Below are 57671 nucleotides of genomic sequence, written 5' to 3'. Positions count from 1 at the left end.
CCATGCCCTCCGCGTTGCGGGCGGCGCGGCCGATGGTCTGGATCAGGCTGGTCTCACTGCGCAGAAAGCCCTCCTTGTCGGCATCCAGAATGGCCACAAGGCTCACCTCCGGCAGGTCCAGACCCTCGCGCAGCAGGTTGATGCCCACTACCACGTCGATGCTGCCCAGACGCAGATCCTTGATGATCTCCATGCGCTCGAAGGTATCCACCTCGTGGTGCATATACTTGACCTTGATCCCCTGCTCGGTGAGGTAATCGGTGAGATCCTCGGCCATTTTTTTGGTCAGGGTGGTCACCAGTACCCGCTCCTGCCGCTGGATGCGGGCGTTGATCTCGCCCAGAAGATCCACCACCTGCCCTTCCACCGGACGCACCGAGATGACCGGGTCCAACAGACCCGTGGGGCGGATGACCTGCTGCGCCACCTGTGAGCTGTTCCGGCGCTCGTACTCGCCGGGGGTGGCGGAGACAAAGATCATCTGGTTGAGCTTGGACTCCACCTCCTCAAATTTCAGGGGGCGGTTATCGAAGGCGGACGGCAGACGGAAGCCGTACTCCACCAGCGTTTTTTTGCGGGCGTAGTCGCCGCCGTACATGGCGCGCACCTGCGGCAGGGTGACGTGACTCTCGTCCACAAAGAGCAGAAAATCCTCCGGGAAATAATCCAGCAGCGTGGTGGGCATACTGCCCGGTGCACGGCCGGACAGCACCGCCGAATAGTTTTCGATGCCCTTGCAGATGCCCACCTCGTTCAGCATCTCGATATCGTAGTTGGTGCGCTGGGCAATGCGCTGCGCTTCGATGAGCTTGCCCTCGGCGGTGAACTGCTTGACCTGTGCGTCGCACTCGGCGCGGATCTTTTCCAGTGCAGCGGCCTTTTTTTCGGCGCTGACGATATAGTGGCTGGCCGGGAAGATGGCAACGTGCTTGACCACGTTCTGCTTGGAGCCGGTCAGGGGGTTGAACTCGGTAATGCGGTCGATCTCGTCCCCGAAGAACTCCACCCGGATGGCCAGCTCGCTCATATAGGCCAGATAGATATCCACCGTGTCGCCGTGCACCCGGAACTTATTGCGCACAAAATTCACGTCGTTGCGCTCGTATTGCAGGGCGACCAGCTTTTTGCACAGCTCATCCCGCTCCATCTGCATCCCGGGGCGCAGACTGATGACCATGCTGCGGTAGTCGATGGGGTCGCCCAGCGAGTAGATGCAGGACACCGAGGCCACAATGATGACGTCCCGCCGCTCGGAAAGCGCCGCCGTAGCCGAGTGGCGCAGGCGGTCGATCTCGTCATTGATGGCGCTGTCCTTTTCAATATAGGTATCGGTGCTGGGGATGTAGGCTTCCGGCTGGTAGTAGTCGTAGTAGCTGACGAAGTACTCCACCGCGTTGTTGGGGAAAAACGAGCGGAACTCGGTGCACAGCTGCGCCGCCAGCGTTTTGTTGTGCGCCAGCACCAGCGTGGGGCGATTGCACTGGGCAATGACGTTGGCCATAGTAAATGTCTTGCCGCTGCCGGTCACGCCCAGCAGGGTCTGGCAGCGGTCGCCCCGCTGCACCCCCTCCACCAGCTGCGCGATCGCCTGAGGCTGGTCGCCGGTGGGGGCATAGTTCGACACCAGCTCAAATTTTTCCTCTGCCATCGTTTTTCTCCCTTCCGCACACATAACCACAATCTGTTGTTGTTTCAAGTTGTATTATAGCACGCACATTTTATAATGTAAACAGTTTTTTGTTTTACGGCCAGAACAGCGTACCGGTCTTGAAATCGTAGATGGGCAGGCGGTTGGCTTCCCGCATGGAAAAATACTCGGTGTCGGTCAGGATGAAGTGATCCAGCAGATGCACATTTACCAGCCCCAGCGCTCTGGCAATGCTGCCGGTGGCGTCCATATCCTCCAGCGAGGGCAGCGCCACCCCGTTGGGGTGGTTGTGGCAGAGCACCACGGCGTCCGTGCCGCCCTTGATGGCAGCAGCCACCACGTTCTTAATATCCAGACTGACCCGGTCGGAGGTGCCCTCCCGCAGCCAGACGGCGGCGCGCACCCGCTTGCGGCTGTCCAGACTGACCAGCATGGCGCGCTCGTAGTCCGACCACGCAAACTTTGCCATCAGATAGCTGCCCATCTGCTCGGTGGTCTTGATGCAGCGGGTGGTGCTGGTGCGGCTGCGCCCATAGTACCGGCTGATCTGGGGCAGCAGATGCAGCATCCGGGCAGTAGAGGGGCCTACGCCCTCTACAGTGCACAGCTCTTCCTCGCTGGCTTCCAGCACCGCCGCAAAATCTCCGAACCGGTCGATCAGATCGTGGGCGATGCCGTTGGTATCCTTTTGGGCGTTGGTCAGGTAAAGCACATATTCCAGCGCCTCGTGCTCTGCCAAGCTGTCCAGCCCATAGTTCTGCACCCTCTCCCGCATCCGCTGGCGATGTCCCTTGTGCCGTTTATTCTCTGCCATGGCGGTACTCCTTTTTTCTATGTTCTCTCCTTATAGTACCCATTTTGCGACGCAAACACAAGCGTTCTGCAAAAATAACCCGGATTTTGCACCGGAATGCGCGTTGACTTCCCGCCCCGCCTGTATTACTATAAAAGCATGATTCTGACAAAAACGATGAGGATAGCTTTATGAAACAATTTACTGCCACCGCCAACGATGACGGCGTGCGTCTTTCGCGCTTTGTGCAGAGCGTGACCCGCGATTTTCCCACCAGCCTGCTGTACAAGAGTTTCCGCAACAAGCGGGTGAAGGTAAACGGCAAAAAAGCCGCGCCGGAATACCGTTTGCAGGCGGGAGATCTGATCGAGCTGTACATCAACGATGAGTTTTTCCCGCCCGAGGGCGCAAAGCCGGTGCAGAAGGCTGCCCCCAAAAAGCAGCCCAATCAGCCCAAGGTGACGGTCATCTATGAGGACGAAAACCTTGCGGTGCTGTACAAGCCCACTCACCTGCTGTGCCACAGCGACCGCACCGGCGATGCCAATCTGGTGGACGCCTTTACCCAATACCTGACCCAGAAGGGCGAATACGACCCCCACGGCGAGAACCGCTTCAAGCCCGGCATCTGCAACCGGCTGGACCGCGGCACCGAGGGGCTGGTGATCGCCGCCAAGAACTACGCCGCCCTGCGGGACATGAACGAGATCATCCGCACCGACCTGCTGAAAAAGGAATACTACACCATCACGGTAGGCATCCCGCAGTCCGGGCGGTTCACCGCATGGTGGGAGCACGACGAGAAGAACAACAAGGTCAGCATCCACGCCCATCAATCGCAGGACGAGCGCCGCAAGCAGATCATCACGGACGTGGACGTGCTGCGCACCGCAGGCCCTTTTGCCCTGTGCAAGATCGGCCTTGTCACCGGGCGCACCCATCAGATCCGTGCACATCTGGCCTATCTGGGCAAGCCGGTGCTGGGCGATATCAAATACGGCAACCGCAAGATGAACGAGCGCACCGGCACAAAAACGCAGGCGCTGTGCGCTGTGCGCATCAGCTTTCTGGATGTGCCGGAGGAAAACACCCTGCACTACCTTTCCGGCAAGGTCATCAAGCTGAAAGACCCCCAGATCCTGCAGCAGTTCGATGCGCTGGATAAAAGCAAGGAAGCATAACAAGACAAGAAACGCCGTTGCGCCCCGCACTTTTTGTGTAAATTGGCTCTTGCAGAAGTCTGCAAAAAGCTGCTGGCCGAGGCCATGCACTGCAAGGGCTACCGGGTGGAAAAAGCCGCCGACCTCATCCCCACGCTGGAAGAAGCCTTCCGGCAGACGGTGCCCAGCGTGATCGTAGTCCCTGTGGATTACAGCGAAAACATGAAGCTTTCTGCCCACCTGAAGGAGGTATACCGGCAAAGCGAGACCTGAGCTTTGTGCTACAAGCAGAACACCCCCGGCAGCGGCTGCAGCTGCCGGGGGTGTTCTGCTTGTAGGGAGATCAGGCGGCTTTCTGCGGCCTGTCAGGTCTTATTTGCACCACTTGGCAAATTCTTCGTCCGTACACTTGACGTAATGGCTGCCCTCCACATGGTGGCTGGTGCCCTTGGAATAGTCGATGCCGGAGGTGGCATAGTCATAAGTTTCCGCCACGCGGCGCTTTTCGACCACCGGGTTCGGCAGCGGAATGGCCGACAGCAGGCTCCGGGTGTAGGGGTGGATGGGGTGCTCAAAGATCTCCTCGGTGGTGCCCGTTTCCAGCAGGTGGCCCAGATGCAGCACACCGATGCGGTCGGAGATGTACTTGACCATGGACAGGTCGTGGGCGATGAACAGATACGCCGTGCCGGTCTCCTGCTGGATATCCTTCATCAGGTTGACCACCTGTGCCTGAATGGACACATCCAGTGCCGAGATGCACTCATCCGCAATAATGAGCTTGGGGTTCATGATGAGGGCGCGGGCAATGCCCACGCGCTGGCGCTGACCGCCGGAGAACTGGTGGGGATAGCGCTCGGCGTGCTCCGGGGCAAGGCCGACCTTGGCAAGGATCTTTTCCACTTTTTCGCGGCGCTCTGCCTGCGTTTTGCATAGATGGTGGATATCCAGCCCCTCGCCGATGATGTCCTCCACCTTCTTGCGGGGGTTCAGGGACGCCATGGGGTCCTGGAAAATCATCTGCATCTGGGTGCGCAGGGTGTTGTTCTGCGCATGGGTCAGACGGCCGCTGATATCCTGCCCGTCAAAGGTGATCTTGCCCGCAGTGGGGTCGTACAGGCGGATGATGCTGCGTCCGATGGTGGATTTGCCCGAGCCGGACTCGCCCACCAGACCGTAGGTCTCGCCGGGGTAGATCTCAAAACTGACATCGTCCACCGCCTTGACCGTGAAATTCTTATTGACGCGGAAATACTGCTTCAGCCCCTCGACCTTCAGCAGCGGGGTCGTGCTCTGTGCTGCCATTTATTCCGCCTCCTCGATCTTTTTTGCTTCTGCTTTCATGCGGGCAATGCGCTCCTTGAGCTCCGGCGGCATCTCCACCTTGGGGGCACGGGGGTCCAGCAGCCATGTTGCCGCATAGTGGGTATCGCTGATCTTGAACATGGGCGGGTCGATCTCATCGTCGATGTTCAGCGCAAAGCGGTTGCGGGGTGCAAAGGCATCGCCGGGCTTCTCGTGCAGCAGGTTCGGCGGCGAGCCGGGAATGGTATACAGACGGTCATCAGCGGTGTCAAGGTCGGGCATAGCCGACAGCAGACCCCATGTGTAGGGGTGCTTGGGGTCGTAGAAGATCTCGTCGATAGTGCCGGTCTCCACGATCTTGCCGGCGTACATCACATCCACATAATCTGCCACCTTTGCCACAACGCCAAGGTCGTGGGTGATATAGATGACCGAGATGCCGCGCTCCTTTTGGATGCGGCGGATCAGCTCCAGAATTTTGGCCTGAATGGTCACATCCAGCGCGGTGGTGGGCTCATCACAGATGAGCAGGTCGGGGTCGCAGGAGAGCGCAATGGCAATGACCACACGCTGGCGCATACCGCCGGACAGCTGGTGCGGGTAGTTTTTCATCCGCTTTTCCGCATCGGTGATGCCCACCTCTTCCAGCAGTTCCAGCGCCTTTTTGTAGGCTTCCGCCTTGGGCATTTTGAAGTGCCAGAGCATTCCCTCCATGATCTGCTTGCCGATGGTCATGGTGGGGTCAAGGCTGGTCATGGGATCCTGGAAAACCATGGCGATGCGCTTGCCGTTGATGTGGCGGCGGATCCACTTTTTGTCCTTTTGCAGCAGGTCCACGGTCTCCGGGCTGCCGTCGGCGTGGTGGTAGCTGAACCGGATGCTGCCGCTGTTCACGGTGGCATTCTTGGCCAGAATGCCCATGGCGGCTTTCATGGTGACGGACTTGCCGGAACCGGACTCGCCCACCAGCGCGACCGTCTCGCCCTTGTACAGGTCGATGTTCACGCCGCGGATGGCGTGCACCGGGCCTGCGGTGGTCTTAAAGGTGATATCAAGGTCTCGCACCGACAAGACCTGTTCTTTTTTTGTTTCAGGCATGGGGTGTTCCTCCTTACATACTCTTCATCTTGGGGTCCAGCGCCTCGCGCAGGCCGTCCGCCACAAGGTTGAAGCTGAGCATCAGCAGGCTCATGACTACAATGGGCGGGATGATCTGATACGGATGGGTGGTAAAGCTGTTGTACAGCTCGCTGATCAGAGAACCCAGCGAGCACTGCGGCACCGGGATGCCCAGACCCACGAAGGAGAGGAACGCCTCGGTGAAGATAGCGGTCGGGATGCTGAACATGACCTGCGTGATGATGGGTCCGATGATGTTGGGCAGCACTTCTTTAAAGATAATGAAGAAGCTGCCTGCACCCAGCGTGCGGGACGCCAGAACGAACTCCTGATCCTTCAGCTTGAGCATCTCGGCGCGGGCGATGCGGCTCATGCCCACCCACTCGGTCAGCATCAGGGCAAAGATGATGGTCACCATGCCGGGCTGCAATACCAGCAGCAGCAGTGTGACGATGACCAGCCGGGGGATGCCGTTGGCTACTTCCAGAAAGCGCTGCATCACCATATCCACCCTGCCGCCAAAGTAGCCGGAGATCAGGCCGTAGCTCATGCCGATAAGCATATCAATGATCGCAGCGGCCACCGCGATGATCAGGGAGACGCGCGCGCCTTCCCATGTGCGGGTCCAGATGTCGCGGCCGTACAGGTCGCTGCCGAACCAGTAGTAGACGTCCAGCTTATCCTTTTCCTGATAGGCGTTGGTCACCTTGGTGCCGGTGGTGGTGCTCATCTTCTCGCTGCCGTCCAGAATGCCGAACTGCTCAATGCCCGGCACGCGGGGTGCAAAGTTTTTCTGGCTCAGATCCTGCCCGGAGTAGGTGTAGCTGTTCATGCCCGGGCCAAATACGGCCAGCAGCACGATGACAACGATGAGGACAAGCCCCAGCACGGCGCTCTTTTTATTGAAAAAGCGGATGAGCGCTTCCTTCCAGAAGTTCTGCGCCGCAAAGTTGGTATCCACGCTGATCTCGTCCTCGTTGTGCTTGAGGGCAAAATCCTTTTCCGCAAAGGTGTGCTCCGTGTACATTGCATCCACGGCGCTGACAATGGCATCGGCGGTGGATTCGCCGCCCAGCCGGATCGCTTTTTCTGCCATTTAGTCGTCCCCCTTTGCCAAACGAATGCGCGGGTCGATGATGCCGTACAGCAGGTCAACGACCAGCATGATGCCAATGTACATGGCACTGTAAATAAAGCTCAGACCAATGACCACGTTGTAATCGTTGGACTGGATGGCTGTTACCAGCAGGCTGCCCACGCCGGGGATGGCAAAGATCTTTTCCACCACCAGCGAGCCGGTCATCAGATCCACGATCAGCGGTGCCAGCACCGTGATGATGGGGATCAGGGCGTTGCGCAGCGCGTGGCGGAAGATCAGCGCCGGGCCGGAAATGCCCTTGCTCTCAGCCAGCAGCATATAATCGGAATCCAGCACCTCGATCATCTCACTGCGGGTAAAGCGGGCAATGGATGCCATGGTAAACATGGAAAGCGAAATGCTGGGCAGCACGCTGGAGCCAAAGATGTCCTTGGCGGAAAACAGCATGGGGAACCAGCGGAATTTGAAGCCGAAGGTGTAGCTCAGCGCCAGTGCGAACACATAGGACGGCACCGATACGCCGATGACCGAGATGATGGTAGCAATGGTGTCCACCACGGTATCCCGCTTTAAGGCGGCGAGGATGCCCAGCACCAGACCTACGATGGCACCCAGCGTGACCGCCATGCCGCCCACCTGAATGGAGATGGGCAGACGGGACTGGATGAGCTGAGAGATGGGCGTATTTTTGGAGATATTGTAGCTGACACCCAGATCGCCCCGGAGCATATTGCCCACATAGCGGAAGAACTGGATATAGATGGGCTGGTCAAGGCCGTACTTTGCATATAGGGCTGCCCGCATATCGGGCGTCAGCTTTTCATCATTGAAGGGCGAGCCGGGCATCAGCTGCATCAGGATGAACAGCACCAGCAGGATTGCCAGCAGCGTGAACAGCGATGTCAGGATTCGCTTGAGTGTGTACTTTTTCACGTCGGGTGGACCCCCTTTGTCCAAAGCGTTTTTCGCGGTCAATCGTTCGCCTGCCGCGTACAGGCACAATGTCAAAAAGGCGCACAGTGGCTCTTTGCGGGCCACTGTGCGGCCTTGTTCAGTGTGCTTTCAGTTTTACTCGCTCTTAGTAGCGTTCTTGTACACGCGGTTCAGTGCCACAGGGTGGAAATCTACGCCGGTAACAGCAGAGGAGACCATCTCGGCATTGCACTGGCCGTACAGCGGGAAGATGACTGCCTGCTCCAGAACGATCTGCTCTGCCTCGTACAAAGCAGCCCAGCGGCCCTCGGGGTCGGTGCACAGATCGCCGGTGGTGCACTCGTCAATGATGGCATCGTAGTCGGCATCGCTCCACAGACCGTAGTTGTTGGAGTTGCCGGTCACCCACATACCCAGATAGGTCATGGGGTCGGCGTAGTCGGGGCCCCAGCGGGTCAGGCCGATCTCAAAGTTGCCGTCCTGCAAATCCTGCACGCGCTGCTTCTTGGGTTCCACGGTCAGGTTCAGGGTAAAGCCTGCCAGCGTGGTCTCCAGCTGCTCCTTGACGACCTGTGCCACCTTCTGGGGTGCGTCATCGGCATCCACCACCATGTTGAAGGTGAAGGAGTCCTTGCCCAGCTCGCTCTTGGCCTGCTCGTAGTACTCCTTGGCCTTGTCGGCATCATAAGCGCAGAACTCTGCAAACTTGGTCTGGTCGGCGCTGAAATCGCTGCCGTCGGGGCCGGTGGCAAACTGCGGCGGAACCGCGGTGTAGCAGGGTGCAGAGCCATCCTTCAGCACGTCCCCGGTAATGGCGTCACGATCCAGTGCAAAGGTGATGGCCTTGCGCAGGTTCTCGTTGGCAAGCTCCGGCACACCGTCGATGTTGGGGCTGATGTACCACAGGTAACCGGCGCCCACGCTGGTAAATTCGGGGTCATCCTTGACCTGATCCACCTGCTCGCCGTTCAGCAGGGTCATATCCAGAGCACCGGTCTGGTAGCTCATCAGTGCCTGCTGGCTGTCCTTGATGACCTGATAGGCCAGACCGTCCAGTGCGACCTTAGCAGCATCGTAGTAATCGGGGTTCTTTTCCAGCGTAAAGGCAGTAGCAGCCGGCTGGTAATCCGTCAGCTTGAAAGCGCCGTTGGACAGCACCGTGTCGGGGCTGGTGCCGAAGGTGTCCTTGCAGGTGTTGAAGAAAGCCTCGTTGACCGGATAGAAGGTGGGGAAATACATCAGGCTCAAAAAGTAGCTGACAGGAACATTCAGCTGGACCTCCAGCGTCTTGTCGTCCACTGCGGTGACGCCCAGATCGGTGACAGGCTTTTCGCCGGCAATGATCTCGGCAGCGTTGACCACCTGACCGATATCAGAAAGCATATAGGAATACTCGGAAGCGTTGGCGGGGTCTACGGCACGCTGCCAGCCAAACACGAAATCGGCAGCGGTAACGGCATCGCCGTTGGACCACTTGGCTTCCCGCAGGTGGAAGGTGTAGGTCTTGCCGTCCTCGCTGATGTCGTAGGTCTCTGCAATGGCGGGAACTGCTGCGCCGTCTGCATCCATCTGCATCAGGCCGTCGGTGTAATCGGCGATGACCTCAAAGGAGGTGCCGTCGGTGGCGATCTGCGGATCCAGCGACTGAACCTCGGTCTCCAGCATAATGTTCAGGGTGCCACCCTGTGCAGTGCCAGCTGCAGAGGAAGCAGTGCCGGAAGCGGAAGAAGCCGCCACGGAGCTGGAAGAGCCGCCGCAGGCTGTCAGAGCCAGTGCTGCGGAGGCAACACCGGCAGCTGCCAGGAAGCTGCGGCGCGAAATACGACGATCAAATCTCATAGATGTTTCCCCTCTCTTCACTGCTTTAGCTTTATACTCTGCTAAAGCGTTGCGTTCTAAAAATACACAAGGGATGTCCGTTCCTCCTTCTGGAACTTTGCACGCCCTTGTGCTATGGATGCATTATACATCCGTGTTTTCCGAAAGAAAAGAGTTTTTTGAAAATTTGTCCTCGTCAAATGCACATTTCTGCGGTTTATCCAACATTTTGCCGGAAGTTTTTCTTGGTTTTTGTATAATTTTCACCCTTGAGCACATTTCACTTAAAGAGCATTTCAATTGAAAATCCTTTTTAATTCAATTCGGACTGTATATTTTCATCTTATTTCTTTCTTTTATTAAGAAAAAGCACCGATTCGCTTTTTCATGTGCAAACCAGTGCTTTTCTTGATTTCTCTTTTTAAATTGTATTTTTGTGGCAAACAGTTTTTTTGATGTCACTCTCAGGCTTCTGCCGCGAGCGTCTCCACCGTACCATTGTAAACGGCAGTGTCCAGCTGCTCTTCGGTAGCGGCCACAAGGGTGGTGGCGGTAGCCGCACCCACAACGTTCGTAGCGGTACGCGCCATATCCACGATGCTGGAGATGGGAGAAAGCAGGATGATGGCTTCCACCGGCAGACCGGCAGCGGCAAACAGCGCCGTTGCGGTAATGGTCGCCGTGCCGGGCACACCGACCGTGCCAATGGAAACGACCACAGCCAGCACTACGAGGAAGGCGTACTGCACAGGCGTGTACTCGATGCCCAGCAGATGGATGGTAAACACTGCCAGCAGAGTGGGCCAGATGCCCGCGCAGCCCGGCATACCAAGGTTTGCACCCAGACTTGCGCCAAAGGCGGCAACGTCCTCATTCACACCCAGCTTCCGGGTCAGCTGGTTGACCGTGACCGGGATAGTACCCACACTGCTCTGGGAGGTAAAGGCAACGGTAGCCGCGGGCCAGATGCCCTTGAAGAAGCGGACGGGGCTCAGCTTGCCCACAAACTTGATCAGGGCGCTTTCCACAACAAAGACCTGAATGCCGCACAGCACATACGCCAGCACCAGAACGCTGAGCAGCGGAATAAGATCCGCAGGAGAAGAACGGCTGACTGCACGGGCGATCAGGGAAAGGACTGCATACGGGGTAAAGGAGATCACATAGCTGACCACGCGGCCCATCACAAGGTCGCCGGCGTCAATGAACTTTTTAAAGGGTGCCACCTCTTCGGGCTTCTTGGCTGCGATCTTGTTATAGCAGACAGCCACCAGAATGCAGAACACCACAATGGGCACCACCTCGCCGTTGGACCAGTGCGCAGCCAGATTCTGCGGGAACAGGCTGATGACCGTATCCACAAAGGTGGGCACTTCCTTGGCGGTGTAATCGGTGGCCAGTTCATACTGCACCCCGCTGCCAATGTTAGTAGCCACACCGGCGATCAGGGTGATCAGGCTGGCAATGAAGGTGTTCAGCACCAGAAAGAACACGGTTTTGAGACCGATCTGCTTCAGGCGGACGGAATTGCCCAGATTGGTGATGCTGGAAATGATGCTGAAGATCAGCAGCGGAATGACCACAGCGGAGACCACATGGGCGTAAATAGTACCTACGGCTGCTACGTAAGTGTGGTGTCCCTTGAATGCAAGACCCACGATCAGGCCAAGACCCACGGCAAGGATGGTGCGCACGCCAAAATCAACGTGCTTTTTCTTGTGCAGATAATACAGCAATGCAAAAAATACTGCGGTGAGCGCCAGCGCGCCCAGATCCAAAATTTCGACAGACATAAAACGTTACCCTTTCTTTTGTTTGTTGGTTTACTTCGTTTTCGTCTGACAACACATTCGTCTGTTCATAACTCTCTCCTATTTCCACAAACCCACACGTTATGTATGTTTTGTTGTTTGAAGGGAGTATACTCCCCTTCCGGGCAATTGTCAATAGAAAATTCATATTTTCCTATTTTATTTGTAGGAAAGTCAGGGATAGGCGCTCCGCACAAAAAGGAAGCTGCCGCACCAGATAATGTGCAGCAGCTCCCTTTGCATTTTTATTTTACCGGTAGCCAGACCGTTGCTTTTGCCCCGCAGGGGTGCAGGCGTAAACTATCACTTTTTTAAGAAGGAGAACAATCCCTTCTTTTCGTAGGGCTCACGGCAGATCTCGCCCACCTGGTATCCGGTGCCCTCAATGGCGGCGCGGAGTGCCTTTTCGTCCAGCGGCTCCTTGGAAAGAATCACGGTCCTGCCCTTAGAATGCGAGGACGAGACCTTTTCCACCGGGAACTCACTGCGGATCGTGTCATTGATATGCGCTTCGCACATGGAACAGGCCATGCCGTCCACTTCTACGGTTGTCTGGAACATTTTTGTACCTTCTTTCAGTTTCTTATGACGATCATCGTTTTTCCTTCACATCCTCTGTGCAGGGTAGAAGCAATAGTTAGAATTAGCTAACTTTCGTTTCTGAGAAAAGCCGCCATCCAGCGGCCTTCCCGCCCAAATAATACGCCCTGCGGCTGCATCTGTCAAGGCATCCGGGGCATTTTTGCTGGGACAGCAGCTTTTTTATTTCGGTGCGTCAGACGTCCCGTCTCAGCAGCTCCGTCAGACTGCGGAAGGTCCTGCCATGGCTGCCGGTGACGGTCTCGGCATGGAGCAGGCTGCTGAGAACGCTTTCCTCCACGCACTCTGCCACCGCCCGGAACAAGGGGTTGATGGCATCATCGTGCAGCAGGGTCATGGGCAGCAGCGCCTTGTCCGAATAGTGCGGCACCCGGTTGGCAGTAGTAAAGGCGATAACAATCTCGCCGCTGCCGTTGCCGCAGTAGGAGCCGGTGCGGGAAAGCCCCACCAGCGCCCGGCGGCACAACCGCCGCAGCTGCCGCTCGCTCAGGGGGATATCCGTGGCAAGCACCGTGATGATGGAGCCCTTGTCCTCGTGGGGCGGGATGCTGTCGTCCAGCAGCGTATGGATGGGCTTGCCCGCCACGATGAGGTCGTCAAACAGCGCGTGGTTGGAGAGCACCAGTGCACCGATGGTGTACTGCTTGCAGTCCAGCTCCACCACCCGGGAGGCAGAGCCGATGCCGCCCTTGAGCCCGTGACAGCGCATTCCCCGCCCTGCGCCTACGGCGCCCTCGGCAAAGTCTGCCTTGCAGTCCGCCAGCGCAGCAAAGACGTGCTGTTCGGTGACATGAAGTCCCCGGATGTCGTTCAGGCCGCAGTCGTTGCACTCGCAGACCACCGGGTTCACGCTGCCGGTGGTCTCGCAGATATCGGGGTTCTTTTCCAGCATATACTTCACCAGCGCGGTCTGCGCTGTGCCCACACTGAGGGTATTGGTAAACAGAATAGGCGTTTCCAGCGTGCCAAGCTCGTCGATCTGCACAAGACCGATGGTCTTGCCAAAGCCGTTGATAACATGGCTGGCCGCCAGCACCTTTTCGTGGAAAATATCTCCCGGGTGCGGCAGCAGCGCCGTTACGCCGGTCTGCACCACACCGTCTGCCAGCGTGCAGTGCCCCACCGTCACGCCCGGCACATCGCTGATCTTATCCAGCGCACCTTTGGGCAGCTTGCCCACCTGAAAACCCCATTCATTTCCCGAGATGCCCATCGTAGTTCCTCCTTGCTTTTTTCTAAGATGTATCATAGCATTTCTCCTGCCAAAAGTAAACCGCTGTAACAGCCCGAAAGCAGACCTGAAAAAAGGCTGCCGCACAGGATCTCACTGTACAGCAGCCTTTTGCTATTTTGTAAAAACACCGCCGCAGCGCGGGGTGTTCCATCAGGAGTGCTCGAGCGGGCGGAAGAGTCCCTTGACCTTTTCCCAGCAGGCCACCACCCGCTCCCGCGGCAGGAAATAATTGACCAACAGCGCCACGATCACGCCCACTGCCGTATCAAAGATACAAGGTTTTTTCCGCTAGTAGATTATTTAACGAGACACTCCCGCGCAAAAACAGAACCCCGGAGCCCTTTTTGAGCCATAACGGCTCCGAAAAAGGTTCCGGGGTTTGTGTAATGCTTTTCAGCCGCCCAAAGCGGATTTATTTTCCAAGCACAACGGAGAGTTTGATCTCCTTTTCCGTCTCGCTCAGGTCAAGAGCGCCGCCGTCGGCAACAGTCACACGCAGCTCATAAAGCGTACCGGCGGTAAGCTCCGTCACAGCATTGCCGTCCTCGTCTGTGATCGACCACAGTGCAGAATCGACCTTTGCCAGCCTGCCATCCACGCCATAGGCGTAGAGGGTCAGACCGGAGGTGCTGCCGGACAGGTTATTCATGCGGAAAGCTACCGTGGTGTTGGGATGTACGTTGCGGACTGTCGCCGTGTTGCGCCAGCTTGCAACGGTGCCTTCGCCGCCGTCCTGCGCAAACTGTTCCTGCGAGAGGACATTTCTTGCAGCCTGATCAAGATCGACCTTGCGGTAGGGCATTTCGGGCAGATAAACGAAACGGTCCTGCAGACGAAGCAGCTCCAGATAGCCTGTCGGGCAGTAGAGCGCGTTGCCGCTGTTGCCGGCATACATTCCAATGGCCATGTTGTTGTAGCCGTACTTGTTGGAAACATCCATCGTGAAAACAGTCTCGCCGGTTTCAAAGTCCAGAATGATGTACTGCCACATCCCGGTGGTCACATCCTGCACATAGCCGTAGATATAGCCCGTTGCGGTGGAAAGCTTCATGATGGAAGTATCGCTCAGGTCGTTCCGGCTCCAGATGCTCTTCATCTCGTAGCCGTTTGCGGTCTTTACGGTGTCCATGCGCTCAATGCCCGGGGCGATCATGACGTTGCCCTTCATGAGCCAGTTCTGGTCGTAAATATTGGCGTAGCTCTGGATGGAGGAATCGTTGTTGGGGTCCGCCAGACCTGCATTGCCCGCGCCAAACCAGTTGCAGACGATGGTGCTGACGGTTCCATTGCCGTCATCATAGACGATGGCAGAGTTATCAACGGCCACCTGATAGCCCTCGGGCAGGTCATCCAGCACCGGGGCGCTTGCCACGACCTCGCCGGTCTTCATATCAAGTGCAAGAAGGTTTACGGTATCCTGATTATCGGTGAACAGCACAAGGTTCGGTGTCAGTGTGGGAGAGCAGCCGCCGCCCCATGCAAGACCGCCGCCGGTGGTCTTATCGCCTTCGCCGCTCACCTTTGCGCCTGCGCTCTCATAGGGCGTGCACCACACAACGTCTACGCCTTCTTCTGCACGCAGAAGATAGCAGTTCTGGTTGGTCAGGATCACCGCGCCGTCCTTGGAGGCGGCGATGCCGTTCTCGGCACCCTCGCCGGGGGTCAGCTCGTGGACAAAGACAGCCTTTGAAAGGTCTGCCTGCTCACCGTTCAGGATGGCATCAATGGCAGAACGGGCAATATAGCCGATGACGCCCTGCTGCTGGCGCTGCGGGTAAATGCGGAAGCCGCCCGTTGCAAACCAGAGGTTTCCGTCATAGTCAAAGACCACGGACAGAAGATTCTGCGTCAGTTCTTTTCCAAGTGCAGCCTCGGCAGCCGCCTTGATATCAATGTCCAGCACCTTTTCAAATTCCGGCAGCACATTGCCGTTTTCGTCCGTTGCGCGGAGCATCAGCACATGGTTGTTGCTCGTGGGGCAGACGATGCGGTTGGACGCGTCCATGAAGGTATAGGAGCTTTGGATGACGTACCCGCCGCCGTCATGCTTCTTCGGGGAGAAATAGCCGAGCGTCTTTGTCTCCTCGGCGTTCAGGTCGCGGATGGCAATGCCGCCCAGCAGCGGCACAACAGCATGGCCGTAGCTGTCAAAATAGATGGCGGGAGAAGCATTTGCATTCGTTGTCTCGTAGGAAACGTTGATCTCGGGATAAATGCCCAGCGGCAGGATCTCATCCGTCGAGTCGGTGTTATAGCCGTCGTGATGAATGTTTGCATCGCTCTTGGCCATATAGGGGTTTTCCTCCACCTGCTTGGGGTTCAATGCCTTTACCGGCAGCGCCGCAGAGGTCGTCTGTGCAGAAGAGGGCTGCACCGCAGCGGATGGTGCAGCGGGCTGCGAAGCTGCGCCGCTGTCTGCGGGCGTCTGCGTACCGCCGCAGGCGGCCATGGACAGGCACAATGCTGCGGTCAGCGACAAGCTTAACGCAGAATGGATGATCCTTTTCTTTTTCATAAACCGTTCTCCTTGTTGTGTTCGTTGCGGTCAGGTCGGCGCTGCTCTGCCGGATTTTTTTTGATCCAGCCAGATGCAAAAACCCTGCCGCAAGGCGGCTTCGGTCACCGGCTCCAGCAGAAAATAGTCTGCACGCAGCCGGAAGGCATGGAGCGAAAAATCCAGATCGCTGCACCAGATAACGCGTGTTTGGGGACAAAGCGCGCGCAGATGCTCTACTGCATTCAAGCCGTCGACACCCGGCAGGGCGATCACGGCGTTTGTCAGCGGCTCGCTGCGTGCGGTTTCAAAAAAACTTTCTTGATCGTGGTAACAGTCCATTTGGGGAAACAAACAATGCTCGGCGCAGAACTGCAAGATCTGCTCTGTCAAAAAAGCTTCCTGCGCCCTGCTGTTTGTCAGCACGGCGATTCGGTACACAGCTTTCCTCCTTTCTCTTCTTCCCTTATTGGGGGCTTCTGTCTCCAGTATACGGACAGGCGCGGCCTTTTCAAGGTATCTGGCACGAAAGCACTGTTTCCGTCACGAAATCCCGTTTTCTGCTGCGACAGAACCGTGCAACTGTGCTATAATCAGGATGAAAGAGTTTATAAAGGAGGTTGGAAGCTATAACAATGGCTTCTTGGTACAGCATGAGATTTGCGATCGTTGACGACCTTGATACCGAGCGCACGCTGCTGAAGGAGCGCTTAGCGCGGCAGCTGCGCCAGCGCGGCACAGAAGCAGAGCTTTTAGAATTTGACAGCGGCGAAGCTTTTCTGGCGGCAGAAAAAGAGCGGCGCTTTACCGCCGCATTTCTGGATATTTACATGGAAGGCTTAAGCGGCATGGACGCGGCAAGGGAGCTTCGGAAAACAGATACGGACTGCCTTCTGGTTTTTACCACCACCTCGACAGACCATGCGCTTGAGGGCTTTCAGGTGCGGGCATTTCATTATCTGGTCAAACCTTTTTCCGAAACCGAGCTTTCCGGTCTGCTGGATGAAATGCTCTCAAAGCTCCCGCGCCCGGATCCGATCCTGACGGTGAAGGTGGATGGCAGCGACATCCGTTTGCGCTATCGGGACATCATATCTGCCGAGCATTTCGCCCACATGATCAACATCCGCACCACTGCCGGCAAAACGCTTGCCACACGCCAAAGCTTCAAGGCATTCACAGAGCCGCTCAAAAAAGACCCGCGCTTTTTCGTCTGCGGCCGCGGCGCGATCATCAATATGGAGAATGCTGCCGATTTTCAGGATGCCGCCTTCTGCATGACGGACGGCAGCCGTGTCTATGTCAGTCAGGAGCTTTTGAAAGCAGCCCGGCAGGCGTTTATGGAATTTCTGCTGCAAAGGGGGCGTGTGGGTTGAAGGACATTCTGCGCCCGCTCCTGGAGCTTACCGTTGTGTTTCCCGGCCTGCTGCTCGCGTATTTTCCGGTGCGCTCCTATCTGAAGCAGTCTCCCGCAAGGCTTGCCGCATGGGCGGTGCCGCTGCTGCTCGGGCTTTGCCTTGGCGGCGGACTGCTCTGCTATCATTTCTGTCTCTCCACCGCGTTCCCCCTGCTGCTCATCACGCTTGCGGCAATTTTTCTGTATCTCAAAACGCTGCGGATCTCTCTCTGGAAATCCGGGACGATCGCGCTGGCGGTCTGCGCGGTGTTTGCGTGCCTGAACAGTCTGTCCCGTGCCGTCGGCGCGGCGATCACGATCCTGCTGCAGCTGCCGTCGGACAAGCCGTGGTTCTGCTTTAGTGCCTGCATTTTTTATAATATGGTCTGCTGGCTGACCGCAGCAGCAGCGTATTATCCCGCCACCCACGCAGTGCGCACCATGGTCGAGGATGAAAACTTTGCGCAGACGTGGTACGTGTTCTGGGTGCTGCCGCTGGTGTTCATCCTGCTGAATCTTTTTATGATCCCGCGCTACCAGATAACGCTTCGGACAGGGCGGGTGCTGCAGGTCTACATTGTTATGAGCATTGCCCTTTTGTTCCTGATGTTCCTGTTCAACGCGATCTTTCTGCTGATGGCAAACAGCCTTAACAGGAATGCGAGATTGCAGCAGGAGAACCAGTTTCTATCCATGCAGCAGCAGCGCTATGAAAGCCTGAAAGCCGCTATTGAAGAAGTCCGGCAGGCGCGGCACGATATGCGCCACCAGCTGAATCAGATCTCTGCGCTGGCCGAAGCAGGCGATCTGGATGGCCTGAAAGCTTACCTTGCAAAAACCGTCTCCCGGATCCCGAATCTGGATATGAGTTTCTGCGAGAACCGTGCGGCAGACAGCGTCGTTGGCTATTACTGCACCCTTGCAAAACGCGAGGGTATCCCCTTCCGCGCCAAGCTTGACTTGCCGCAGGCGCTTCCTGTGGACGAGATCGATACGTGTCTGGTACTGTCCAATCTTCTGGAGAATGCATTCGAAGCCAGCCTGCGCACCGCACCCGCCCGGCGGCAGATCAGGATCACCGCGTATGTCCATGCCGAGCGGCTGCTTCTGGTCGAGGTGGAAAACGCATTTGACGGTGAAGTCAACGAAAAAAGCGGAGTTTTCCGCTCGTCCAAGCGAAAAGAAAACGGGATCGGCATCCAGTCTGTCCAGCATATTGCAGAAAAGACCGGCGGCGCAAGTACGTTCACCTATCAGGATGGCGTTTTCTCCGCCAAGGTCATGCTCTGCGGGTAATGGCGTCCCATCGTGCAGGGGCAGGCATCCCGTCTGACGCAAAATGCTTCGCCATTAAAAAACCGCGAGGATGCGTTCATAAAAGCGCTTCCTCGCGGTTTGATCTTTTATAGGTTTATTTTATAGCATTGTGCATTTTTACGCACAGGCATAAGTCTTAAACAGCGTAACCCTTGTTCTTGATGACCTCCACGACCTGAGAGACGTACTTCTGGCAGGTGTCGTGGTCGGGGGCTTCCACCATCACGCGCACAAGCGGCTCGGTGCCGGACTCACGGACGAGGATACGGCCGGTATCGCCCAGTGCTTCTGCAACGGCCTTGACGGCCTCCTGCACCGCCGGGTCGTTCTGTGCGGCTTTCTTGTCAGTCACACGGACATTCTCCAGAACCTGCGGGTAAATCTTCAGGGGCTCAGCCAGCTTGCTCATAGGCAGCTTCTTGGCCAGCATAACTTCCATCATCTTGAGACTGGTCAGGATGCCGTCACCGGTGCTGGCGTACTTAGAGAAGATGATATGACCGCTCTGCTCGCCGCCGATACGGCAGCCGTTCTTAGCCATGTACTCGTAGACGTACTTGTCGCCCACAGCAGTCTTGGCGTAGCCAATGCCCTGCTCATCGAACGCCTTGTACAAGCCAAAGTTGGACATAACAGTCGTGACCACGGTGTTGTTCATCAGCTCGCCGTGCTCCTTCATGTAGCAGCCGTAGATGTACAGAATGTGGTCGCCGGTGATGACATTGCCTTTCTCGTCCACGCACAGGCAGCGGTCAGCATCGCCGTCGAAGGCAAAGCCGACATCCAGACCGTTCTCCACCACAAACTTCTGCAGACCCTCAATATGGGTAGAGCCAGCATTGTTGTTGATATTCAGGCCGTTGGGCTTATTGTTGATAACATAGGTATCTGCACCCAGAGCATCGAAAACGCTCTTAGCAATATTCCAGCTTGCACCGTTGGCACAGTCCAGACCGACCTTGACCCCCTTGAAGGAATAGATGCCCAGCGAGATCAGGTAGCCCATGTAACGGTTGCGGCCTGCCACATAGTCCACCGTGCAGCCGATGTGCTCGCGATGGGCAAAGGGCAGCTCCGGCCAGTCCTTATCAAACACATGAAGCTTGCCGTCGATGTAGTCCTCCACCAGCAGCAGAGTCTCTTCGGGCATTTTCTCGCCGTAGCAGTCGATCAGCTTGATACCGTTATCGTAGTAGGGGTTGTGGCTGGCAGAGATCATGATGCCGCAATCGAAATCGTCCACGCGGGCAATGTAAGCCACAGACGGCGTAGTAGTGACGTGCAGCAGGTAGGCGTCTGCACCGGAAGCGGTCAGGCCAGCGACAAGACTATATTCAAACATATAGGAGCTGCGGCGGGTGTCCTTGCCGATAACAATACGGGCAGGCTCGCTGTTGCCGTTGCGCTTGCGGAGCATATTATAATACCAGCCAAGGAAGCGGCCAACCTTGTAGGCGTGGTCGGCAGTCAGATCAATACCAGCTTCACCACGGAAGCCATCAGTTCCAAAGTACTTTCCCATTTCTTGATTACCTCGTTCCCAAAAGTGAACTTTTAATAGTGTATATGCTTTTCCCCATCGCACGATGCTACCTGCAAAAAAGCATTGTCATCCGCATAGTGCATCGAATCAGGGACACTGTAAATTTAGTATAGCACAATTCTTGAAGCAAATCACCCTTTCTGCAGATTTTCTCCCTGCAGATACACAAAAACACCCTTCCTCTCACGGAAACCCGCAAAAGGAAGGGTGTTAAACTCATTATCCTGTTGTCATACCGATCACAGCATATTCACACCAGCAAAGCCGGTATCAGCCGTTATTCAGCACGGCACCTCAAGCACTTTTGAGCGTAGAGCTGTGATTAGCAGTTCTCAGCGAAGTACTTAATGGTACGGACCATCTGAGAGGTGTAGGAGTTCTCGTTGTCGTACCAAGACACGACCTGAACCTGATAGGTGTCGTCGTAGCTACGCTAAATTTTCACGATTTTTTTGTGATCGTTCATAATTTCGAAACAACAGTTACAGTACCACAGCATACCGTTGTCGTACCAAAACCAGCTTGTTCGTACCAAAATTATACCACGTTTCAGCGTTATTTTCAAGTTCTTTCGCGATTTTGTGTTTTAGAATTATTATATTCACTCTATTTCTTTCTATGCACATATATTTTCATGTGACTTAGTGTGCCACTCCTCGGAGCGTCCGGGGCCCGGGGCTTCCGCCGGGGGCGTCCGCCCTGCCCAGATGCGCTCCTCCACTGCCTCTTATGCTGAAATTTCACCGGAAGTGATTTTGAGGGATGGAGTGAGAAACAGGGCCATTTTTGTTCGACATGAAGCATATATGCCTTACGACCCGACAGTTCCACATATAAGCACCTGTATATCAGCCCTTGGAAGCACACCCGCTCTTATTCATTTTCTGCTTTACATTGTCAGGCACATTGATCAGTCCGAACCGATAGAACATCCCATAGATGTAGGTCACGCCCCGGATATCGCCCAGCGCTTTTGGACGGTCTACCACTGCTCCGACCTCTTTTACATTGTCCAGCGCCAGCTCCACCGAGCTCCATGCCAGACTTTTGCTGTTTTCCCGGCGGTCGATCCACAGCTCTTTCGTGTACGCTCCATTCCTGCCTTTTCGTATTTCATAAGAGAATGGCAAGCCGGAATAGGTTTTAAAACGCACTTTTTGATACATCAGAATCACTTCCCATAGATTTTCCTCTGTCGGCGCTGCTCGCAGCTTTTTCATTGCCCGGTATCTCCGCTGCCGCTCTGCTCCGATGCTGATCTTCTCTGTTGAAGTTGTGCTTCGGTAATACACACCCTTTTTATATGGCAGGTACGAGGTGACGGAGGCTTTGGACAGCTTGAACTCTGATGCGGTGGAGAGGATTGCGTCTTTATAGCTTTGGGTTTCTCTATACTTATGAAATGTGTGATGCACTGTCTCCGCTATATCTGACTCATACACCTCGGCTGTGATGAGCAGCTTGCGAACCTTGATAGGGTTGAGGGACAGAGTGTCTGCGATGGCTTGGAGGGATTTATTTTTATAGAGGGACACCGCAGCATCCATCTGTTCCTTTAGATTTTTCCCGGCATCGTATTTTGGTTTTAACTTTTTTCGGCCTCCGCCGGGCTTGCGTATTTCTCCCATAAGTTTTCCCTTTTCTTATTTACGTCACAAACTATACCATGCACTTTAAAAATACCGTGTGAACTGCTGGAGTTCAGTTTGTCCACACGGCCGATCTTATTTCAGTTTTTCGAGGATTTCATCCGCACTCATGCCGCTGGCCAGCAGCTTCTTCAGCACAGCCTCTACTTCGGTCTTCTTCGCTTCTTCAGCGGCCTTAGCATCTGCCTTTGCCTTCTTCGATTCCAGGGATGCCACTTCTTTTTCGGCCTTCTTCAGAGTAGTCTTCTGCTCTTTCAGTGTGTTCTTCTGCTCTTCAATCGCTTTCTGGATGGATGCGATCTCGGTATTCAGAGACGCAATAGTCTCCTGCTTCTCCGCGATCTGAGATGCGTAGTCGGTATAGGTAGTTTTGGGACGGTTTTTGCTGCCTTTGGTTCTGGGCATAAGCTGTCAGCCTCTTTTCTTTTATAGTGATTTCAGTATAGCACTGTTGAGTAACAAGAGCAAGGTGCTTTATTTTTGCCCATCCCATCTTATCTAAGAGTTCCTCCTGTTCATCCAACAGTCTCTTAGCATAAGCCGCATCTAAATCCTTTCACAGTAAGCGCTCAGTGTTAGCTGACCGCTTACTCAGCATACATAACTAACCATTTTTATATTTTCCGAACAATATCGGTAGCAAGACGCCAAACGGAATAAACATAATATTGTTTATAATAAACATAGCGTGCATATAAAAGGTATGCCCCCATGTTTCAAATAAAACCAAGCTTATAGCCTTTCTACTCCTAGGTTTCCTGCATAAGAAAACTATACGAAAAATAACGAGAATGTACGCTAAGAAAAAGGTAAACAGAATTCTATGTTTTATTGTACTCTTCTTTCACATAACCAGCTAACAGCAAATACAATGCATCCACTGAAGAAGATGGCTGGAATCAAGTATGACACGGGTTGTCTGAAATCTTGAATTATTGATTTTATGTACCACTTGATTCCCAATCACCTCTTTCTATTAGTTTATCTTTTCTTGCCAACCATCCACGGAGCAATTCGCACAACAACCTCATATACTACGCTACAAATTAGCATCGTAGCCACAACAACAATCATCGCAAGCAGTACATTCTCTCTCACTGCGTCTGTGCCCATATGTAGCGGAACAGATACGATTTTCACCACAATTCGATACACAGGACCGTGGATGCAAAGAACAATCAGAGAGATTCTACCGAAATACTGCAGAATTCTATTTTCGTTGACGAACTGAGAAATCAGGATCATAGCAGCCACACCAATGAAGGCTGTTACAAACCACATAAACCCCGTGGTTAAGTTGTGGAGAGATAGGAAAAAATTTAAGATAATCAAAGCTACTGCAACCGTTCCTATTCTTATCTTTCTATCCACAATCCTTGTTTCTCGCCCCGCCAAGATAACTCCTACAGCATAGAATCCTATGTACTTGAACACACGGTTAAATCCCCACGGGAGTTCAGGCATCGGAAGAACAACATAAACTGAGCTCATCAGAGCAGAAACAATATACGTAATTTTCCTGCCACCCATGTTTACCAGTATATTAAATAGAACCACCGTTACAAAGAAGCACGGCAGAAACCATAGATGAACATTGAAATCCAAATTGTCATAGCAACCAGAGAACAAACCAAATAGTGCGTTCATGAAGCTCATATCTGAATCCCGGAATCTTCTCTCTATCACTTGCCAATATAAAAGTATTAGCAAACCGAACGAGAAATACGGAACAACTATAGTCTGTATCCTTCTCTTTATGTCCGTTATAATTGGTTTTTCTTTGTACACCCAACCTGCCGCCAAGAAAAACAGCGGCATATGAAAAGAATACAGCCAATTAAAGACAGTTCGATTGGAATAGATATGTCCTATTGCAACAAGAATAATACCTATTCCCTTTAATACATCAAGCCACGATAAACGCTCTGCTCTGCTCTGCTCTGCTCTGCTCTGCTCTGCTCTGCTCTGCTCTGCTCTGCTCTGCTCTGCTCTGCTCTGCTCTGCTCTGCTCTGCTCTGCTCTCAAAATTATGATTTCCTTTCATTAATTGTCAATTCCTTTTCTAAATATTTTAGAACTGGCCCCTCCACAAATCGAATCCGCAGCATATCTATTATTGTGCATACCATGTAGACTGCCACAACGCAAACAATCGCATGAACAACAACATTTCCTGTTTCATATGCACCAACATTGTTACAGACACCATGCCATAACCAATGCCGCATGGTATTACTATTGGCATGAATCATCAATACTCCAAAGGTCGATGCCGCAACCATGTTGACAATCTTGCTGTATCCCATTTTCAAGTTCTTAAAGAAAAAGAATGCACCAACACCCGTTGTTAATGCCAATATCTTATTGGAGTCCGATACGAAGAAGTAGGCTATACTGATAGATTTTCCAAAACGTCTGCTCACAAGCGCAAGAAATATTACACTCACCCACGAAAGCAACAGTGAAGCTCCAGCCAGAAGTCCGACAAGTCTTTGATTGTTGAACCAATCCTTCGGATACAACCGAATATATGATGCAATAATGTAGAGAACTGTGAACCACGTCACGTAGTTAAAAACTACACTTGCTTTTGCAAAAGACGGCAATACGACATAGACTCCCAGACACCATATCATTAATGCCTGGTGTTCTCTCTCCGTTAAAGCATTGATTAGTTTATTCAGAAAAGGAATCAATAAATAAAACAGTAAAAAGCAGGCTGTAAAGTTATCTGCTACTGTGAAAAACGGAAACAACATTCTTAGAAATTCTTTTGCTGAAAATGGCTCATAGCCAAAGAGAAAGAACAGCACTCATATCACAATTTTATAAAAATAGACTTCGCCCAAAAGTTTGAAAAATTTCTTTTTTGTAATAGCGGATGTACACATAAAATACCCTGTTATCAGTACGAAGCAATTGATTCCAGTTTTCCCGCCACAACCAAGTAATAAGAGAAAATAATCTTTAATGCGCAAACTACTCTGTGCACCAATACAATCCAACAATCCCGAATTCACCACATAGTGATGAGCTACAATCATCAGCATTGAAATGGCGCGAAATAGTTCAATATTAGAACTTCTTACCCCCCCCCCCTAAATTTACTACTATTTGTCACTGCCGTTTCCATCTATTCCATCCTCATCTATTTTTTATAACTTTTTTATTAAATGCCTGTCATTCGGTCTGGGTTCTCCGACAACTTTCCAATCAGAAAAGCCTAGCTTTTCATACATATGTAGTGCCGCACTGTTTTCTGAATCCGCATACAAGTGTACTGCCAACATTCCTGCGCTTTTAGCTTTTTTAAGAAAACCCTGTACAGCTACTTTCCCGTATCCCTTATTAGAATACTCTGGGAGCACTGCTACTACCGAGATATATCCACGTCGATTTTGCAGGTCATTTGTGTACCCCGCACATATTGCAACAATCCGATTTTGCTCTCTAACATAGGAAATCATTCCGTACTTTTCCAATTTTGAAGCAAGAACAGAAAGTGATTCTTTGTCAGATAGTGAAATCGGGAAAAGTTTATCAATTCGTGTCAGGAATTGATAGAGTTCAGTGCCCCCCCCCCGAAAGATTTTCGAGCGTTTTTTGCATATAGTACGAAGTATCCGATGCATCGCCTATTATTTTATATCCAAATTTGTTGTACAATTTTTGAGCCACAAAATTATGCTTTCTTACTTCGAGTTTTACATAATTCATTCCACTCTTGATTGCATAATCTTCAAATTCTGATAGCAACGAGGAAGCCAATCTTTTCCCCTGATATTCTTCTGCCACTGCAAGCATCGACAGATAGGCTGTCCTTGTCGTTTCATCATTAAAATATCCAGCAATAATAGATACTGGCTTTCCCATATCATAATGGGTCCATACCTTACCATAGTGGGCCAGTTTTTCAGAATACTGAGAAATGTTAATTTTTCTGTCTGTTAGTGATGGGACCAATCTATTCTCCAAGCGTATAACTGCTTCTTCTACGGCTTCTTTACTAGGAGCTTCAAGCAGTCTAATGCCATTCATATAATCGAAGAACAGAGGCGTTCCGCCCGTATGGATAAAGAGTACTTTCTTACCAAGTATTTTATTTTTCTTAATATACTCCTGCATTCCCCAGAATGCCTTGCCTGTATATGTTGGATCTAACGGCATTCCATTGCAGATTAGTTGTTGGTGAATGGTCTTTTCAATTTGGCGATTATATGTGCCGTATCCATCACATAGATATGCGTCCTCCACATTTATCTCGCCGCAATCAATTTTTTGAATTCTAGTACTGAAGCACTCTAATGAATTCTTCAAAACAGCTGTTTCCTGTATGGAATTTCTTGCAACTGAAATACCAACGATTTTTTCAGTTCCTCCGTGTATTGCCTTGCCTGCAAGGAGTCCCCCTTGAGTCATACCAGTTCCAGTTGCTAAAAAGATATAATCAAACTGTCCCTTTATATCTTCATAAACTTTCACGTATGCCCGCAAAGGCGTATGCTCATTTCCTTTTCCAGCTGAATCACCATAAATATAATATGGCTTTAAACCTTTATCTCTCAGTTCCTTAAGCACCTGTTCGATGGTTTCTTTTACATTTGTTTTTTTACAATAATGAAACTCCGCATTGCACGCCAATACCATTTTACTGTTATACGTATCAATACGCGTTCCATCTTCATCTGCCGGAGATATGATATGACACGGAATCTTAAACTGATAGCAAAGATTAGCCAACGCTCTGCTCAAATTTGACCTCGCGTTCCCATATCCTACAATGCAATCTTTGCCTTGCTTTTTCATATCAGAAATGAATTCCAAAGCAATTCTCACTTTATTTCCACCAAATGAAAAGGGAATTAAGTCATCCCGCTTGATATAAATATCATTATCATCGTTTGGGATTTGAACAACGGGTGTTTTATATTGCATCAGCTTAAAATCATCCTGCATACTTATCCCCTTCCTTGTCATATTTCTGTAATGTAAATTTCTTTATATCCTGTAATACCTGTTCTAGCAGAGATAGTATCCTTGTCTACAGTCTTGCCCTTGGCCCATTCAACAATTGCTTTCGGCAAATTGCAGCCACCCATGTGGGAGAACGGATATCCTCCACCAAATCGAGCGTTCATTTCCAAAATATATGGGATGCCATTTACCATAAATATATCGCAATCCATATTAGCAATGTGTTTTGTGGTTTTTCCAAGACGAACGAGTGTTTCCTTGATATTTTGCTCATCAACTAATTGTGCAATGTCAGTCTCACCAGACCTCATGGCCAGCTTCTTTCTTACAATCACATTCTGCGTTTTCCCAGTCAGGTCATTAATGATGTCTGCCCCATATTCCTGTCCTTTTAAGCACTCCTGATAAATAACCTTATCAGTGGTCACTGAGGATTCATATTTGAGGTACGAATTAGCAATATCTTCATTTGCCTTCTTTGTCAAGTAGCGCAGATCTTCCTCGTCATATGCAATTGCAACCGAGATAGAACCACATCCATATCGAGGTTTCACTACAATCGGATATGACAACTTTCCTTCCGAAATTTTTTCAATAACCTCATTCATATCCAAAAAAGACATCGGTGCATGGAAGTCATTGTCTGTCAGGAATTTATAGGTCTTCCATTTGTCATTACATACTTCCACAATGGAAGGATCAGATACGATTACCTTAGTGCCGATTTCCTCAAACTGTTTTTTATGCTTTGCCAGCATAAGAAGGTCAATATCGAACAGAGAAATAACAATGTCGATTCTGTTTTCTTTACAATACTCCAACAAAAATGGAATGTAGTTGCTATCATAAATCAAAGGTGAAATAACCTTCTCATCTGCATACTTGAACGCAATTGATTTATCATCTGAATTGCAAACAAATACTTTTCCATTGTTTCCAAGTACTTCTTTAAAATATTTAACCATATAGGCGCGTCTGCCTACAGATGTCAGCATAACATTCATCTCTATCACCCCAGAATCACATCACAGATTCTATCCACATCTTCCAACGCCAAATCCGCATACAAAGGAAGCGTCAAAACTCTCAATGCCATGTGCTGTGCTACCGGAGTCTTATCCGTACCTGCGGTCGGATAATTGCGATAGCATTCAAAGCTATTTGTCAGCGGATAAAAATATTTTCTTGCTCCAATACCAACTTCAGCGAGTTTTTCAAACACTTCGTTTCTGGTATATTTATAGCCATCAAAGACAACTGGGAAATAGGCATAATTGCTTTCCACATTCTCCTGGATAGCAGAAAGCTTGATGCCTTCCACGCCTTCCAGTCGACTTCTGTAACGCTCTACAACCTTCTTGCGCTTCTCAATTTCAGTACTCAGATGTTTCAGATTACAGATTCCCATTGCAGCCTGAAATTCGTTCATCTTTGCATTTCCACCAACAAAATCCACAGACTCCGGTCCATGAATACCAAAGTTCTTCATATCATTCAAGAGCTGCACCCACGCATCGTTCTTGAAGCACACGCAGCCGCCCTCAATGGTATTGAATACCTTTGTCGCGTGGAAACTAAACATCGAAGCATCACCGAAGCAAGCAGAGGACACACCTTTATACTTTACTGCAAAAGCATGTGCTGCGTCATAGATGACCTTCAAACCATATTTCTTAGCAATACGGTTAATTTCTTCGACATCACACATATTGCCATAAACATGTACAGGAACAATTGCAACTGTATTATCCGTAATCAACTTTTCAAGCTTCTGCGTGTCAATGGTATAGTCGTCTTCTTTGATGTCACAAAAAACGGGAACCAAACCATTTCTTACAATTGCGTGTGTCGTTGATGCAAAGGTAAACGGAGTTGTAATCACTTCTCCACCCTTCGGGAGATTCAAAGCTGCAATTGCATTTTCCAGTGCCAAATGGCCGTTTGTGTACAAAGCCACATGTGAAATGCCCAAATAATCTTCCAAACTTTTCTGCAGTTCCTTATGTTTATTTCCCATGTTGGTAAGCCAATGGCTATCCCAAATATCCTTGATTTCATCGCAGTATTCTTCAAAAGAAGGCATTGATGATCTTGTAACCAGTATGTTATTCATATTTACTCCTCCATTCTATTCCACAAATCATTTTGCTCGTTTTACTGCAAACCCTTTTACTATCTGCAAAAGATACTCAAAGGATTCGATTTTTAATGCATAAGATGCTCCTACGTAAATAGCAGCACCCAACGGGATTTGAATCAACAATGTTACAACGGAAAACAATCCCAGCAATTGGACAAAGGAAATCACGACTCCCATAAGCAGCGCTAGTAAGATTCCTGGAAAAATGTCAAGCATCTGCTCTTTAAAGCTGTATCCCAACAATTCCTTATTCGGCCAGGAATTTATAATCATGCTTGCCAATGTACTAATAAGCAGACTATATGCCATCGCCATTACTCCGAACCACATAGTTGAAACAAGTAGAATCATGCCCACTATTTTTTTGGCAATCTCAAGTTTCAAAAAGTAGTCGCTGCGTCCCATTGCCTTTATTGCATTCAAATTTGCAGTGTGAATCGGATAGAACATATACGTAATGCAGAAAATTCTTAAGAATGGAACGCATGGCAACCATTTGTCTGTTAATACTAACCGCACAATCGGATCTGCACAAAATGTGAGTCCCATCATCATAGGTGCCATAATATATGTACTTGTTTTAATAGAGCGACGGGTCATAGATTTTACATGTGCTCGATCATCTTGCGCATTTGACATTGTCGGCAATAGTACACTGTCAATAGATGTATTAATATTGGTCACGATAACATTGGGAAATTTCTTTCCTTGATCGTAATATGCTAAATCTGCGGATGAGTACAATTTTCCGATGATGAGACTACGAATATTGTTGTATACTGTGTCCAAAAGTGCAGACACCAACAATTTCCAGCCATATGATAGTAGTTCTTTTAACCGTTCCCAAGAAAACATTTTCTTCGGACGCCATTTAACTGTAAGCCATAAAATCAGCGTATCGATGGTCGTATTAGAAAGCTGCTGTGCTACGATTGCCCACACACCAAAGCCTGCATAAGCAAGTGCAACTCCCAAAAATGCCGAGAAAATCGTCCCCCCTAGAGTTGCATAGAAAAAGCGTTTGAACAGCATATTTCGAGAAACGTATGACTGTTGAATGCCTTTCACACCAGAAATTACAATTGTCAGGCTAATGACACGGATAATCGAAGTTAAAGACATGTCATTATAAAACCCCGCAATAAAAGGGGCACCTACAAACATCACGGCATAAAGGATCAAGCACACAGCAAAATTAAAATAGAATACTGACGAGAAGTCCAAATCGTCTGCATCCTTTTTCTGAATCAGTGCTGTACCAAGACCGCTATCCACAAAGACTTGCATTATAGTTGTAAAAACTGTAATTAATGCAATTTGCCCGTAGTCTTCAGGTGCAAGAATTCGAGCTAGAACAATAGAGACAATAAATGTTACCAGCTGTGCTCCACAGCGTTCGGCAAAACGCCATATGAAGTTTTTTAATACCACTCCATTATTCTGTCCAACCATTTTTCTTTTCCTCAATATAATCAGCTACTGTAGGACACAGAACACCCAAATAGATAATCAATTTGCGTTTGATATTCATTTTTCTCAAAACATCCCGATACAACGATGAAATCAATATTTTGTAATTCTTCTTGACAAGATTGATTTCAAACTCGCTGCTTAAAATTGCAAACAAAAAATCATCATGATATTTGTAAGAAGTCAGCTCATCAAAATCCTTGTGTCCAGCAATCATCTTATTGAAGTGAGCAATTTTTTTCTTTCTGCTTTTAAGGCTTGACATTGCTCCTCCGCTATCTACTCTATAGCAAGACATTTTTTTAGGGATGTAATAGCATGAGCCCTTTTGGAGTGAAAACAGAACCAGTGGCAAATCTCCAACAGGATACTTGTTCACATAATTTGATGTGTACTCTTTCACTACATCTGCTCTAATGAAGTAACTGCTTGTTTGAAATAGCCATCCTACCTTCTGTAGCTCCATTGTTATATATTCACGACTAGAAATTACTCCTTCGTTTAGCTCTATGGGGGGGAATTCTCTGCTCAACTTTTCATTTGAAATCGATACACACTGTGTCTTGTGAACACAAATGGCGCACTGCTTGTTCTGCTCCATTGCATCGTATTGAAGTTGCAACTTATTTTTATCGGACCAATAGTCATCTCCTTCACAATACGCTACATATTTTCCTTGTATTCTTGGGTAATTATAGGTTATATTCGGATTGATTCCTTTTGAAAACTGGTTTTCTTTCTGCAGAATAGGTTTGATTATATTTGGATATTTTTGGGTATAATCTTTTATGATATCCTGCGTTCGATCTTTTGACGCATCGTCATGAATTAGAATTTCATATTCAAAATTAACATTTTGCGAAAGCACACTATCCAGCATATTTGATATGAATTTCTCGTGGTTATATGTAATACAAATAATAGAAACTTGAATACCTTCTGACATTCTCTTTTCCCTTCTCCACACAGTTTGCTAAATGATTTAAAATATATAGCTAATCGATCTCAGCTATAATTGATTCTATAATTCGCAACGAAGAGATTTGAAGTCAAGCAACGCGCTATTAACTTCTCAAAAGCTCTAAATGTTTATTAATGCCTTTTAATGGTTACTTTACTGTTTATCCAAAAAACGACCCAAGTCATGATAAACACTTGAATAATATGTCCCCAGCTTGTCTGAGAGTTCAAACATAGGGCAAATGCCAACCAGCATTCTTCAAGAATGCACAGATACCTCATTTCCAAACATTTACTTTGCTTGGCCATTCTATCAATTTTAAACACCAGTGCTGAATAAAATATTGAAAGAAACCAAGGGAAAAAAGGCAAATAGCAGTATCCTTCACCCAACAATGGCATAAGCAAGGTGGTGTTATCCCATCTGTTAAAATTGTAGTAACAAAAGTATCTATTGATTCTATTCTTCTGATCGAATAGTTCTGAGATTAATGGTACATTGCCAAACAAATCATTAATGATTGTCCCCATACCAATTTCATTTTTAAACATCCTTCTAGCTTCTATTGACTGTGCCACAAGTCTTGGTCCTGAGAAATAGTCTTGCATCTGGCCAAACAACATACTTATAAGAGCTTTTGTTGTTGAAGAAGCATCCAAAGCATATCGAAACTTTACTCTTGATATTGCAAAAACACCAACAACTGCAATGCAACCAAGGGCCATAGAATACTTTAACACTGCTTTTCCATAGTAAACATATAGCACATAGCTTCCTGCAATTAGTGCGAACAGTAAATCCCACCGACTATAACTCATGTTTAAGGAAATATAAAGTGCCAGTATTATATAGGATATGCTGATTTTCGCTGTTTCATTTTTTATCCTTTTGTATATCCAGTTCATCATCAGCAACATCAACGAGATCAAGAGAATTTGTTTAAAGACAATAGTGATTCCCGGGTGGCTACTAGTTTCACTACTTGAACTCATTTCTGAAACCGATATCAAGCTTTTCAGAGAAAGAGTGTCCGGTGAAACCATAAGAATATATACAAACGAAACTGCACAAAACAGATAAATTATCACCCGATTTTGAAACAACTGTATTCCTTGCGCGTTTTGCAAAGCACCGTTGAACTGCTTTCTCCTTTCCTTTTTCATACAAAATGCATACGTAATATAAACAAAGAAAACCTCGCCACATTCCATAAATATAGCTTTTGTCATTACTGATGGTACAGGCGTTGGTCCCCACATGCCATAAGAACTACCCCACACGCTAAAATATTCTTGGGACATCATAGATAATGGTGTGATTACATATTTCAAAAAGCAAGCTATATTAACCAAATATAGTAGCAGTCTATTGGTATACGTATCCTTTAGCCAAACTGCATAACCGAAAATTGTAAAAATAATAAAATACGTTAGTGGCAAACACCATAACCAATCATAGCCATCTAATAAATTGTAATATCCACAAATCAAGCTAACTAATAATGAAACGCACTGAAAAGTTATCACTATGAATTTGTCAAGTGTCAACTGATTATTCATTAACTATATTTCCTTCCCTATCAATTCTCACCCACTGTGAAGCAATCAATGGAGACTCGAAATTATTATTGAACCATTTTGCAGGGCACAGCACATATTTATCCGGATTACGGCTCAAATACTGTGCCCACCAAGCAAATGTAGAATTGGGGATAATAAAATTTTTACACGAGTACATCAACCGTAACTTTTCCCAGACTGGATTCCCGGGCGTTTCATAAACAACTTCGACCCTCGACAAATCAATTGTATTTTTCACCCATTCTATGTCATCTGAAAAGACAACGAATAGTGGATTCTCAATCAGCTCACACATTTTTCTAATTGCAGTCTGATAATATTCCAAACTGCATACATCGTACATATCTGCCTGTTTCCCAGTAAGTTGAAAATGTCGAACAGATAGACAGACTGAATTGCGTTTTCTGATTTGTTCGTATAACCTTTTATTTTCCTTTCTTTCTTCTTCTCTTGGTGTAAATTCTTCAAGAAGTTTGTCTCTAATGCTGTCAAAATACTTTGGAGATTCAAATGATCCATTTAACAAATAATTTTTCAACCCATTGTAATGAAAATCATAATAACCATTTGCAATCCATCGGATTCCAAATCTATCCAAGAAACGACAACATTTCACTTGATATTCGTACCACCGGTTCATATTGTTCATAAGTGGTTTGTAGGATAATGCATATGCATAGCAAAGAAGTCTATACTCGACTGGATATTCTGTTACCAGCGACTTCTTTCCCATGTAATATTCACAAGGCTTAACATTAAAATATTTAAGAGAATTTTCCCAGCCTGCTGTTCCTTCAGTATTAGCACCAATAACTTTTCTAAAGCTCAGCATGATAGGTTGATTGTTTTTTTCCTGCAAAGCTCTTGCAGCAGCATATTGAAACATTTGATTTCCTAGTCTTCCATGCATTTCAACATAAATCATAGATTTCTTAACCTCTAAAGTGCCCTTTTATATTTAATAGCAGCTTAGACCCCTTATAGATTCCAAATAGTCTCCATGTCGTTTTAGCTATTAAATATTTAGGATTGACTGAACAGCCATTCATAATATCAATATTTTCCAATACAAATTCAACACAGGAGTCAGCAGTCTCGGCATCGAGATACCCAACAAGCACAATCACATTGACAAACCTGTCAGAAAAATACTTTGTCAATATCGAGTTCTCTTGTTCGCTAAAGATTCTATACGCTTTTGCAAAAACCTTAAGTTGTCCGTCAATTGCATTCTTTTTGGGAGCGGAAATAATTGATCCCTCTCTCGAAATTCTATATATTACAAATTTGTCTTCTGTTACACAAAATGACTTAACCATGGGCATCAAAGAAAGAAAGAAATCACAGTCCTCCGCGCCAATTATATTTTCGTCATAAAACAAATTGTTGGTCTGTAAAAATGTTCTTTTATAAACACTTTGATATGCCGCCCATGGAATCCAGTTATACTTTTCAACAAACTCTTGAACGGTTTCTATTAAGGTTGCACTCATAACCAACTTCGAATCAAAGTCATGCACACATGAAATCGTCTCTCCCCGCATACTTAGCATATTTCCAATTATCAGTTCCGGACAATTTTGGTCAACAATAATTGTGTCAATTTTTTTTAATATATCCACATTGAGCATGTCGTCACTGTCCAAAAAAACAATATACTCACCTCTAGCAACCCGCAATCCGGAATTTCTAGCTGCTGAAAGACCACTGTTTTTTTGATGAATTGAAATCAATCGGTTATCTTTCGATGCATATTCATCAATTATTTCAGGGCAATTATCTGTCGAACCGTCATCCACTAAAATTAATTCAAAGTTTGAATACGCTTGTTGCAACACGCTTTCTATAGCATTTTTTAAATATTTTTCAACGTTGTAAACTGGTACAATGATGCTAAATCTCATTTTATGTTTTCTCCCTAGCACACACATCGCAACGCTTGCAAATAGATATCTTGAAGCTTAGTGGCCTCTGCTGTAACATCATATCCCGCATTGCGCAGTTTTATTAAGTTGGTATTAATATTCTCCGTGTCATCAGTCGTCGCTTGTAAAATCTGACACATTTTATCCGCCCAAGCTTCATTCGATTTTTGAATCGACATTAAGGTGACTAGACTTGTTATTTGGACTGCCGGGTCAATAGTATCCGAAAAAATCGATTTTACTCCCGCAGCCTGCGTTTCAAGAGCCACTACAGGAAAGCCCTCAAACAAGGATGGTAGCAGAAACAAGTCTACATTGGCATAAAATTGATTCATATTACTGACTACGCCGAGAAAAATGACCTGTTTGGTTAGCTTCTTTTTATCGACATATTGCTTTATGCTATCTTCTAGTTCTCCTGTTCCAGCCAGCAATAATATAGCATCAGGGCACTTCTTAAGGAATGCCTCAAATATATCAATTAGTTTTTTGTGATTTTTCTGTTCTGTGAATCTTCCTGCGTGTCCAATCACTACTTTATCCTTAAAACATTCATCTTTATCGTTGTTTACGCAGTAAGAACTAAGTTCATCGATGTCTATCGCATTATGAATCAAAGTAGAAGATATTTTATTTCCATGCAAATAAGTTCCCGCATCAGACCCACACGCCAAGAAAACATTCGAGGAATTTATAATCAATTTTTGACATAGCAATTTGAATGTAAGATATGCTCTGCCTTTCCCTTTTTCTGCAATGTGAGAATGACTTATTCGAACCTTAATTCCTTTATATTTCGCGATTGTGTTGGGAATGAAATTCATAAGGTTCATATTCGAATGAATAATATCCGGCTTATATTCATTTATAACTTTATATGTATCCCACACGCTTTTCAAAAAATTATCGCATCTCGCCGTAATGCGCACTGTACTGCAACCTGCTTGTGTAATCTTATCTAAGCAGGCTTGAACTGGCTCATGCTGATATACAACTACAAATTCAAACCGTTGTTTATCCATTTTGCTGCAATAATTTACAAGCATTTGCTCGACCCCACCAGATTTTAACCCTGCAACAAAATACATTATTTTAATTTTTTTCATAGCATTACACAGCCTCAAACTTTTATCTCATAACTAATAATTCATGAAACAGTATCCCGTGCTCCTCCGATACTCTTCGAGCATTAAATTTCTTATGTACATCTTCCAATCCCTGTGCCACCAATTTATCTTTCAAATTCCTATCTTGATAAATACGTAACACAGCTTCGCTTGCCCCAGTAGCATCATCTGCTTCAACAAGCAATCCATTCTCTCCATCTCTGATGATATTAGGAATGGCATCAACGCGGCTTGCCACAATCGGATTGCCTGCCATCATGTACTCTGGCAAAGCCAGTCCAAATCCCTCCCAGCGACTTAGTAAACAGGCAACGTCAAAGAGTTCTACATAGCTCATCGGATCATCAACCCAGCCTGTAATATATAAACTTTCCTCAAATCCATTATCTTTTGCGTATTTTCTGATTTCTGCTTCCTGATTTCCATTTCCAACAATGATGAAATGCGTATTAGGAACTTCATCCTTGACAAGCTTCGCCATCCTTACAAATACATCAGGTGCTTTTTGAGGGCTAGTACGACCTACCATACCAACGACAAATGCATCTTCTGGTATGTTTAAGTCTGCTCTCTTTACTTTTCCATGTGTACCATTTTCATACGCTTCGATATCCACACCATTAAAAATGACCTGCAACTTTTCTTCTTTGCAAATCTTCTTATCCAAAGCAGATTGTTTTTCTGCATCTGAAATACAGATGATTTTATCGCAGAATGGTGCAGCCATTTTTTCAATCACTGCGTACATCTTTTTCTTCTTTTCAGAACAGCGCATATTGAACGCCCATCCATGTGGGTTATACACACAGCGATTTTTCAATCCAATATCCGCCACACGAGCAATCGCACCAGCCTTACTGGAATGTGCATAAATAATATCGGGATTATATTTCTTTATCTGCTTCCGAACTTCTCTGATGGACTTCAGATCACTCATCCCGATTGCCCTGTTCATTTCGATTTGCTCAAAGCAATCAGCCAGTCCCTCATAGTCTCCTTTATGAAAGTCCTGTGAGCAGACCATGATATTTTCAAATTCTTCTTTATCCAAATATTTGAGAAGCATTCGGATGTAACGATCTACGCCACCAGCAGCCTGGACTACATGCAATATTCTGATTTTCCGCATTATGCCACCGCCTTTTCAGTGGCATAATCACTCGTTAGGACGTACAGTATTAGCTCATGCTGTCCCCCCCCGGAGTATTTATTGCCTTATCATATTTCTCGCTATATTGTTTCGCCATAGCTTTGGTATTGTACATATTCAAAACATCTTGATATGCCCGTTCTGTAAATCCGTCCGCTCCATTCTGGGCTTCTTTAATGGCCTTTACAAATTCATCTGCATTAGAGCATACAAAACCATTTTCGCCATTATGAATCACATCTCTATTGCCAATCACGTTGCTGACAACACAGACCTTTTTCATATACATAGACTCCAATAGCGAAATAGGAAGCCCTTCCCATCTGCTTGGGAGAAGAAATACGTCTGCATTGACTGCATACTTAATCGCAGTTGTTCTATCCACCCATCCTGAAATTTCGATATTTTTACTTTTCAGTTCCTCCCGGAGTTCGCCGTCTCCAATCCAGACAAACCTGACATCCGGCAACGACTCCGCAATCGCATTGAATAATGTTGGATTTTTCTGGTAGCAAATTCTTCCGAGAGTAAACACAGTAAACGGATGCTCTACTTTTTCGGTTTGATCAACAATCTCCTGAAGCTCTCCCATATTGATGCCATTATTTACATAAGCAGCATTCTTGGTAAGCTTTAAGGTTTCCTGATGCTCTCCCACACTGCAGCTAATTGTCGTACAGTTTCTTTTGGCACAAACTGACTCAATCAACTTGAAAACTCTGCGTTTTGTAGGATTGTAATTTTCCATCAAAAAACTATATCCATGCGGTGTATAGAACATTGGAATTTTTCCATTAAATGCAACCCTACCAATCGCCCCTGCTTTGCTGCTGTGCAGATGAATCACATCTGGTTTTACCTCTGCCGCAATCTTCTTTACCTCAAAGAACGCAGCAATATCCTTTGTTGGATTGATTGCTCTTCCAAAATTTTTCACTTCAATCAAATGGATTCTTTTGTCAAAATAGTCCTTGTAATTTTTCGGTGTCTGCTTTCTTACTGCATACGCAATGTACATATCATATTTATTTACCAGTTCATTTGCTAAATCTACAATGTAAGTAAATACACCTCCGCCCATAGCTTCGACTATGTACAGTATTTTCTTTTTCTCCGCCATAGGTTTGCTTCCTCCCAGTACCCCTTTATCTACTTATCTAACTTTAGAATGATTTTTCAATTTTCTTTTAACAGCAAACAAGCCCACGGCGGATTACTCAATGGCAATCCACCGTAGGCTCGATTCGTTCTCCTTAATTTTTTACTTGCTGCTCATTTTGTGGGTCAAAACAGAGCTGCACCAAAACCTCCCACATATAACCTTTGGATTTCAGCTTCTCCGCAGTCTGTCAGCAAATAAATACTTTTGTTGAACGAGTCGAGCCGTTGAAACCCTTTATTTATCGTGGTTTTTCTTGGTTGACCCTATTATATCTCTAGCCCCGGTACCTGCAACAGCAATCTTATAATTTTTCATAATAAACTGCTCCTCCAATTCTCATTGCGCATATCTTCTAAATTTAGTTTGTGTCTATGTAGTCATCCCGAAAGACAGCATCGCGAGCTTTTATTCTCCACGCCCCAGCAGACACACCTTGAAGGTCTTAAAAATAATTTTCCAATCCACCCAGAAGCTGCGCTCCTTGACGTATTTCACGTCCAGATCCATCCACTCCTCAAAGGAGAGGTCGTTGCGGTGCGGGGCGATCTGCCAATAGCAGCTCAGGCCGGGAGTCACATACAGGCGCTGCTTTTCGTAGTCACCGTACTGCTCCACCTCGCGGGGAAGCGCCGGGCGGGGGCCAACGATGCTCATATCGCCCTTCAGGATATTCCACAGCTGCGGCAACTCATCGAGGCTGGTCTTGCGGATAAACTTGCCCACACGGGTAATGCGGGGGTCATCCTTAATCTTGAACACGGGACCATCCATCTCGTTCTGATCCAGCAGATCGTCCAGCTTTGCCTCTGCGTTGGGGCACATAGAGCGGAACTTATAGAATTTGAAGGGCTTTCCGTTGCGGCCGATACGCTCCTGACTGAAAACAGGACCCGCAGACGGGTCGTCCACCACAATGGCGATGGCCGTAGCCAACATGACAGGCGACAGCACCACCAGTGCCACAGAAGATAAAATAATATCCTGCGTCCGACGCCCAATCCAGTACAGGCGATGGTCGCGCAGATTTTCCTTACGGTTAACTTCAACTTCCTTATCGATTCCAACAGTATTCGTAGCCATTTTTTCTCCTCACATAAATTCGCGTTTGTTTATAGATTTCTTGTTTTAGCCTGCTTTTGCCGTAACGGTTTCGGCTTGTGCCGCCTGCTCAGATGGGCGTTTGGGATTGTTTTTCTCCCACCGCATCCCGATCTCATCAAGCTTTGCAATCCGCTCCTCTGTCAGAACGGCGCAGCTTTTTTCAGGATTCTGGCGGGTATACCGCTGCCGCTTGACCCATTTCCCGAGGGCGTATCCACCCGGCGAAACATAATCGACAGGTACTTTCAGGTCGCCGTGGGCTTCAAAATAGCGCTTTGCTTCTTGATATCCTTCGTTCCACTGGCGGTCATTGCGGTTGCCCCAATACATCCCGATCCTTTCCAGCCGCATGATCTGGTCATCCGAAAGCTTTTCCTTTTGGTACGCCCACTGCTGATTTGCCACCCAGCAGCCCAGCTTCTCCCCTGTGGCTGTTACATAGGAGCGTGGCATATTCAGGTTGCCGTTTTGCTCGTAATAGGCCACTGCCAGCGCATAAGCCTTTTCCCACTTGACATCAAAAACGCTCCACACCATACCGATCTCATCAAGCTGTGCGATGCGTTCATCCTTCAAGCGGTCATTCAGCCGCTGCTGCCTTGTTTTTATGACCCATTGCCCCAGCGGGTAGCCTTCCGGGTCGGTGTATTTGCCGGGTACCATCAGGCTTCCGTGGGCTTCATAGTACTTTTGGGCGGATTCCAGCCCTCGCTGCCATGCAATTTCGTTCCGGTTGCCCCAGACCATACCGATATCGTCCAACCGTTGGATCTGCTGCTGGGTCAGTTGACCGGGTATCTGTCCCTCGCACACCCGACGCTGCGTGATCAGCCATGTTCCCAGACTCAGTCCCGCCGGGGTCGTGTAGCGTTTGGGGATATTCAGGTCTCCGTGCTCCGCGTAATAGATGCTTGCTTCGGAGAAATAGTGCTCCCAGCTGGAGGAAAGACTGGCCTGCAGCTGTTCAAACAGTACCCGGCAATCGTGCACCTGCTCGATGACCTCGAACCGCTCGGTCACGATCTTATCGCCCTCGCCGTTGGCATACAGACGATGGACTGCTTCCTGCATCTCACTTTGCAAACCGGAAATACTGGTCAGGCCTTCAAAGTTGTTGACCACATCCAAGATCAAGGGCGCCTCTGTGTTCCCTGCCGTCAAAGCACGACCAATTTGCTGCTTGTAGATGATGGGTGAAATCGTAGGCCGGAACAGGATCACGCCCGAAATGCCTTCCACATGGACGCCTTCGTTGAGCATATCGATGCAGAACAGCAGCTTCAGCCGGTTGCTCGTGTCTGTCTTGAAATCCGCAAACGCTTTATCCGTATTCGGGTCATCGGAGTAAGCTTCGTACACCACAACATCCGGGTTGACCCCTGCGAACCACTCCGGCACATGGGACACCATCTCGTCCATATGCTCCTTGTTGGCGCAGAACACAATGTACTTGCCAGTCTTATTCGTGATATGATGTGCAAAGACCTTATCCAGACCATCCGCTTGTTCCAAAGCGCGGCGCAGCGCGTCCAAATATTTCTGATTCACATCTTGAATGCCCTGTGTCCGCAGGTTGTCCACCCGTGCCTGATACTTTGCAAGCGTTTTCTGGTACTGGTAAACCGTGGTCACATATTTCGGGGCAGGCAAAATACCCCTGACGACTGCTTCGCCAAGGGTCATTTCACTTGCAATATGTCCATCAAATAATTCTTCAGCCATATCGCGGTTGTTGTCCAGATATCGGATATTTGTCGCTGTCAGCCCAAGTAATTTCGCATTCGAGCATAACTTTAATAACGCCACCGCACTCTCGCCCCAGCATTCAGCACCGGCACGGTGGAATTCATCGAGTATAATATAAGCAGGCTTCTGCGCTGCTATTTCGTCCAGCTGTGCCTGCGTACAACACATCAATTTGGCGTAGGTATAAAAGTGAACGTTTGCCAACGGAAAATCCGGGTCGTTCCTTTTCAGGCTCTCCAGCTGGGTCTTGAAGATGTATTCACTGGGAGAAAGCCAGATTACGACCTTCTCCGGGTTGTCCTCGATCAGCTTGAACGCAATGTAGCTCTTTCCGGTGCCGGTCGGATGAACAATGGCAGCTTTGCCATACTGATTCATCATCCGGACTGCCGCATGATATGCCTTCTCGTTGTGTTCAAACAGACGCAATGCCACCTTGTTCACCCCTTCCCGCATAAAGGGGTATCCTCCACATAGAAAATGAAAGACAATAGCTAAAATCAAGCGTTATTCCATCAAATTCGGCGTCTTTCTGCCCTTTATAGACACCTGATGGGAGAATATCCGGTTCATCTCCCGGCGTTTTCGAGTCAGATCAGAGTGCACATAGCGTTGCAAGGTGATGTTGGCATTGGCGTGACCCAACAATTCGCTGAGTGTCTTTACATCGCACCCCGCCTGCAGACAGGTAGTAGCAAAGGTATGACGTAGCGCGTGCGGACGTACCTGCCGGACGGTTGCCTGTTTCAGATATGCCTTGATGCTTTTCCGATAGCAGCGGGGTTCTGTGGGCTTGGATTCAGTACCAGATAGAAGCCATGTAGAATTACTGGTGTTTCCGCGCAGCCTTTTCAGCATAATAAGCAGCTGTTTCGGGATTGGAATTTCCCGGCGGGAGGTGCGGGTTTTAGGCGTTTGGATGACTACCTTTGTATGTCCATTTCCGCAGGAAATTCGGCAGACCGTCCGGTTGATTTTCAGCGTTCCGAGTTTCAGGTCGAAATCGCCCCACTGTAAGCCGCAGATCTCGCCAATACGCAGCCCCAATTCCACTCCTAATAATAAGCCAATTTTGCGGGGCGTGGGGTTTTCCTGTACATACTGATAAAGCCGCTGCTGCTCCGCCGGGGAGAGAGGCACAGAAATTTTGTCGACAGCTTTGGGCAACGCTACTTCCAGTTCCATCGGTCGGATCAGCCGTAAATGTGCAGCATACTTACAGATACGGCGCAGCATGGAGAGACATTCCCGGGCAGAAGAATTCCCAAGCGGCTTATGCGTGGCATCTGCGGGCGAGATGATCTGCTGCATGGACTGTTCCAGAAAGCTCTCGTCAAGAGACGCAACGGGCACTTTGCTCAAAACCGGGAGAAGATACTTGTGCAGCGTGTACGAATAATGCGCATAGGTGGATTCTTTTATGCTGTTCCGCAGGGAGTGCAACCACACCTCAGCCAGTACTTCAAAGGTCAGGTCGGTTCTTTTCAGGTTGTAGAAGCCTGCCTCTGCTTTCTTTTGAATCAGCACTCGTTTTACCTCTGCATAGACCGTTCCGTAGACGTAGCCCCACTGGATTTTGCCTTCCTGTGTGCGCGCTTTGATGTATCGACCTTCCCACCGACCATCCTTGCGTTTGTGAATGTTTTCTCCCCGTCGTGCCATTTCTGTTTCCTCCTGCGTCTTGGACACCCATCTGACCACTTATTCTGTCCACCTTTGTTTTTAGCCGGATTTTTCATGCAGAACTGGGCAAAGTGCAAAAAACTTTCGGGTTCTGCGAGGTTTTTTCTAAGGTCAGGTGGGATACATTTGTATGGTTTTCTATTGATTCCCAGATATAACCATGATAAAATAATAGAGAGAATCAAACAATGATGTCGAAAGATTGGTATCCTCCATTTTCTATATGGAGGATATTTTTTATTTTGTTTGTAGGTGCATTCTCCCATCATTACGCAACCGCGTACCTCATATATCATAAAACATTCTCACCGTATACGCAACTGCGTATACGAAACTGCACGAACTTTTGTACTATCATGATGAGGTGAACTTCATCATGACTGTAAAAGATGCCGTTGCCAAACGCTTTGAACAGCTCTGCGACCAGCGGGGAATCCGGCCCAACGAGTTAGCGACCCGCGCCGGTGTAACACCATCTACGGTATATAGCATGCTCGACCCATCCCGTCAGCGTGTTGTCCATCGCCACCATTAAAAAGCTTTGTGATGGCCTTGATATCACGCTTGGTCAGTTCTTTTCCTGTGCGTTGTTCGATGAACTGGAGCAGGAGATCCAATAACGTACCGAACGATCCGTTCGGATTTTCCTACAACGCGTGCTCTCCTTTCTAAGTGAATTTTAGAATTTCATATCCATTGTCAGCCTGATTTGTGCTCTTTTGCATGGGTCAGGCTATTTTTTACGCTAAAAAAGCCCCTGCCGATCACATTTCTGTGAAAGACAGAGGCCTTCTGTTGCTAGATTTTAATCAGGTCTGGGGAGATGGAACAACTATCTCATTCTACCGGGTCAGTGTCCCCTTCCAGATTTTTAACTACCCCCGGGGTTAGGTGTTCGCCCATGTCTGCCTGAATCAAGGCGTTGATATAGGCGTTCAGGCTCATCCCCTTCTCTTTGGCATACTCCTGAATCTGTTCCTTTTGACCTTTACGGACAACAAGGTTTATCCGGTCGTAAGCTTTTGCATTGTATTTGTTGTGGCTTGCTGCACTGGTTCTTCCACCCATTGTATTCTCTCCACTCTTATATGTATTGTTTATTATGCATGATTGCTCAATTATGCATAGCGCATAAAATCATCGTTTTTTCTTTGTGCAACATTCCGTCTTGCATAATTGAGCAATCATGTGTATACTCATGCCATCGGGAACACCGGTTCTCACATCCGACCATTCACCCAACGATTTGAAGAGAGGTACGCACATGAGTATCAACGTTTTACTGACCCTTGTCGAGCAGTACAAGGAGGCTGCCCAACTGATCGAGGCCGCACAGGCTGAACAGGAGCAGCTGAAGATCCAGATCCGTGAGGCACTGGCTGAGCGCTCCACCAACTATCTGGAAGTAGGCTGCCACAAAGTCCGCCTGTCAGATTTCTCCAGCACCCGACCGGACAGCAAAGCCATCAAGGCCGTAGCGCCCAACCTATACGACCAGTACAGCAAAACGGTCACTGGCACCCGCCTGAGCATCACCTGACATCACCCGAAAAAAGCCCCATACAGCGCGCACCGTCCAAAGTTTGCGTTGTATAGAGCCCAACACACCCGCCGGGGCGGGCTACACCAATATTATACCTGTCCCGGCCTTTTTTATCAAGAGAAAGGTTCAAAAAATCATGAAACAGACTGTCAAAACCTCCCGCGCTGCTGGTCAGCTGGAAAAGATGTTCCGCGAGCTCAACAAGCACTACTTTGCAGGCAAGCTGCCCGAGCCCATCATCAGCCTGAAAAAGACCCCGTCCGCCTATGGCCACATCACCTGCTCCAAGGTCTGGCAGGCAGGCGGCGAGAACAAGTACGAGATCAATATTTCCTCTGCTACACTTGACCGCCCCATTGAGGAGACCGCTTCCACCCTGCTGCATGAGATGGTGCACGAGTACTGCATGGAGACCGGCATCAAGGACACCAGCAACAACGGGGTCTACCACAACCGGCGCTTTAAGGAGCAGGCCGAAGCACACGGCTTGACCGTCGACCACCACGAAAAGTACGGCTGGACTATCACGAGCCCATCCGAAGAGCTGTTGGACTTCATCATCTTTCAAGGCTGGCAGGATATCCAGATGGGCGAGCGGCTGGCATGGTCGGATATGGCAGGCACCGGAGCAGGCAGCAAAGCACCCGGCAGCAGCCAGACCGGAGCACCCAAGCCTCCCAAAGCAAAGAGCAGCACCCGGCGGTGGGTATGCCCCAAGTGCGGTACCATCATCCGGAGCACCAAGGACGTGCGGGTCATCTGCGCGGACTGCATGGAGCTGTTCGTGAAGGCTGACTAATCACAGCAGGACAGAGAGCGAGGGCACGAGTGAGAGTAGTGCTATATATAAAAACAGGAGGCTCCTCATGGATACTTATAAAATCGCTATTGACACCTTTCTTGCCGAGACATCCGAGTGCAAAGCCAGTGGGTGCGCCGTCTTTACCGGGGCAGACATCGCATTCCAAGACATCCAGTTGCACACGCACCGGAACAAGTCAGAGCCGCATTTCATGGCCGGACATACCATGCTTTCTGTCCCCCTTTCCAGCATCCTGAGCATCGAAAAGCTGGTATTGCGGGATATCCAGTCCACCGAGTATGAGATCATCACCAAAGAGGGCGGCACCATTACCCTTGACGTTGTTTAAAAATGCACCCGTAAAGACAGAGATTCGCCGAGCTGTGAGAGGACGCCCATTATTTAAAGGAGAGCAGCTATGACCATTATATCAGAACGTTTGCAGCATCTGCGCCTGACGCACGGCTATACCCAGACCGACCTTGCCCGAACTATGGGTGTGACCCGCCGGGCGGTCTACGCATGGGAGCACGATAAATGCCCCGAGATTCCCCATCTGATCCAGCTCGCCCAATTCTATCAGGTGTCGACCGATTATTTGTTGGGGCTGACCAAGTGAGGTGCGCCCCGACACCGGAGACCTTACCGGAAACTTTTTGCCTACGACAACGCGACCTTTTTAAAAGCGCCCTTATAAGTCCATCTTATCGGACGCATCGTTTGGTAGACTTCAGGTACAACAAAAGCAAACACACTTCAAAATACAGGAGGAAACTATTATGGCAGGCGCTTTTTCGTTATTTTTAGGGTTGTTGGGTCTTGGTGCAGCTGGTGCAGTCAGCGCGGGACAGAACGCAAAAATCAAGAAGGCAGATTATCAGTATGGCGAGGAGCATGGCCTTCATGGCACCTCTGAGGTTCTGCAAATGCGGGAGCGAGTGCGTAAAGAATGGTGGAGCATCTGCGGCAAAACCTACAACGCATGTGAGCGGCCTGCATCGAGTTACGGCGACCTCAGCAGAACCCCGTGGTGCTATCTGAAAAAGCGCTGGTTCATTGACCACCTGAATAAAAAGGGCATCCCTTATGATGATCTGGTTGTGGATGATGTTACTGGCGTTACCTTCTACGAGAGCCAGAAAAGAACGTCCCAAGCCTATATGAGAAAGCTGCGGTAATAGGCATCGCGCGTCATCGTCACCGCTTCTATCAGCAGCAGGAGGTAAGCTTATGGCTGAAAACAAATATGTGCTCAAAGCGCTATCTACATACACAGGCAAGGAAAACACCCTATACCAGAAAGAGTTCGATACCCGTGAGCGCGCCGAGATGTATCGGGACATCCTTGAGCCTGTCCTGAAGAAAGCGCAAACGGACAATCCAGTCTTGCCCTATGTAACGTATGTTATCGAGGAGCTTCCAGAGGGATGATATCATGGGGAAGAAACCAACCGGCTATGCACGTCAAAAAATAATCGTACAGCACAAAACGTGGGTTCCGTTCGATGAATGGATCTATCAACGGAACGAGGCAAATTACAGGTATGCCGATGCAGTGCGCAGCAACATCGGATATGCGTTGGACCAGCAGAAGCAACAAGAACGCCACAAAGCTTTTGTAGAAAACGCAAAAAAACACAATATTCCGATTCCGAAGAAAAAGAAAGAGCCATGGGAGGATTGACCCGCTATAAAGTAATAGAGCTCTGCCGCTCAAACACGAGTAGCAGGGCTCTTTTTTACGCGGTATTCGGTCAAGAAGTGAACTTAAAGAGCGGCGTTTAATATCAGACAGCAGATATCCCGGCGGATTTGCGGCTCGATTATTATTTTCACCACTTTTGAGCATATCCATTTGCGTCGTGAAATACGACGGAATTATGATCGGACTTTGATTCCAGTCATAAGGTCTGTCAAACACATCTCCACTTGTGGCGAAAGTACAGAATTGAACCACGGCGCACATTTTTGAGAAGGGATTGGTAGAACATTTTTGCGCCACCAATAGCGATTTCTGAAATTTTAGAATACGGTCTTTCTCCACTTGCAGGGAAAAGGTTAGCAGCCGAATTTTCGGCTGTCAAAGGTAGTCCCGTTTCAGGATATCCTTGTCTATTACTCAATTGTGAGCGATAGGTTCAAAGGTCGCGTTTTGCTACCTTTAGAATCAAAGGGTTGTTGATTTGTGGACACCCGGTCATAGCACACTTCTGCGCACGGCAGACATTTTTGTTATCCGTTGCCACTTGTGGCGATGTGAGCGTACCAGACAGTACAGGGTAGTACCCCTCATGCTGCGAACATAATGCAGACCGACTTGAACTGCTTTCAACATCGTTCAAATTGAACGGTGTTGTAGGTGGTATCACGAAGGTACGTAATATTATTACATATAATCTGCGCGGCGTTATGGAAATCTGCCGTCTGTCACGAGCGGAACAAAGACCGTCTTGACAAACCTTTAACTAGCATCAAATTGATGCGGGTTAGTAACAGTTTATCGCAAAAAAGCGAAATACCGACGCCTTTATTTGAGCGCTATTGAACTTTCCTCATTTTGAGGACTGTTGAACTTTTACCAATTTGGATAATGTTCATTGATCGTATCATCGATAGAATATAGATCTCGACAGTCACTTTGTCCACTGAGCTTTTCCAACCGTAATCATTTTGATAACAGTTCATCGATCCTCAGCTTGAGGGGTGAGCTTCTGAATGCTGAACAATTTGTTCGATGTTGTATAGGCATTGTCTTGAATGGTCCATTTTTGACAGCGTAAAATTCCGCCATCAAACGGTGTCCACAGTGTAGACGTCCTTGTATTATACGGTAACACGATATATTCCGTTCGAGGTATACTTTTTTATTGTATCAAAGTCAGACAGAATCACACCGCAGCAGATGTTTTTCTCAACTATTTGAGATATTTCACTCTGATCAAATCGTCGCCCATTTCTGATATGCGTCCTATTGGTGAAGGGTTGATAAAGAGGAAGGTATTCGCTGACGCTCATACCATTTAGATCAACTCCAATCTTGAAAAAGCTCACAGGTTCGCTTAGTCAAGATTTCCGTTGGCGTGATCATGTTAACCGAGCGTTTCTGTCCCGTCCTCATGCTTCGGCCGTTCAAGAAGCACTCGGCTAACACAACCACGCAAAAAAATCAAATAAAGAAGTCGAATACAGAGCGGTACCTGTGCGCATATTTTTCACTTTTCTATATAGTATAGTGAATTTCGTGCGCATTTTGCTACTTTGTGACCCACCAAACGTTCTTATTTCGCAGTTCTCCACTTGTTGCGCGCTTTTTCTGTAGATCGTATCCATATTGCTGCAACCATTGACGTGCGCAGGTATAGCTTGGCAACGATTTCTCGGCGTGTCCATCTGCCTTGTTGTAGATGTGCCCTAGCTCAAAGAAGATCTTCTGCCACTCTTCGTAATAGCGCTCTTCATTCAGGTGGGCATCCAGATATGCAAGCAGCGGTGGTGGTTCAAGGGGTTCAACTTTCGCAAGCAGGCTTTCATCGATCTTTTTCAGCAGCTCTGTCTGATACCCCTGTTCAAGCATTTGCAGCAGGAAAACACGTTCTACACGAGCCTGCAAGGTCGCACGCTTTCGCCAGCAGTATTCACCTTCCAGTGGGTCCAAAACGACTGTATGGCTTTTTTTCAGTATTTCCATTGTTTCAGGCTGATGCAAATATGCCTTCCATGCCTTCCTATCATCAAACCATTTTCGATATGCCTTGACCGGTTCCAGCTGATACTTCTCGATTTTTTTAAGTTCCCCTTCCAGACGTTCTTTAGGGTAATGCAGCAAATATACCGCGCAGGTATCCCCCTCATCCAAGGGACGTTTGCGGCCAAGGATCTGCGCATTAACGAGCGGGTTCCACAGTTCACTGACAATATATTTCAGCGCACGGTCTTTCATATCCACACCATTATAGAGGGTCGTTGTGGTCAGTGTAACCTGATGCTGCAGAACATTGCCCTTGAGCACATCATCCAGTTTGTCAAATTCCTCCGCTTCCTGACGGTATTTGGAGCACAGGCACACCACATCCTCTATGCCATCTGCTTTCAGAGTATCCCGCAGTTTTCGCAGCTTGGCGATGGTATTCACAAAAACGAGGATCTTTTCTCCCGGCTGTACCCGGCGGATGATATCCAGCTCGTCATCGTCACGGTAGAAGAACTTCACGCTTGACACAAACCGATAATCCATCGGCAGACGATAATGCTGTCCCTCCGGGATCATTTTCCGCAGTTCCCAATAGTCAAAGAAGGGGCGGGCGGTTGCGCTCATAAAGATGCAGGTCTTCGTTGTCCACAGCTCTTTAATAGCCTCATAGCTTGCATCCACATGATCGTTGAAGCTGGCATCTGTTACCATGTAGTGATACTCGTCTGACACGATATAATCAAACGATCTCAGATAAGTTTTAGCGGCATCTTCATTCCTTTGCAGGAAGGTTTCCAGCCACTGGTATGTTTCAACACGGATGGTGTGCTCATACTTGTTATCTATGGCGGGTTTGTTGACAATTCCTCCAAGCGCGGGATCATAGTCCTCGTAGGATACCTCTATACTCCCCAAACGGTTCACATCGCGCTCGATCTGGTTGCGCAGAGCTTCGCGATTGCACAGGATCAGGATACGCTTACGATGTTCATATGCCCACGGCAGCAATGTCTTCAGAATAAAATAGGTCTTGCCGGAGTTCGTACCCGCATCAAGCACCACGATCCCATGCCAGTTCTTGTAATCCTCACCAACAAGATCTGTGATGTACTGTTTTGCAGGCTGTGGAGTTGCCCCGGCGGTTTCCGGTTCTTCCTCCGGCACAATGGGATCAAGCTGTTCGTCGGCCTCCTTTTTCTTTTTGCGAGAGGCATTAATACAATCCAGAATCTCCTGCAGTTTTTGCTGTCGTTCTTCTTCCGTCAACGAGACAGGGTCAATGTGCTGCTCCTGCTCATACTCCCGTTGTGCCTCAGCCAGCTTCAGGTAGAAACCATCGAATGGCCAGCGCTTCTCTTCATCACTCATATATTGATATTTCTCCTATAATAAATATAAGGCGCACAGCCCAGCCATCTTGCCAGACCATGCGCCGGTTTGTCAGTGTCTGCCAGAAAAGGCTCTGGTCAAACGCTTCGTTCTGTGCTATTATAGGGGCGGGAACATACACACATAGATTTTTCCCGTCTCTATCGCCGCTTTGCCTGCGCCAACAGGTAAGGCGGTTTTTGTTTTACTGTTGCACATTGGCCTTCGCCTCGAGTGCTGCCGCCGCTTCTGCAAACGTCTGCATGGCGCTACTGTAGCCGATTTGGAACGAATGCTCGGCAACGGACGCGATATCCTGTACCACCCCCTCGTCAGCCACCTGTGCCTTCATGGGCAACTGCAGCAGATTCGTATTGAAAATGTCATTTTTTTCCATGTTCACATTCCTCCTTGTCCAAATAAATTTTTGACGATGTTCAGTTTTCAAGGTGCTCCACCCCGCTTTCACAGGGTAGTCGCCTGCTCCGTCGTGCAGGGGCAGCTTCCAAGTCGCCTCGGTCACCGCCCCCCGCACGCGGGGCACGCTTGTCGGGATGTCGAGCACGTCCGGGGCTTGTCCGGCCGCTCTCTCCTCCTCGAGTGCATAAGAATAACACACTTCCGACCGCTTGTCCAGTGGTTTTCCAAAAAAGTTTTGTCAGACGCGCTGCAAGGCGTCTCTGACTCGCTTTTCTTGTTTTTACCGTAGGTCCTTATACGTTGACTGTAAAAAGCCGTTGTAAAGGTTCCCAGGTGCGTTTGCAGCCACATAAATACCATATCATAGGCTGTAAAAAATTTCAAGGATCGCTCGCGCCCTTCTGCCGCCCGCGCAATCAGCACATCAAAGAACTAGTTATGTATTTTTGTAGGTTGATTTCACCTCTGCCGCTCGCACCATAAACATATAAGAATACTAGTCATATTTTCTTATCATTCCGTTCTGCTTTCGTATCCCGCACAACAGCATATAAACACACTGGTTATGTATATTTGTCAGGATCAACTCCGCCATTGCACCTAGCCCTCTTTCCGTACGCTACTGTTGTCAGTATTCTCGATTTCCATTCCTGTACTTTTCTCAATCATTTGAATCCATCCTGTTGATTCCATAATGTTGTTTTTTGTATTAGAATTCATGAATTTCAAATCAGCAAAATTTCACTAAATTTTAATGGTCATTTTTATTCGTTGTATCGTTTTATTTTCTTTCATTAATTCTCAAAGTCATTCAACTCACCTTATTATAAATATATAAATACCTTATTATAATATATAAATACCTTATTATAATATATAAATACCTTATTATAATATATAGGCATTCTTTAACTTTTCTTTAACGCAAAAGATTCCATCGCATTATCGTCTATTTTTTCGCATTATTTTTCCAGCTATGTTTTTTCTTTTTATAAATAGATATAGACTCACTTCTTCACTTTTCATTGTTCTTCTTTTACAATCGAATCAACAGAATTAAAACAAAAAAGAGCAGCCTCACCACCCGGCGGGGCCACTCTTGAAGTGTACGATTCAGTTTTTCACAGGTTCATCAGGGGGCTGGTCTGGGTGCCGCGATCCACGATGTCCTTATCCTTGATGCCCAACAGGTAGCGCTGGGTGATCATGATATTGACGTGCCCTATCAGGCGGGAGACACTGTACAGGTCCAAACCGTTCTTCAATTGCATCTGTGCGAAGGTGTGGCGGCAGGTATGAGGGCTGACCCGCACCGAGGGCGAGACCCCCACCTCTTTTGCGGCGTGCTTCAATATCCGTGCTACGGCTTCATCGGTCATCGGCTTGCCTGTTTTGCTGGGGAAGAGATTCTTGTAGCGGGTAGGGTGCTCCTTCAGGTAGCCATCCCGGAGCGTGCAGTACTTGACGAGCTGCTTGGAGAGTGCGGGCGATTTGGGCACGACCCGTTCCTTGCTGCCCTTGCCGTGCTTGACCAGAATATAGTCCTGCTTGATGTCCTCCGGCTCCATCAGGATCATTTCGTTGCAACGCATCCCGGTATCGAACAGCAGCATGATAATGGTCTTGTTCCGTACCTCCAGAAAGTCCTTGCCGTCGTAGAACTGGATCATCCGCTTCATCTCAGCCACTGTAAAGGTATCGATGATCGTCCGGGGCTGGCGGAGGCACTTTACCTTTTTGGCCGGATTGTCCCGCTCCTCCAGATAGCCCTCATTGACCAGATAGTTGAACCATGTGCGCCACACCTTGAGCAGGTCGTTGATATAGCGGGACGTGCTACCCGCGTCCTGCTTCTCCTTCATCAGGTCCCGGATGTGGCGGGGACGGACGTCTTCCAGCTCAGTGATCTGCTTCAGCTCCAGATATTCCACCAAAAACCGGGTCGCAGCCTTATAATTGCGCAGGGAGCCTTTAGCCAGATGGCGGCATTCACAATCGTAGATAAATTCATCACGGAGATCTTTCAAACACATAAAAAACACCCTTTCCTTCATGGCGGACCACAAAAGAAAGGGTGAAAAATTGCTAGATAAGCTTATCGTACCAAATCAAGCTTGTTCGTAGTTGAGCAAGACAAACTCCGGCCGACAAATCATCCAATTTTTAACGCAGCTGCGCGATTAGCAGTTCTCAGCGAAGTACTTAATGGTACGAACCATCTGAGAGGTGTAGGAGTTCTCGTTGTCGTACCAAGACACGACCTGAACCTGATAGGTGTCGTCGTCGATCTTAGCGACCATGGTCTGGGTAGCGTCGAACAGAGAGCCGTAACGCATACCGATGACGTCGGAAGAAACGATCTGATCCTCGTTGTAGCCGAAGGACTCAGAAGCAGCAGCCTTCATAGCAGCGTTGATAGCTTCCTTGGTGACATCCTTGCCCTTGACAACGGCAACCAGCAGGGTGGTAGAACCGGTGGGAACGGGCACGCGCTGAGCAGAGCCGATCAGCTTGCCATTCAGCTCGGGGATGACCAGGCCGATAGCCTTAGCAGCACCGGTGGTGTTGGGAACGATGTTCTGTGCGCCAGCACGAGCACGGCGCAGATCGCCCTTGCGCTGAGGACCGTCCAGGATCATCTGGTCGCCGGTGTAAGCATGAACGGTGGTCATGATACCGGAAACGATGGGGAAGGTCTTGTTCAGGGCGTTAGCCATGGGAGCCAGGCAGTTGGTGGTGCAGGAAGCAGCGGAGATGACCTGATCCTCAGCGGTCAGGGTCTTCTCGTTGACGGAGTAGACGATGGTCTTCAGATCGTTGCCTGCGGGAGCAGAGATAACGACCTTCTTTGCGCCAGCCTGGATGTGAGCCATGCTCTTCTCCTTGCTGGTGTAGAAGCCGGTGCACTCCAGAACGACGTCAACGTTCAGCTCGCCCCAAGGAGCATCCTTTGCGTCCTTAACAGCGTAGATCTTGATCTCCTTGCCGTCAACAATGATGGAATCCTCGGTGGACTCGACAGTGTGCTTACCCTCGCCGATCTTGCCGCAGAAAGAGCCCTGAGCAGTATCGTACTTCAGCAGGTGAGCCAGCATCTTGGGGCTGGTCAGGTCGTTGATTGCGACGACCTCGTAACCCTCAGCATCAAACATCTGACGGAAAGCCAGACGGCCAATACGACCGAAACCATTGATAGCAACTCTAACAGCCATTGTAATAGTACCTCCTAATTATTTTACCCATAATCGGATAAATCACGGTATCTTTATTGTAGACCAAAACCGGCAAACTTTCAAGTGTCTGCTAAAAAATTAACAACACAATTTTATCTTTTTTTGCTTTTGTATGATTTTATGCACCCTGCCACAAAGCTTTTGTTCAATTACACCAAGGGCGCACAGCCATTTTTATCAGTCGTTTCCAGTTTTTCCCTGTCCAGTACAGGCAAGCCCCATGCCGCCGATGCAGCACAGCGCGAGACCGGAAAGCAGCTCCGGCAGCACCGCCGCAGCGCTGCCGCTAAAGCCTGCTGCCAACAGCAAAAATACCCGGGGCAGCTCCCAGCACAGGCACAGGCAGAAGGCTGCAAGCGCCGCAGCGTGCAGGGTGCGGCCGTTTTCTGGCTGGGGCAGGTACAGCGTGCGCGCCAGCGCCGCCAGAAACAACAGCGCCGCCAGCTCCTGCCAGACCGCTGCTGTGGGCTGCACCCTGTGCCAGCTGGAGCTGTTCTCCATAAAGCGCATCAGCACGTTCCAGTAAAACAGCGCACTGCCCGCTATGGCCAGTGGCAGACCGCCGGCAGGCGTTTTCCAGCCATCCCCGCGCAGCCAGCTGCGCCCGAGATTGCTCAGCCACACGGCACAGATCACCTCCAGCAGAATGCGTACAAAGGTGCTTACCGTACCGGCAGCGAACACGAACTGCGCCGCGCCGGCAGCCAGCATACACACTGCCCCCGCAAACGCCAGCACGCCTGCCGCCGGGCGGCGGCTGCGCAGCGGCTCCGGGGGCAGCGGGCGGCTGCGGCCAGCCAGCACTGCGGCCAGCACCACAGCGCCCAAGGCAAGATACCGCCACCACACCGCGCCTGCGGTGCACAGACCGGTGGCGGCGTCCGTAGCAAAGGCAAGGTCTGCGCCGCGGCCAAGGCCAAGCAGCACGCAGAGCAGGATAACAACGAACTCTAACGGTTTCATTAACGCTCCTCGATGGGCTTATATTTCTGGCGCACGCCCAGATACTTGTAGGCCGGGCGGATGATACGGTTGGCGAAGATCACCTCTTCCACCCGGTGTGCGCACCAGCCCGGCACACGGGCGATGGCAAACAGCGGGGTGTACAGATCCTCCGAGATGCCCAGCATATTGTAGATCAGGCCGCTGAACAGGTCCACGTTGGCGCACACCGGCTTGGAGCTGCCCTTTTCCTCGGCAAAGATGCCGGGTGCCAGCCGCTCGATGCTGCACAGCATATTGTACTCTTCCTCAAAGCCCTTTTCGTAGGCCAGATGCTTTGCGCGCTGCTTCAGGATGACCTCACGGGGGTCGCTGATGGTGTACACCGCATGACCCATGCCATAGATCAGGCCGGAGCCGTCACCCACCTGCTTGCGCAGGATGCGGCGCAGATACTCGCGCACCTCGTCGTCATCCTCCGGGTTCTCAACGTGCTTGAGGATATCCTGCAGCTGGCGGTTGACCATCAGGTTCGCGCCGCCGTGCTTGGGACCCTTCAGGGCACCGATGGCCGCAGAGATAGCCGAGTAGGTGTCCGTGCCGGAGGAGGACAGTACGCGTGTGGTAAAGGTGGAGCAGTTGCCGCCGCCGTGGTCTGCGTGCACCAGCAGGCACATATCCAGCAGCTTTGCCTCCTCGTGGGTAAACTTCTGATCCGGGCGGTAGGTGCTGAGGATGTGCTCTGCCGTGCTCTGGCCGGGCTTGGGCAGGTGGAAGAACATACTCTGTTTATCGTAGTAACGGCGCTTCATCTGGTAAGCGTTCACCATCATGGTGGGCATACTGGCGATCAGGTTGATGCTCTGATTCAGGATGTTCTCAAGGCTCAGATCCTCAGCGCGGTCGTCGTAGGAGTACAGGCCCAGCACGCAGCGCTGCAACTTGTTCATGATATTGGGCGAGGGAGCGTTCATGGTGTCCATAAAGCCGTCCGGCAGTGCGCGGGACTCCGCTAAGATCTCGCAGAAATCGTCCAGCTGCTCCCGGGTGGGCAGGCTGCCGAACAGAAGCAGCCAGATTACTTCCTCAAACACGAAGCGGTCGTTGCGGTAAGCCTCGTCCACGATCTCGTTGATGTTGACGCCCCGGTAGATCAGCTTGCCGGGGGTGGGGATCACATGACCTTCCTGATCCTTTTTGTAGCCCACAACGTCACAGACGTTGGTCAGGCCGGCCAGCACGCCGGTGCCATCCGGGTTGCGCAGGCCGCGCTTGACCCCCAGCCGCTCGCTGGTCTCCGGGTCGATGTAGTTGTTTGCGATGTACTCCTCGCACAGGGTACGCATGGTCGTCGGGTCCAGCGTTGCCACTTCTGCGTGTGCAAAGTTCATAGGAGTGCTCCTTTCCGTCTCTTACTTTTTATACTTTCCGTTCCCGTCCATCCTACGCTCTGATGGACATACTTTTATAATATCGCTTTTGTGCAGTAAATTCAAGCGCTAAGTGCGCACTTCTCACCGTAAAGCGCAAAAATGCAGGTTTTTCTCTGCGCATTTCCCGCCGGTTTGCACGCCGCCGGGCGTATGATGTTCCCAAAACCTGCGTTCCGGGAGGAGGTCTAGTATGAAACGTTCCTTTTTGCTGCTGTGCGCCGTTCTGCTGGTGCTGGGCTGCGCCCTGCCGTGTGCTGCCTACCGCCTTGCCCGCATGACCCTTGCGCAGAGCACCGCTCCGTCCGCAGCAGAAGCATCCTCTGCCGCTTCGGAAGAAGGCAGCGGCCAGGCCACCTTCCCTGCTGACACAGCCGATACCGTCTGCTTTACGGATCAGAGCACCGGGCAGGCGGTGGAGCTGCCGCTGCGGGAGTATCTCATCGGAGCGGTTGCCGCCGAAATGCCGGTCAGCTGGCCGGATGAAGCACTGAAGGCACAGGCGGTGGCGGCGCACAGCTATGCCCTTTACCGCCGGGATCACAGCACGGAGGAAAACGGCGCATGGTTCACCGCAGACCCCGCCCGGCGGCAGGGCTGCCTGACCGATGCGGTGCTGCACAGCTACTGGGGCACCGCCTACGCGGCCAACTACGCCCGGCTTTCCGCGCTGGTGGATGCGGTACAGACGCAGGTGCTGTATTACGGGGACGCCCCCGCCGGGACAAGCTACTTTGCCATGTCCAATGGCCGTACCGAAGCCAGCGAGAACGTCTGGGGCACTGCCCTGCCCTATCTTGTACCGGTGGACAGCAGCACCGACACCGCCGCCGACAACTATGAATACACCCTGAACCTTTCTGCCGCCCAATTACAGCAGCTGCTGGCCGAACGGCTGGGCATCGCCGCTGATCTTTCGCAGCAGGCGCAGTGGTTCGGCACGCCGATGCTCACCCCCTCCGGCTATGTAGACAGCCTGCCGGTCTGCGGACAGACGGTGCAGGGTACCGCCCTGCGCAAGGCGCTGGGGCTGCGCAGCACCTGCTTTACGGTGGTCTGGCAAAGCGGCACCTTCTCCTTTACCACAAGGGGCTACGGTCACGGCGTAGGCATGAGCCAGTGGGGCGCAAAGGCGCTGGCAGAGCAGGGTGCAGACTACCGCGCCATTCTGGCGCACTACTACCCCGGCACGGAACTGCGGGGATAATAGCGGCAGAACAAAGACGATTTTAAATGGTCTCCGCGCTGCTCTGGCCATATTCAGCGGAGGAAATATTTTAAATTTTGTGGTTCAGAACCACTTT

Annotated in this window: 50 protein-coding genes and 1 pseudogene (1 of these 51 cut by a window edge); 12 read left to right on the top strand and 39 right to left on the bottom strand. The window is 49.4% G+C overall.

The features are described from left to right. Both uvrB and C4N24_RS10115 read right to left on the bottom strand, forming a co-directional pair. On the bottom strand, positions 1-1648 hold the 5' portion of the coding sequence (gene uvrB, locus C4N24_RS10120) for an excinuclease ABC subunit UvrB (RefSeq protein ID WP_112091314.1). 410 nt of this gene lie to the left of the window's left edge; the window shows 1648 of its 2058 coding nt (coding positions 1-1648); its start codon is at positions 1646-1648; its stop codon lies beyond the left edge, outside the window. Between the two features lie 94 nt (positions 1649-1742). Next, positions 1743-2462 carry a JAB domain-containing protein gene (locus C4N24_RS10115; protein ID WP_112091313.1) on the bottom strand — a complete coding sequence of 240 codons (720 nt, stop codon included), beginning with the start codon at positions 2460-2462 and terminating at the stop codon, positions 1743-1745. A 170-nt stretch (positions 2463-2632) separates the two neighbouring features. Here C4N24_RS10115 and C4N24_RS10110 point away from each other — a divergent pair, with 170 nt between their 5' ends. Then, positions 2633-3622 (top strand): RluA family pseudouridine synthase, encoded by a 990-nt coding sequence (locus C4N24_RS10110; protein WP_112091312.1) that lies wholly within the window; start codon positions 2633-2635, stop codon positions 3620-3622. A 72-nt stretch (positions 3623-3694) separates the two neighbouring features. Then, positions 3695-3874: pseudogene (locus C4N24_RS10105) on the top strand (thiamine pyrophosphate-dependent enzyme); the annotation flags it as partial. 99 nt (positions 3875-3973) lie between these two features. On the opposite strand, the gene C4N24_RS10100 reads toward C4N24_RS10105, so the two are convergent. The 10 genes from C4N24_RS10100 to C4N24_RS10055 form a co-directional block, all read right to left on the bottom strand. Further along, on the bottom strand, positions 3974-4906 hold the full coding sequence (locus C4N24_RS10100) for an ABC transporter ATP-binding protein (RefSeq protein WP_005921404.1): 933 nt from the start codon (positions 4904-4906) through the stop codon (positions 3974-3976). Beyond that, entirely contained in the window at positions 4907-6004 is a 1098-nt protein-coding gene (locus C4N24_RS10095) for an ABC transporter ATP-binding protein (RefSeq protein ID WP_112091311.1), read from the bottom strand. A 13-nt stretch (positions 6005-6017) separates the two neighbouring features. Then, the gene (locus C4N24_RS10090; RefSeq protein WP_112091310.1) at positions 6018-7121 is read right to left on the bottom strand and encodes an ABC transporter permease; all 1104 of its coding nucleotides are present in this window, start codon (positions 7119-7121) and stop codon (positions 6018-6020) included. Further along, positions 7122-8057: an ABC transporter permease gene (locus tag C4N24_RS10085; protein WP_112091309.1), complete on the bottom strand. Its 936-nt coding sequence runs from the start codon at positions 8055-8057 to the stop codon at positions 7122-7124. Positions 8058-8192: 135 nt separating this feature from the next. Beyond that, positions 8193-9896, bottom strand: coding sequence for a peptide ABC transporter substrate-binding protein (locus C4N24_RS10080; RefSeq protein ID WP_112091308.1), 1704 nt, complete (start codon positions 9894-9896; stop codon positions 8193-8195). Between the two features lie 443 nt (positions 9897-10339). Beyond that, the gene (locus C4N24_RS10075) at positions 10340-11668 is read right to left on the bottom strand and encodes a dicarboxylate/amino acid:cation symporter (protein ID WP_112091307.1); all 1329 of its coding nucleotides are present in this window, start codon (positions 11666-11668) and stop codon (positions 10340-10342) included. 321 nt (positions 11669-11989) lie between these two features. Then, positions 11990-12247 (bottom strand): heavy-metal-associated domain-containing protein, encoded by a 258-nt coding sequence (locus C4N24_RS10070; protein WP_112091306.1) that lies wholly within the window; start codon positions 12245-12247, stop codon positions 11990-11992. Between the two features lie 214 nt (positions 12248-12461). Beyond that, complete coding sequence (locus C4N24_RS10065; protein ID WP_112091305.1) at positions 12462-13499, bottom strand: P1 family peptidase; 1038 nt, start codon at positions 13497-13499, stop codon at positions 12462-12464. Positions 13500-13932: 433 nt separating this feature from the next. Next, positions 13933-16035, bottom strand: coding sequence for a hypothetical protein (locus C4N24_RS10060; RefSeq protein WP_112091304.1), 2103 nt, complete (start codon positions 16033-16035; stop codon positions 13933-13935). A 30-nt stretch (positions 16036-16065) separates the two neighbouring features. Then, entirely contained in the window at positions 16066-16455 is a 390-nt protein-coding gene (locus C4N24_RS10055) for a response regulator (protein WP_242983240.1), read from the bottom strand. 194 nt (positions 16456-16649) lie between these two features. Between C4N24_RS10055 and C4N24_RS10050 the strand changes: the two genes are divergently transcribed. Beyond that, positions 16650-17390, top strand: a complete 741-nt coding sequence (locus tag C4N24_RS10050; RefSeq protein ID WP_347475221.1) for a LytR/AlgR family response regulator transcription factor — start codon at positions 16650-16652, stop codon at positions 17388-17390. Next, a complete protein-coding gene (locus C4N24_RS10045) occupies positions 17387-18706 on the top strand; it encodes a sensor histidine kinase (RefSeq protein WP_112091301.1) in 1320 nt (439 codons plus the stop codon). Before C4N24_RS10050 ends, C4N24_RS10045 begins: the two co-directional genes overlap by 4 nt. A gap of 157 nt (positions 18707-18863) precedes the next feature. On the opposite strand, the gene glmM is transcribed toward C4N24_RS10045, so the two are convergent. The 21 genes from glmM to C4N24_RS15665 form a co-directional block, all read right to left on the bottom strand. Next, a complete protein-coding gene (glmM, locus tag C4N24_RS10040; protein ID WP_112091300.1) occupies positions 18864-20249 on the bottom strand; it encodes a phosphoglucosamine mutase in 1386 nt (461 codons plus the stop codon). 869 nt (positions 20250-21118) lie between these two features. Next, complete coding sequence (locus C4N24_RS15670; RefSeq protein ID WP_242983239.1) at positions 21119-21817, bottom strand: hypothetical protein; 699 nt, start codon at positions 21815-21817, stop codon at positions 21119-21121. Positions 21818-21994: 177 nt separating this feature from the next. Continuing rightward, positions 21995-22324, bottom strand: a complete 330-nt coding sequence (locus tag C4N24_RS10030) for a hypothetical protein (protein ID WP_112091299.1) — start codon at positions 22322-22324, stop codon at positions 21995-21997. A gap of 576 nt (positions 22325-22900) precedes the next feature. Beyond that, positions 22901-23944, bottom strand: a complete 1044-nt coding sequence (locus C4N24_RS10025; RefSeq protein WP_181573077.1) for an acyltransferase family protein — start codon at positions 23942-23944, stop codon at positions 22901-22903. 2 nt (positions 23945-23946) lie between these two features. Then, positions 23947-24678 carry a hypothetical protein gene (locus tag C4N24_RS10020; protein WP_112091297.1) on the bottom strand — a complete coding sequence of 244 codons (732 nt, stop codon included), beginning with the start codon at positions 24676-24678 and terminating at the stop codon, positions 23947-23949. 396 nt (positions 24679-25074) lie between these two features. Then, on the bottom strand, positions 25075-25386 hold the full coding sequence (locus C4N24_RS10015; RefSeq protein ID WP_112091296.1) for a GNAT family N-acetyltransferase: 312 nt from the start codon (positions 25384-25386) through the stop codon (positions 25075-25077). Between the two features lie 100 nt (positions 25387-25486). Continuing rightward, positions 25487-26875, bottom strand: a complete 1389-nt coding sequence (locus C4N24_RS10010; protein ID WP_207657273.1) for a pyridoxal-phosphate dependent enzyme — start codon at positions 26873-26875, stop codon at positions 25487-25489. 17 nt (positions 26876-26892) lie between these two features. After that, on the bottom strand, positions 26893-27888 hold the full coding sequence (locus C4N24_RS10005; RefSeq protein ID WP_207657272.1) for an ATP-grasp domain-containing protein: 996 nt from the start codon (positions 27886-27888) through the stop codon (positions 26893-26895). A gap of 14 nt (positions 27889-27902) precedes the next feature. Next, positions 27903-29006 (bottom strand): DegT/DnrJ/EryC1/StrS family aminotransferase, encoded by a 1104-nt coding sequence (locus C4N24_RS10000; protein WP_112091295.1) that lies wholly within the window; start codon positions 29004-29006, stop codon positions 27903-27905. Between the two features lie 27 nt (positions 29007-29033). Continuing rightward, complete coding sequence (locus C4N24_RS09995) at positions 29034-30485, bottom strand: lipopolysaccharide biosynthesis protein (RefSeq protein ID WP_112091294.1); 1452 nt, start codon at positions 30483-30485, stop codon at positions 29034-29036. Continuing rightward, a complete protein-coding gene (locus C4N24_RS09990; RefSeq protein WP_112091293.1) occupies positions 30469-31449 on the bottom strand; it encodes a glycosyltransferase family 2 protein in 981 nt (326 codons plus the stop codon). Before C4N24_RS09990 ends, C4N24_RS09995 begins: the two co-directional genes overlap by 17 nt. A gap of 146 nt (positions 31450-31595) precedes the next feature. Continuing rightward, entirely contained in the window at positions 31596-33023 is a 1428-nt protein-coding gene (locus C4N24_RS09985; protein ID WP_112091292.1) for a hypothetical protein, read from the bottom strand. Continuing rightward, positions 33016-33969, bottom strand: coding sequence for an alpha-1,2-fucosyltransferase (locus C4N24_RS09980; protein ID WP_112091291.1), 954 nt, complete (start codon positions 33967-33969; stop codon positions 33016-33018). The genes C4N24_RS09985 and C4N24_RS09980 overlap by 8 nt, the downstream gene beginning before the upstream one ends. 7 nt (positions 33970-33976) lie before the next feature. After that, on the bottom strand, positions 33977-34948 hold the full coding sequence (locus C4N24_RS09975; protein WP_181573076.1) for a glycosyltransferase family 2 protein: 972 nt from the start codon (positions 34946-34948) through the stop codon (positions 33977-33979). 14 nt (positions 34949-34962) lie between these two features. Continuing rightward, positions 34963-36075: a glycosyltransferase gene (locus C4N24_RS09970; protein ID WP_112091289.1), complete on the bottom strand. Its 1113-nt coding sequence runs from the start codon at positions 36073-36075 to the stop codon at positions 34963-34965. Positions 36076-36097: 22 nt separating this feature from the next. Continuing rightward, positions 36098-37225, bottom strand: coding sequence for a glycosyltransferase family 4 protein (locus tag C4N24_RS09965; RefSeq protein ID WP_242983238.1), 1128 nt, complete (start codon positions 37223-37225; stop codon positions 36098-36100). 49 nt (positions 37226-37274) lie between these two features. After that, the gene (locus C4N24_RS09960) at positions 37275-38366 is read right to left on the bottom strand and encodes a glycosyltransferase (RefSeq protein WP_112091287.1); all 1092 of its coding nucleotides are present in this window, start codon (positions 38364-38366) and stop codon (positions 37275-37277) included. Between the two features lie 447 nt (positions 38367-38813). Further along, positions 38814-39488 (bottom strand): sugar transferase, encoded by a 675-nt coding sequence (locus C4N24_RS09955; protein ID WP_055185310.1) that lies wholly within the window; start codon positions 39486-39488, stop codon positions 38814-38816. A 45-nt stretch (positions 39489-39533) separates the two neighbouring features. Further along, complete coding sequence (locus C4N24_RS09950; RefSeq protein ID WP_112091286.1) at positions 39534-41711, bottom strand: Helicase associated domain protein; 2178 nt, start codon at positions 41709-41711, stop codon at positions 39534-39536. Between the two features lie 51 nt (positions 41712-41762). Continuing rightward, positions 41763-42917 carry a tyrosine-type recombinase/integrase gene (locus C4N24_RS09945; RefSeq protein ID WP_112091285.1) on the bottom strand — a complete coding sequence of 385 codons (1155 nt, stop codon included), beginning with the start codon at positions 42915-42917 and terminating at the stop codon, positions 41763-41765. Between the two features lie 858 nt (positions 42918-43775). After that, positions 43776-44006, bottom strand: a complete 231-nt coding sequence (locus tag C4N24_RS15665) for a hypothetical protein (protein WP_242983237.1) — start codon at positions 44004-44006, stop codon at positions 43776-43778. A gap of 196 nt (positions 44007-44202) precedes the next feature. On the opposite strand from C4N24_RS15665, the gene C4N24_RS09930 reads away from it, so the two are divergent. The 7 genes from C4N24_RS09930 (at position 44203) to C4N24_RS09900 (ending at position 46967) form a co-directional block, all read left to right on the top strand. Further along, positions 44203-44478 carry a hypothetical protein gene (locus C4N24_RS09930; protein WP_112091284.1) on the top strand — a complete coding sequence of 92 codons (276 nt, stop codon included), beginning with the start codon at positions 44203-44205 and terminating at the stop codon, positions 44476-44478. A gap of 139 nt (positions 44479-44617) precedes the next feature. Further along, entirely contained in the window at positions 44618-45280 is a 663-nt protein-coding gene (locus C4N24_RS09925; RefSeq protein WP_112091283.1) for a SprT-like domain-containing protein, read from the top strand. Positions 45281-45347: 67 nt separating this feature from the next. Next, complete coding sequence (locus tag C4N24_RS09920) at positions 45348-45632, top strand: hypothetical protein (protein ID WP_112091282.1); 285 nt, start codon at positions 45348-45350, stop codon at positions 45630-45632. A 69-nt stretch (positions 45633-45701) separates the two neighbouring features. Beyond that, complete coding sequence (locus C4N24_RS09915; protein ID WP_112091281.1) at positions 45702-45902, top strand: helix-turn-helix domain-containing protein; 201 nt, start codon at positions 45702-45704, stop codon at positions 45900-45902. A gap of 160 nt (positions 45903-46062) precedes the next feature. Continuing rightward, positions 46063-46461 carry a hypothetical protein gene (locus C4N24_RS09910; protein WP_112091280.1) on the top strand — a complete coding sequence of 133 codons (399 nt, stop codon included), beginning with the start codon at positions 46063-46065 and terminating at the stop codon, positions 46459-46461. Between the two features lie 52 nt (positions 46462-46513). Further along, positions 46514-46714, top strand: a complete 201-nt coding sequence (locus C4N24_RS09905) for a hypothetical protein (protein ID WP_112091279.1) — start codon at positions 46514-46516, stop codon at positions 46712-46714. Positions 46715-46718: 4 nt separating this feature from the next. Then, a complete protein-coding gene (locus C4N24_RS09900) occupies positions 46719-46967 on the top strand; it encodes a hypothetical protein (RefSeq protein WP_112091278.1) in 249 nt (82 codons plus the stop codon). Between the two features lie 1569 nt (positions 46968-48536). Here C4N24_RS09900 and C4N24_RS09895 read toward each other — a convergent pair. The 6 genes from C4N24_RS09895 to C4N24_RS09870 form a co-directional block, all read right to left on the bottom strand. Further along, a complete protein-coding gene (locus tag C4N24_RS09895) occupies positions 48537-50342 on the bottom strand; it encodes a DEAD/DEAH box helicase family protein (protein WP_112091277.1) in 1806 nt (601 codons plus the stop codon). Positions 50343-50547: 205 nt separating this feature from the next. Next, positions 50548-50739 carry a hypothetical protein gene (locus C4N24_RS15165; RefSeq protein ID WP_146746799.1) on the bottom strand — a complete coding sequence of 64 codons (192 nt, stop codon included), beginning with the start codon at positions 50737-50739 and terminating at the stop codon, positions 50548-50550. A gap of 1144 nt (positions 50740-51883) precedes the next feature. Then, positions 51884-52795, bottom strand: coding sequence for a tyrosine-type recombinase/integrase (locus C4N24_RS09885; protein ID WP_181573075.1), 912 nt, complete (start codon positions 52793-52795; stop codon positions 51884-51886). Between the two features lie 147 nt (positions 52796-52942). Then, the gene (gap, locus tag C4N24_RS09880; protein WP_112091274.1) at positions 52943-53974 is read right to left on the bottom strand and encodes a type I glyceraldehyde-3-phosphate dehydrogenase; all 1032 of its coding nucleotides are present in this window, start codon (positions 53972-53974) and stop codon (positions 52943-52945) included. A 198-nt stretch (positions 53975-54172) separates the two neighbouring features. Continuing rightward, positions 54173-54958, bottom strand: a complete 786-nt coding sequence (locus tag C4N24_RS09875) for a hypothetical protein (RefSeq protein WP_112091273.1) — start codon at positions 54956-54958, stop codon at positions 54173-54175. Further along, on the bottom strand, positions 54958-56328 hold the full coding sequence (locus C4N24_RS09870) for a citrate synthase (protein WP_112091272.1): 1371 nt from the start codon (positions 56326-56328) through the stop codon (positions 54958-54960). The genes C4N24_RS09875 and C4N24_RS09870 overlap by 1 nt, the downstream gene beginning before the upstream one ends. A 232-nt stretch (positions 56329-56560) precedes the next feature. Between C4N24_RS09870 and spoIID the strand changes: the two genes are divergently transcribed. After that, positions 56561-57574 carry a stage II sporulation protein D gene (gene spoIID / locus C4N24_RS09865; protein ID WP_112091271.1) on the top strand — a complete coding sequence of 338 codons (1014 nt, stop codon included), beginning with the start codon at positions 56561-56563 and terminating at the stop codon, positions 57572-57574. Positions 57575-57671: the final 97 nt, after the last annotated feature.

The organism is Faecalibacterium prausnitzii (assembly GCF_003287405.1).
GTDB lineage: Bacteria > Bacillota > Clostridia > Oscillospirales > Ruminococcaceae > Faecalibacterium > Faecalibacterium intestinale.
This window is presented reverse-complemented; position numbering and strand designations above follow the sequence as displayed.

Coding starts and splice junctions, on each gene's coding strand:
- glmM (WP_112091300.1), bottom strand. CDS start 20,249: ATGGGAAAGTACTTTGGAACTGATGGCTTCCGTGGTGAAGCTGGTATT.
- C4N24_RS10060 (WP_112091304.1), bottom strand. CDS start 16,035: ATGAAAAAGAAAAGGATCATCCATTCTGCGTTAAGCTTGTCGCTGACC.
- C4N24_RS09875 (WP_112091273.1), bottom strand. CDS start 54,958: ATGAAACCGTTAGAGTTCGTTGTTATCCTGCTCTGCGTGCTGCTTGGC.
- C4N24_RS10070 (WP_112091306.1), bottom strand. CDS start 12,247: ATGTTCCAGACAACCGTAGAAGTGGACGGCATGGCCTGTTCCATGTGC.
- C4N24_RS10000 (WP_112091295.1), bottom strand. CDS start 29,006: ATGAATAACATACTGGTTACAAGATCATCAATGCCTTCTTTTGAAGAA.
- C4N24_RS10090 (WP_112091310.1), bottom strand. CDS start 7,121: ATGGCAGAAAAAGCGATCCGGCTGGGCGGCGAATCCACCGCCGATGCC.
- C4N24_RS10050 (WP_347475221.1), top strand. CDS start 16,650: ATGGCTTCTTGGTACAGCATGAGATTTGCGATCGTTGACGACCTTGAT.
- C4N24_RS10005 (WP_207657272.1), bottom strand. CDS start 27,888: ATGCTGACATCTGTAGGCAGACGCGCCTATATGGTTAAATATTTTAAA.
- C4N24_RS15665 (WP_242983237.1), bottom strand. CDS start 44,006: ATGGGTGGAAGAACCAGTGCAGCAAGCCACAACAAATACAATGCAAAA.
- C4N24_RS10080 (WP_112091308.1), bottom strand. CDS start 9,896: ATGAGATTTGATCGTCGTATTTCGCGCCGCAGCTTCCTGGCAGCTGCC.
- C4N24_RS10100 (WP_005921404.1), bottom strand. CDS start 4,906: ATGGCAGCACAGAGCACGACCCCGCTGCTGAAGGTCGAGGGGCTGAAG.
- C4N24_RS10065 (WP_112091305.1), bottom strand. CDS start 13,499: ATGGGCATCTCGGGAAATGAATGGGGTTTTCAGGTGGGCAAGCTGCCC.
- C4N24_RS15165 (WP_146746799.1), bottom strand. CDS start 50,739: ATGGAAAAAAATGACATTTTCAATACGAATCTGCTGCAGTTGCCCATG.
- C4N24_RS09905 (WP_112091279.1), top strand. CDS start 46,514: ATGGCTGAAAACAAATATGTGCTCAAAGCGCTATCTACATACACAGGC.
- C4N24_RS09985 (WP_112091292.1), bottom strand. CDS start 33,023: ATGAATAATCAGTTGACACTTGACAAATTCATAGTGATAACTTTTCAG.
- C4N24_RS10030 (WP_112091299.1), bottom strand. CDS start 22,324: ATGCCCAGAACCAAAGGCAGCAAAAACCGTCCCAAAACTACCTATACC.
- C4N24_RS10075 (WP_112091307.1), bottom strand. CDS start 11,668: ATGTCTGTCGAAATTTTGGATCTGGGCGCGCTGGCGCTCACCGCAGTA.
- gap (WP_112091274.1), bottom strand. CDS start 53,974: ATGGCTGTTAGAGTTGCTATCAATGGTTTCGGTCGTATTGGCCGTCTG.
- C4N24_RS09980 (WP_112091291.1), bottom strand. CDS start 33,969: ATGATTTATGTTGAAATGCATGGAAGACTAGGAAATCAAATGTTTCAA.
- C4N24_RS10020 (WP_112091297.1), bottom strand. CDS start 24,678: ATGTTGTTTCCGTTTTTCACAGTAGCAGATAACTTTACAGCCTGCTTT.
- C4N24_RS10015 (WP_112091296.1), bottom strand. CDS start 25,386: ATGATTTCCTATGTTAGAGAGCAAAATCGGATTGTTGCAATATGTGCG.
- C4N24_RS09900 (WP_112091278.1), top strand. CDS start 46,719: ATGGGGAAGAAACCAACCGGCTATGCACGTCAAAAAATAATCGTACAG.
- C4N24_RS09955 (WP_055185310.1), bottom strand. CDS start 39,488: ATGGCTACGAATACTGTTGGAATCGATAAGGAAGTTGAAGTTAACCGT.
- C4N24_RS15670 (WP_242983239.1), bottom strand. CDS start 21,817: ATGGATGCTGCGGTGTCCCTCTATAAAAATAAATCCCTCCAAGCCATC.
- C4N24_RS09990 (WP_112091293.1), bottom strand. CDS start 31,449: ATGTCAGAAGGTATTCAAGTTTCTATTATTTGTATTACATATAACCAC.
- C4N24_RS09965 (WP_242983238.1), bottom strand. CDS start 37,225: ATGCGGAAAATCAGAATATTGCATGTAGTCCAGGCTGCTGGTGGCGTA.
- C4N24_RS09930 (WP_112091284.1), top strand. CDS start 44,203: ATGAGTATCAACGTTTTACTGACCCTTGTCGAGCAGTACAAGGAGGCT.
- C4N24_RS09870 (WP_112091272.1), bottom strand. CDS start 56,328: ATGAACTTTGCACACGCAGAAGTGGCAACGCTGGACCCGACGACCATG.
- C4N24_RS10115 (WP_112091313.1), bottom strand. CDS start 2,462: ATGGCAGAGAATAAACGGCACAAGGGACATCGCCAGCGGATGCGGGAG.
- C4N24_RS10010 (WP_207657273.1), bottom strand. CDS start 26,875: ATGCAGGATGATTTTAAGCTGATGCAATATAAAACACCCGTTGTTCAA.
- spoIID (WP_112091271.1), top strand. CDS start 56,561: ATGAAACGTTCCTTTTTGCTGCTGTGCGCCGTTCTGCTGGTGCTGGGC.
- C4N24_RS09920 (WP_112091282.1), top strand. CDS start 45,348: ATGGATACTTATAAAATCGCTATTGACACCTTTCTTGCCGAGACATCC.
- C4N24_RS09895 (WP_112091277.1), bottom strand. CDS start 50,342: ATGAGTGATGAAGAGAAGCGCTGGCCATTCGATGGTTTCTACCTGAAG.
- C4N24_RS09995 (WP_112091294.1), bottom strand. CDS start 30,485: ATGGTTGGACAGAATAATGGAGTGGTATTAAAAAACTTCATATGGCGT.
- C4N24_RS09885 (WP_181573075.1), bottom strand. CDS start 52,795: ATGTGTTTGAAAGATCTCCGTGATGAATTTATCTACGATTGTGAATGC.
- C4N24_RS09970 (WP_112091289.1), bottom strand. CDS start 36,075: ATGAAAAAAATTAAAATAATGTATTTTGTTGCAGGGTTAAAATCTGGT.
- C4N24_RS09950 (WP_112091286.1), bottom strand. CDS start 41,711: ATGCGGGAAGGGGTGAACAAGGTGGCATTGCGTCTGTTTGAACACAAC.
- C4N24_RS09910 (WP_112091280.1), top strand. CDS start 46,063: ATGGCAGGCGCTTTTTCGTTATTTTTAGGGTTGTTGGGTCTTGGTGCA.
- C4N24_RS09975 (WP_181573076.1), bottom strand. CDS start 34,948: ATGAGATTTAGCATCATTGTACCAGTTTACAACGTTGAAAAATATTTA.
- C4N24_RS09915 (WP_112091281.1), top strand. CDS start 45,702: ATGACCATTATATCAGAACGTTTGCAGCATCTGCGCCTGACGCACGGC.
- C4N24_RS09945 (WP_112091285.1), bottom strand. CDS start 42,917: ATGGCACGACGGGGAGAAAACATTCACAAACGCAAGGATGGTCGGTGG.
- C4N24_RS09960 (WP_112091287.1), bottom strand. CDS start 38,366: ATGGCGGAGAAAAAGAAAATACTGTACATAGTCGAAGCTATGGGCGGA.
- C4N24_RS10095 (WP_112091311.1), bottom strand. CDS start 6,004: ATGCCTGAAACAAAAAAAGAACAGGTCTTGTCGGTGCGAGACCTTGAT.
- C4N24_RS09925 (WP_112091283.1), top strand. CDS start 44,618: ATGAAACAGACTGTCAAAACCTCCCGCGCTGCTGGTCAGCTGGAAAAG.
- C4N24_RS10110 (WP_112091312.1), top strand. CDS start 2,633: ATGAAACAATTTACTGCCACCGCCAACGATGACGGCGTGCGTCTTTCG.